The organism is Prevotella sp. E15-22, from assembly GCF_023204875.1.
GTDB lineage: Bacteria > Bacteroidota > Bacteroidia > Bacteroidales > Bacteroidaceae > Prevotella.
Genome location: NZ_CP096247.1, coordinates 1,268,771 through 1,326,164, shown reverse-complemented (window position 1 = coordinate 1,326,164; position 57,394 = coordinate 1,268,771). Strand labels below are relative to the sequence as shown.

Annotated in this window: 60 protein-coding genes and 1 riboswitch (2 of these 61 cut by a window edge); of the genes, 5 read left to right on the top strand and 55 right to left on the bottom strand. The window is 43.6% G+C overall.

Going from position 1 to position 57,394, the window contains the following annotated elements; translation table 11 throughout:
• The 5 genes from M1D30_RS05340 to M1D30_RS05320 form a co-directional block, all read right to left on the bottom strand.
• Positions 1-860, bottom strand: the start of a protein-coding gene (locus M1D30_RS05340; protein WP_248507069.1) for a hypothetical protein. 1,129 nt of this gene lie to the left of the window's left edge; the window shows 860 of its 1,989 coding nt (coding positions 1-860); the start codon lies at positions 858-860; the stop codon falls past the left edge of the window.
• A 3-nt stretch (positions 861-863) separates the two neighbouring features.
• Positions 864-4,907 carry a phage tail tape measure protein gene (locus tag M1D30_RS05335; RefSeq protein ID WP_248507068.1) on the bottom strand — a complete coding sequence of 1,348 codons (4,044 nt, stop codon included), beginning with the start codon at positions 4,905-4,907 and terminating at the stop codon, positions 864-866.
• 1,052 nt (positions 4,908-5,959) lie between these two features.
• Complete coding sequence (locus tag M1D30_RS05330; RefSeq protein ID WP_248507065.1) at positions 5,960-6,373, bottom strand: hypothetical protein; 414 nt, start codon at positions 6,371-6,373, stop codon at positions 5,960-5,962.
• A riboswitch (SAM-I-IV-variant riboswitch) is annotated at positions 6,369-6,480 on the bottom strand. Its footprint overlaps the gene before it by 5 nt.
• 1,156 nt (positions 6,481-7,636) lie before the next feature.
• Positions 7,637-8,146 carry an N-acetylmuramoyl-L-alanine amidase gene (locus M1D30_RS05325; protein ID WP_248507062.1) on the bottom strand — a complete coding sequence of 170 codons (510 nt, stop codon included), beginning with the start codon at positions 8,144-8,146 and terminating at the stop codon, positions 7,637-7,639.
• Positions 8,133-8,390, bottom strand: a complete 258-nt coding sequence (locus M1D30_RS05320) for a hypothetical protein (protein ID WP_248507060.1) — start codon at positions 8,388-8,390, stop codon at positions 8,133-8,135. The genes M1D30_RS05325 and M1D30_RS05320 overlap by 14 nt, the downstream gene beginning before the upstream one ends.
• Positions 8,391-8,524: 134 nt before the next feature.
• Between M1D30_RS05320 and M1D30_RS05315 the strand changes: the two genes are divergently transcribed.
• Positions 8,525-9,646, top strand: coding sequence for a YbjQ family protein (locus tag M1D30_RS05315; RefSeq protein ID WP_248507057.1), 1,122 nt, complete (start codon positions 8,525-8,527; stop codon positions 9,644-9,646).
• Here the strand turns inward: M1D30_RS05315 and M1D30_RS05310 are convergent.
• The 14 genes from M1D30_RS05310 to M1D30_RS05245 form a co-directional block, all read right to left on the bottom strand.
• Positions 9,643-10,071 carry a hypothetical protein gene (locus M1D30_RS05310; RefSeq protein WP_248507054.1) on the bottom strand — a complete coding sequence of 143 codons (429 nt, stop codon included), beginning with the start codon at positions 10,069-10,071 and terminating at the stop codon, positions 9,643-9,645. The two genes, M1D30_RS05315 and M1D30_RS05310, sit on opposite strands and share 4 nt — an antisense overlap.
• A complete protein-coding gene (locus M1D30_RS05305) occupies positions 10,062-10,601 on the bottom strand; it encodes a hypothetical protein (RefSeq protein WP_248507051.1) in 540 nt (179 codons plus the stop codon). Before M1D30_RS05305 ends, M1D30_RS05310 begins: the two co-directional genes overlap by 10 nt.
• A 73-nt stretch (positions 10,602-10,674) precedes the next feature.
• Positions 10,675-11,427: a hypothetical protein gene (locus tag M1D30_RS05300; protein ID WP_248507048.1), complete on the bottom strand. Its 753-nt coding sequence runs from the start codon at positions 11,425-11,427 to the stop codon at positions 10,675-10,677.
• A 117-nt stretch (positions 11,428-11,544) separates the two neighbouring features.
• Complete coding sequence (locus M1D30_RS05295) at positions 11,545-12,441, bottom strand: DUF1835 domain-containing protein (protein ID WP_248507046.1); 897 nt, start codon at positions 12,439-12,441, stop codon at positions 11,545-11,547.
• Between the two features lie 122 nt (positions 12,442-12,563).
• Complete coding sequence (locus M1D30_RS05290; RefSeq protein WP_248507043.1) at positions 12,564-13,292, bottom strand: hypothetical protein; 729 nt, start codon at positions 13,290-13,292, stop codon at positions 12,564-12,566.
• Between the two features lie 4 nt (positions 13,293-13,296).
• On the bottom strand, positions 13,297-13,578 hold the full coding sequence (gene zapA / locus M1D30_RS05285) for a cell division protein ZapA (protein ID WP_248507040.1): 282 nt from the start codon (positions 13,576-13,578) through the stop codon (positions 13,297-13,299).
• A gap of 12 nt (positions 13,579-13,590) precedes the next feature.
• Positions 13,591-14,010, bottom strand: coding sequence for a hypothetical protein (locus M1D30_RS05280; RefSeq protein ID WP_248507036.1), 420 nt, complete (start codon positions 14,008-14,010; stop codon positions 13,591-13,593).
• A gap of 84 nt (positions 14,011-14,094) precedes the next feature.
• Complete coding sequence (locus tag M1D30_RS05275; protein WP_248507034.1) at positions 14,095-14,835, bottom strand: hypothetical protein; 741 nt, start codon at positions 14,833-14,835, stop codon at positions 14,095-14,097.
• Positions 14,836-14,854: 19 nt separating this feature from the next.
• Complete coding sequence (locus M1D30_RS05270) at positions 14,855-16,042, bottom strand: PD-(D/E)XK nuclease family protein (RefSeq protein WP_248507032.1); 1,188 nt, start codon at positions 16,040-16,042, stop codon at positions 14,855-14,857.
• 25 nt (positions 16,043-16,067) lie between these two features.
• Entirely contained in the window at positions 16,068-16,559 is a 492-nt protein-coding gene (locus M1D30_RS05265) for a 3'-5' exonuclease (protein ID WP_248507030.1), read from the bottom strand.
• Positions 16,556-17,473: a WYL domain-containing protein gene (locus tag M1D30_RS05260; RefSeq protein ID WP_248507027.1), complete on the bottom strand. Its 918-nt coding sequence runs from the start codon at positions 17,471-17,473 to the stop codon at positions 16,556-16,558. Before M1D30_RS05260 ends, M1D30_RS05265 begins: the two co-directional genes overlap by 4 nt.
• Positions 17,474-17,644: 171 nt before the next feature.
• Positions 17,645-17,842, bottom strand: coding sequence for a hypothetical protein (locus tag M1D30_RS05255; protein ID WP_248507023.1), 198 nt, complete (start codon positions 17,840-17,842; stop codon positions 17,645-17,647).
• A 39-nt stretch (positions 17,843-17,881) separates the two neighbouring features.
• The gene (locus M1D30_RS05250) at positions 17,882-18,730 is read right to left on the bottom strand and encodes a DUF6712 family protein (protein ID WP_248507020.1); all 849 of its coding nucleotides are present in this window, start codon (positions 18,728-18,730) and stop codon (positions 17,882-17,884) included.
• The gene (locus M1D30_RS05245; protein WP_248507019.1) at positions 18,727-20,064 is read right to left on the bottom strand and encodes a hypothetical protein; all 1,338 of its coding nucleotides are present in this window, start codon (positions 20,062-20,064) and stop codon (positions 18,727-18,729) included. The genes M1D30_RS05250 and M1D30_RS05245 overlap by 4 nt, the downstream gene beginning before the upstream one ends.
• 118 nt (positions 20,065-20,182) lie before the next feature.
• Between M1D30_RS05245 and M1D30_RS05240 the strand changes: the two genes are divergently transcribed.
• From M1D30_RS05240 to M1D30_RS05230, 3 genes are read left to right on the top strand one after another with little or no spacing between them, the layout of a single operon-like run.
• A complete protein-coding gene (locus tag M1D30_RS05240) occupies positions 20,183-20,638 on the top strand; it encodes a LexA family transcriptional regulator (RefSeq protein WP_248507018.1) in 456 nt (151 codons plus the stop codon).
• Complete coding sequence (locus M1D30_RS05235; RefSeq protein WP_248507017.1) at positions 20,626-21,918, top strand: Y-family DNA polymerase; 1,293 nt, start codon at positions 20,626-20,628, stop codon at positions 21,916-21,918. The genes M1D30_RS05240 and M1D30_RS05235 overlap by 13 nt, the downstream gene beginning before the upstream one ends.
• 29 nt (positions 21,919-21,947) lie before the next feature.
• Positions 21,948-23,354, top strand: coding sequence for an HNH endonuclease signature motif containing protein (locus M1D30_RS05230; RefSeq protein ID WP_248507016.1), 1,407 nt, complete (start codon positions 21,948-21,950; stop codon positions 23,352-23,354).
• Between the two features lie 479 nt (positions 23,355-23,833).
• Here M1D30_RS05230 and M1D30_RS05225 read toward each other — a convergent pair whose 3' ends face one another.
• The 5 genes from M1D30_RS05225 to M1D30_RS05205 form a co-directional block, all read right to left on the bottom strand.
• Complete coding sequence (locus M1D30_RS05225; protein WP_248507015.1) at positions 23,834-24,064, bottom strand: hypothetical protein; 231 nt, start codon at positions 24,062-24,064, stop codon at positions 23,834-23,836.
• A gap of 16 nt (positions 24,065-24,080) precedes the next feature.
• Positions 24,081-25,172: a hypothetical protein gene (locus M1D30_RS05220; protein WP_248507013.1), complete on the bottom strand. Its 1,092-nt coding sequence runs from the start codon at positions 25,170-25,172 to the stop codon at positions 24,081-24,083.
• 76 nt (positions 25,173-25,248) lie between these two features.
• Positions 25,249-25,620, bottom strand: coding sequence for a hypothetical protein (locus M1D30_RS05215; RefSeq protein ID WP_248507011.1), 372 nt, complete (start codon positions 25,618-25,620; stop codon positions 25,249-25,251).
• A 40-nt stretch (positions 25,621-25,660) separates the two neighbouring features.
• Positions 25,661-25,885: a phosphoribosylformylglycinamidine synthase subunit PurS gene (locus M1D30_RS05210; protein WP_248507009.1), complete on the bottom strand. Its 225-nt coding sequence runs from the start codon at positions 25,883-25,885 to the stop codon at positions 25,661-25,663.
• A 944-nt stretch (positions 25,886-26,829) separates the two neighbouring features.
• The gene (locus M1D30_RS05205; RefSeq protein ID WP_248507746.1) at positions 26,830-27,204 is read right to left on the bottom strand and encodes a hypothetical protein; all 375 of its coding nucleotides are present in this window, start codon (positions 27,202-27,204) and stop codon (positions 26,830-26,832) included.
• A gap of 807 nt (positions 27,205-28,011) precedes the next feature.
• On the opposite strand from M1D30_RS05205, the gene M1D30_RS05200 reads away from it, so the two are divergent.
• Positions 28,012-28,650: a VWA domain-containing protein gene (locus tag M1D30_RS05200; RefSeq protein ID WP_248507006.1), complete on the top strand. Its 639-nt coding sequence runs from the start codon at positions 28,012-28,014 to the stop codon at positions 28,648-28,650.
• A 349-nt stretch (positions 28,651-28,999) separates the two neighbouring features.
• On the opposite strand, the gene M1D30_RS05195 is transcribed toward M1D30_RS05200, so the two are convergent.
• The 31 genes from M1D30_RS05195 to M1D30_RS13730 all read right to left on the bottom strand — a co-directional run.
• Positions 29,000-29,464, bottom strand: a complete 465-nt coding sequence (locus M1D30_RS05195) for an NUDIX hydrolase (RefSeq protein WP_248507004.1) — start codon at positions 29,462-29,464, stop codon at positions 29,000-29,002.
• Positions 29,465-29,466: 2 nt separating this feature from the next.
• Positions 29,467-30,252 carry an ADP-ribosylglycohydrolase family protein gene (locus M1D30_RS05190; protein ID WP_248507002.1) on the bottom strand — a complete coding sequence of 262 codons (786 nt, stop codon included), beginning with the start codon at positions 30,250-30,252 and terminating at the stop codon, positions 29,467-29,469.
• 7 nt (positions 30,253-30,259) lie between these two features.
• Entirely contained in the window at positions 30,260-33,601 is a 3,342-nt protein-coding gene (locus tag M1D30_RS05185; RefSeq protein WP_248507001.1) for a type I restriction endonuclease subunit R, read from the bottom strand.
• Positions 33,602-33,608: 7 nt separating this feature from the next.
• The gene (locus M1D30_RS05180; RefSeq protein ID WP_248506998.1) at positions 33,609-34,736 is read right to left on the bottom strand and encodes a restriction endonuclease subunit S; all 1,128 of its coding nucleotides are present in this window, start codon (positions 34,734-34,736) and stop codon (positions 33,609-33,611) included.
• Positions 34,723-36,342, bottom strand: coding sequence for an N-6 DNA methylase (locus tag M1D30_RS05175; protein WP_248506995.1), 1,620 nt, complete (start codon positions 36,340-36,342; stop codon positions 34,723-34,725). The genes M1D30_RS05180 and M1D30_RS05175 overlap by 14 nt, the downstream gene beginning before the upstream one ends.
• A gap of 24 nt (positions 36,343-36,366) precedes the next feature.
• On the bottom strand, positions 36,367-36,627 hold the full coding sequence (locus M1D30_RS05170; RefSeq protein WP_248506992.1) for a hypothetical protein: 261 nt from the start codon (positions 36,625-36,627) through the stop codon (positions 36,367-36,369).
• Positions 36,617-37,510: a GIY-YIG nuclease family protein gene (locus tag M1D30_RS05165; RefSeq protein WP_248506991.1), complete on the bottom strand. Its 894-nt coding sequence runs from the start codon at positions 37,508-37,510 to the stop codon at positions 36,617-36,619. The genes M1D30_RS05170 and M1D30_RS05165 overlap by 11 nt, the downstream gene beginning before the upstream one ends.
• A 28-nt stretch (positions 37,511-37,538) precedes the next feature.
• Positions 37,539-38,141 (bottom strand): hypothetical protein, encoded by a 603-nt coding sequence (locus M1D30_RS05160; protein WP_248506988.1) that lies wholly within the window; start codon positions 38,139-38,141, stop codon positions 37,539-37,541.
• 62 nt (positions 38,142-38,203) lie between these two features.
• Entirely contained in the window at positions 38,204-38,944 is a 741-nt protein-coding gene (locus M1D30_RS05155) for a hypothetical protein (RefSeq protein WP_248506985.1), read from the bottom strand.
• A 554-nt stretch (positions 38,945-39,498) separates the two neighbouring features.
• Positions 39,499-39,966, bottom strand: coding sequence for a WYL domain-containing protein (locus M1D30_RS05150; RefSeq protein WP_248506982.1), 468 nt, complete (start codon positions 39,964-39,966; stop codon positions 39,499-39,501).
• A 419-nt stretch (positions 39,967-40,385) separates the two neighbouring features.
• Positions 40,386-40,718 carry a hypothetical protein gene (locus M1D30_RS05145; RefSeq protein WP_248506980.1) on the bottom strand — a complete coding sequence of 111 codons (333 nt, stop codon included), beginning with the start codon at positions 40,716-40,718 and terminating at the stop codon, positions 40,386-40,388.
• A gap of 12 nt (positions 40,719-40,730) precedes the next feature.
• A complete protein-coding gene (locus M1D30_RS05140) occupies positions 40,731-41,102 on the bottom strand; it encodes a hypothetical protein (protein WP_248506978.1) in 372 nt (123 codons plus the stop codon).
• A 79-nt stretch (positions 41,103-41,181) separates the two neighbouring features.
• Positions 41,182-42,915 carry a hypothetical protein gene (locus M1D30_RS05135; protein ID WP_248506976.1) on the bottom strand — a complete coding sequence of 578 codons (1,734 nt, stop codon included), beginning with the start codon at positions 42,913-42,915 and terminating at the stop codon, positions 41,182-41,184.
• Positions 42,899-43,519, bottom strand: a complete 621-nt coding sequence (locus tag M1D30_RS05130; protein ID WP_248506975.1) for a hypothetical protein — start codon at positions 43,517-43,519, stop codon at positions 42,899-42,901. Before M1D30_RS05130 ends, M1D30_RS05135 begins: the two co-directional genes overlap by 17 nt.
• The gene (locus M1D30_RS05125; RefSeq protein ID WP_248506973.1) at positions 43,519-43,803 is read right to left on the bottom strand and encodes a hypothetical protein; all 285 of its coding nucleotides are present in this window, start codon (positions 43,801-43,803) and stop codon (positions 43,519-43,521) included. Before M1D30_RS05125 ends, M1D30_RS05130 begins: the two co-directional genes overlap by 1 nt.
• 6 nt (positions 43,804-43,809) lie before the next feature.
• Positions 43,810-44,331, bottom strand: coding sequence for a C4-dicarboxylate ABC transporter (locus M1D30_RS05120; RefSeq protein ID WP_248506970.1), 522 nt, complete (start codon positions 44,329-44,331; stop codon positions 43,810-43,812).
• A complete protein-coding gene (locus M1D30_RS05115; protein ID WP_248506968.1) occupies positions 44,328-45,131 on the bottom strand; it encodes a hypothetical protein in 804 nt (267 codons plus the stop codon). Before M1D30_RS05115 ends, M1D30_RS05120 begins: the two co-directional genes overlap by 4 nt.
• Before the next feature lie 22 nt (positions 45,132-45,153).
• On the bottom strand, positions 45,154-45,795 hold the full coding sequence (locus tag M1D30_RS05110; RefSeq protein ID WP_248506966.1) for a hypothetical protein: 642 nt from the start codon (positions 45,793-45,795) through the stop codon (positions 45,154-45,156).
• A 32-nt stretch (positions 45,796-45,827) separates the two neighbouring features.
• Positions 45,828-47,132, bottom strand: coding sequence for a hypothetical protein (locus tag M1D30_RS05105; RefSeq protein ID WP_248506963.1), 1,305 nt, complete (start codon positions 47,130-47,132; stop codon positions 45,828-45,830).
• A 146-nt stretch (positions 47,133-47,278) separates the two neighbouring features.
• A complete protein-coding gene (locus M1D30_RS05100; RefSeq protein ID WP_248506960.1) occupies positions 47,279-48,283 on the bottom strand; it encodes a hypothetical protein in 1,005 nt (334 codons plus the stop codon).
• Positions 48,284-48,336: 53 nt separating this feature from the next.
• Positions 48,337-49,434, bottom strand: coding sequence for an ATP-dependent Clp protease proteolytic subunit (locus M1D30_RS05095; RefSeq protein ID WP_248506957.1), 1,098 nt, complete (start codon positions 49,432-49,434; stop codon positions 48,337-48,339).
• A gap of 103 nt (positions 49,435-49,537) precedes the next feature.
• Entirely contained in the window at positions 49,538-49,960 is a 423-nt protein-coding gene (locus tag M1D30_RS05090; protein ID WP_248506955.1) for a hypothetical protein, read from the bottom strand.
• Between the two features lie 63 nt (positions 49,961-50,023).
• Positions 50,024-50,512 (bottom strand): hypothetical protein, encoded by a 489-nt coding sequence (locus M1D30_RS05085; RefSeq protein WP_248506953.1) that lies wholly within the window; start codon positions 50,510-50,512, stop codon positions 50,024-50,026.
• Positions 50,513-50,787: 275 nt separating this feature from the next.
• On the bottom strand, positions 50,788-51,966 hold the full coding sequence (locus tag M1D30_RS05080) for a hypothetical protein (RefSeq protein ID WP_248506950.1): 1,179 nt from the start codon (positions 51,964-51,966) through the stop codon (positions 50,788-50,790).
• 124 nt (positions 51,967-52,090) lie between these two features.
• Positions 52,091-52,705 carry an antirestriction protein ArdA gene (locus M1D30_RS05075; protein ID WP_248506948.1) on the bottom strand — a complete coding sequence of 205 codons (615 nt, stop codon included), beginning with the start codon at positions 52,703-52,705 and terminating at the stop codon, positions 52,091-52,093.
• Between the two features lie 1,120 nt (positions 52,706-53,825).
• Positions 53,826-55,091 carry a virulence-associated E family protein gene (locus tag M1D30_RS05070; RefSeq protein ID WP_248506946.1) on the bottom strand — a complete coding sequence of 422 codons (1,266 nt, stop codon included), beginning with the start codon at positions 55,089-55,091 and terminating at the stop codon, positions 53,826-53,828.
• Positions 55,088-55,783 carry a hypothetical protein gene (locus M1D30_RS05065; RefSeq protein ID WP_248506944.1) on the bottom strand — a complete coding sequence of 232 codons (696 nt, stop codon included), beginning with the start codon at positions 55,781-55,783 and terminating at the stop codon, positions 55,088-55,090. The genes M1D30_RS05070 and M1D30_RS05065 overlap by 4 nt, the downstream gene beginning before the upstream one ends.
• A 19-nt stretch (positions 55,784-55,802) precedes the next feature.
• Positions 55,803-56,294 (bottom strand): hypothetical protein, encoded by a 492-nt coding sequence (locus M1D30_RS05060; RefSeq protein ID WP_248506941.1) that lies wholly within the window; start codon positions 56,292-56,294, stop codon positions 55,803-55,805.
• 34 nt (positions 56,295-56,328) lie between these two features.
• Positions 56,329-56,535 carry a hypothetical protein gene (locus tag M1D30_RS05055; RefSeq protein WP_248506938.1) on the bottom strand — a complete coding sequence of 69 codons (207 nt, stop codon included), beginning with the start codon at positions 56,533-56,535 and terminating at the stop codon, positions 56,329-56,331.
• 325 nt (positions 56,536-56,860) lie between these two features.
• Positions 56,861-57,073: a hypothetical protein gene (locus M1D30_RS05050; RefSeq protein ID WP_248506936.1), complete on the bottom strand. Its 213-nt coding sequence runs from the start codon at positions 57,071-57,073 to the stop codon at positions 56,861-56,863.
• A gap of 182 nt (positions 57,074-57,255) precedes the next feature.
• On the bottom strand, positions 57,256-57,394 hold the 3' portion of the coding sequence (locus tag M1D30_RS13730; RefSeq protein WP_256466177.1) for a helix-turn-helix domain-containing protein. The gene runs 50 nt beyond the window's last position; 139 of the gene's 189 nt are visible here — the last part of the coding sequence; its start codon lies beyond the right edge, outside the window — the gene reads right to left on this strand; its stop codon occupies positions 57,256-57,258.

Here is a 57,394-nt window from a genome sequence, read left to right as displayed (position 1 = left end):
GAGTATTTGTTTACCACCTTATTTATGTACACATTCTTGGCCTTGTAGGCTATCTTGTGCGAGAACTCAAACGTAATTGTCTTAGCCTTGTGATTGATGCAGAACTCACCCTTCATCAGTTTCTCCAACTCCTCAAAGAACTCTGTAAGGGACCAATGCGGCAGTGCTATCGCAAAATTCCAGGCTGCCCAAGCAGCTGGCAGAGTGTTACAGATAATCAAGTACTTCCATTGGCTGTTCTCAATGGCCTCGAAGTACCCTTTATACCCCATAACCTGGCATATCTTGTTCAGAATATGCAGAAGATATGGCTGGAATGTCAGTGTAGTAAGTCCACTTGACCATATGAAATCGCCATACTGATTTTTCTCCACCGCATTCTGTATGTTCCCTGAAGTGTTATTCACCCATGGAAGTGCCACCCATTTTCTTGAAGGATAGGCTACATCCCATGCCGATGCAGCTGTCATGTACGATGGCTTACGCTGCTCTGCACTGGGATAGCCGAGATTTAGCTGATTTAGGTATACATCGTCAAACGTGTCGTCGAAGTTCTGCTCAGAGCGACCCTCCAAGAACTGCGTCTTTACTTCTACTTCTGAAATCTGAGTGATGACGATGGAACCGGACTTGAAAAAGTCCTTGTCCCTGATATCACAGTTGAAAACCACCTTATTCTTTTCTACGTCCTGACGATGAAGATGTCCGAAGATACGGATGTTCTCAGGACAGTCCTTCAGCGGAAAGGTAATAGTCAGTGTGTAACTATCAGAACCTGTAAACAAAGGATTCTCAGAGATGTACTCAAATGATGTATTCTTTTTCAGATAGGCCTGTTTGCCGTTGATTATGATTTCCATATATTACTTTCTCCTTGATTTTGGGGTTTTATTTCTCATCAGCTGTTCATATTCATCCTGAGCCTGCTTGATACCAGTATCTCCAGTAACTGTGTTGACAGTTACAAAAGGCTCGTTCAGGCGGTCTTTCAGTTGTCTCATGACCAGGGCATATTCTTTCATGGCGGCATGAGTGGCTGCTATTTCAGTCTGTGCATCGCTCTCTGGAGCCTGCACTATAACTGTTGGCGAAGATTGACTGGACTGTGCGTACACGCTTGGAGCTACGATGCTTCTTGAAACATCCTCCGAGCGTAACGATCCTATAGTGTTCGTTCGCTGGGCATAGTCCAGGGCATCAATCATCGGGCGGGCTACGGGGGACTGCAGCAACTCTTGCGATGCTACCCATTCTCCTTTGTGAACGACGCCGGCCACCTCGTTCTTTCTACCTTCAGGGGTAAAACCACCTTTGGCATAGCCTTGTGCGCTGGCCGCTTCCTGCTGTTTCTTAATGGCTTCTACCTGCATCAGACCTGCAGCAACCGCTGTAGCAGCGGCAATTGGTGCCAGGATATAACCGATGACAGGTACAGCTGCTGCAGAACTATAAGCATTAAGTGCTGCCGTAGCTGTCTGAGCGATGGCCTGCATGACTTGCATCTTATACATCTTCTTGTTGGCCTCGTTCTTAACCTTGGCAATCTCTTTTTCCTTCTTTTCCTCCAGCTTCTTCACTTGGTAGTTATTACCCTCTGCATTGGAGATTTCTGTCTTGTAGCGCTTCTCGATAGCTGCTACCTGAATATCAGCTTCTGCCTGAACAATAGTAGAAAGCTGTTGGAAGATGCTGCTCATTCCGGAACTGATGACTTCCAAGGAACCAGTGACGGCCTTGCCCATGTCCGACTGTAGCCATTCCTGCATGTCCTCCGTCCATTCCTCTAGGAAATTCTTGTTATTCTCGAGCTCGTCGATTCCGTATTTATGTCGCAAGGCCTTCTTCGCCTTCTGATATGCCTCTTCGATGCGCAATTTCTCCTGTGCGCTGTCACCTGCTGCTTTAACTTCCAGGTCATAAACCTGACGCAATGCCTCCAGGTCGGCCATATATTTGCTGACGCGCTCACCCTTGTTGTCACCAAAATAATCTTTCTTGATTTGGCTGAGATAATCCTGGTGTTTCTTTTCGGCTGTTTCCGTCTCTTGCTGGTGCTTCTTCTGGTCGGAAATCAGTTTGTCTTGGTATGCCTTCTGAGCCTGTACATATTCAGAAGTTCCTTCGTCATACATTGTGCTCATGCGGCGTAGATGGTTCAACTCCAACAGTTCAATTGTCTGTTGATAGACTTCTGTTGAAACCTCTCCATCGATATAGCGCTGCTTCTGAAGGGCTACTGCTTCATTGTAGAATTGGTTTTCCTGTTCAACAGTCACCTTGGTATGCTGCTCTACCTGCTTTTGCTGTGCCTCATAATAGCTTGCCTGAGCATCCAGCTTTTCCTGTTCCGTCAGGTCTTTATGCTCCAGAATCTTCTTCTGGTACTCGACTTCAATTTCCAAGATACGCTTCTGGTATTGTTCATAGCTTGCCTTACCTGTAGCATAACTGATACGATTCAGCGCTTCCTCTTTGGCTTTCCAGTCCTTTTCCTCCTTGAAGCGCTCTTCCTTTTTCGGCTCTGTATTGACAGTCGGTGTGAAGTCACCGCTGCCACCTCCGCTACCGCTATCACCAAGTGCTGCAGCTTCGTCCGCCAGTTTCTGATTGGCGGCAGTCATGGTATCAACGATACTGTTATACTGGGCTACTGCAGCATCCAGCTTCTGAAGCTTTGCTTTCCAAGCTCTGTAGCCAGAAGGGCTGACAGTCGCCTCACGCATGGCATCTGTCTCAGACTTATGAAAGATTTTCTCGTTTAGATAGGCGTCTTGAATGTTTTCTGGTGCCTCGTTAAACCACTTATCACGCTCTTTCTCTGCCTCTGGCAACTTATCCAGAGCCGCTTTTATGCGGGCAGAGTTCTTCAGCTGTTCCGTATAGTTCTTCAAGATCTTCACGTTATGGCCATACAGTCGCCCCTCTTCAGAGATGCTGGCATGATAACCTGGAACAATCTGCTGAAGATCCTCGATGGCCTTTCGTCTGTTGTTGACGGAAAGTGTCTCGTCCTCTACAGTCTTTCTCAGACGCTCAATCTTTGAAATCTCATTGTATGCGCTGCGGTCTGCCTCTTCCTCAACCTCCAACAGTCGCTTCTTCGCTTCGGCTGCTGCATTGCTTGATTTGGCAAACTTCACGTAAAGCCCAATCAGGATAGTGGCTGCGGCAATAGCTGCACCCATTGGATTCATCTTCAAAACCTTGTTGAAGTATAGCTGAGCTGCAGCAGCTGCAGTAATCTCACCACGAAGCACCTTGTGCCTAAGGATGGAAGCAGCAAGTAGAGCATCCTCTACCACCAATGCAGCAGCCTTTAACTTCTGAACTGCTATATAGCGAAGTGACCAAAGATATTGCAGCTTTACAGCGGTATAATAGCCAACGACCGCAACAGTCAGCGTAAGCAAAACAGTCTTGTACTTGATGACGAAATCCACCAGCGTAGAAAGGAACTTCAGCATCAGCGTGGTAGATGAAAGTACATGTTTCATCACAGGCTGCAGCTTTTCGCCCAACTCTATAGCCATCTCCTTGACACGCTTACGGGCCTTATCCAGACCAGCCTGTACCGTGGTGTTCTGTACGTTGTATTCCTTGGTAACAGAAGTAGCCTCGGCGAATGCCTTGGCAGCTTCCTCCTGTTCCCATTTTACCATATCCAGATTACCAGCCAGAGCAGAAATGACCTGTGCTGCACGGGCACCGTTCTCTCCCATATCCTTGAATACTGGAGCAAGTACATCGATATTGCCCAGTTTGTTCAAGGTATCAAGCAGCATGAGCAAGCCTTCATTAGTACCCTTTGCCAGAGCCTCCTTGAACTTCTCGGCATTCATGCCAGTGGCCTTGATGACCTTATCCTGCTGCTTGAACATATCCATGATGAGCTTAGAAACGGCGGTTGCCGACATTTCTACGGCCTGTCCCTGAGAATCCAGGACAGCCGCAAAGCCCATGATCTGCGGGATAGTCATCTCCGCCTGGGCACCAACACCAGCCATTCGCTTTGCGAAGTTGGCCAAATATGGCGCCGATGCCGTACAGTTCTGCGAGAGCTCGTTGATGACAGAACCGACGGACAGCAGTGCTTTCTCCGTTCCCAGCCGTTCTTCGTCACCGAATATCGTGGTCAACTTTGACAGTGTCAAGGTTGCCCCGTCGCCCAGCTCGTCTAGAGCCACGTTTATTTGGTCTGCAGCACGAACAAAGCCCAAAATATCCTCTTTCGACTGCTTACCAAGCTTACCCGCTTCCTCCGCAAGTACGTTCAGCTGTTCGCGGGCGGTACGGGTGTCCATCTTCTTGAACTCTTCGTTCAGGTCCTCCACCTGTTCCTTGCTCATACCCGTGAATTTGCGGACGTTGGCCATCTCTGCGTCCATGTCCGCAAACGCCTTGACAGCAGAACGTCCGGCCATAATCAGTCCTGTAACGGCAGCAATCATACCCATCAGGGTTGTTTGCCAGTCGTTCATCTTGCGGTTGAAGCGGTCCCAGAAACCTTCTCCTTCGATAAGGTCAGCGTTGACACGGGCTATTTCTGCTTTTACCTTTTTGATTGCTTCAGCCTGACGGTTCCATTCAACGGTGCCACGCTCTATACCGTTGAGCTGCTGCTTCAAGGTGTAGAGCGTCTTGTTTAACTCCTTCGGTGTAGCCTTATCGAGGTTCTTCAGTACCTTTTCCACACCGACAGCCGCCGATTCTATTTGCGAAATCTGGCGGTTGGTCTGCTTCAGTTCCCTCTGGAGCTTCTTCAAATCTGCCTTGTTTCCTGCCTTAGCTGCATTCTCAATGGCTTTCTCCAGCTCAAAGGATTTCTTTTTTAGGTTATCCAGCATATCCTGCGCCTGCTTGCCATTGACGGTAAGGGTGACAGTTGCGTTGGTATTGATGTCGGACATAGTTTATGTGATTAATTATTTCGAGTTACGGATTACAACCACAAAGGTACACATACACGCCTGCATGATAAAAGACACGTGGAAGATGCCCATGCCTGAGACTTGACTGGGTGAAGGTATGGGAGGCACAGCATCCACCAGTCATTGACAGCACAACAAATCCACAAGAAAAGCGCTGTGGATTTGTGAAAATCGCAAATAGTTAAGTTAAAGACTGTTGCGAGTGCTGATAATCAATGACTTACGGGATTGTTAAGGGCAGCGCCCTTAACCCCTCGGAGTAGAGACCCCCCACGCGCCCTGTCCTCCTCGAACCTCTTCCGACTCTTCAGCCGTGCGGAATATGCTGAGAGTGTGAACGAATGTTAAGAAATTGAGGCTTGGAAGTCTCATTTGTTAATTGAAGCCTCGAAGTCTCACAATGTTCCAAAAGTGCCGAAAGTCTCCCTAAAATGCAGAACCATCCACCGAACGACCAAAAAGTCGCTTTAAGATGCAGAACTATCCACCGAACGGGTAAAAGGTCGCACTATTATATAAAAGCGGGCATTTGTGCCGAAAAAGGGCAAAGGGTCACACAATTTCCACCGATGACAACACACCGCCCGAAAAAGGTCAAGGGTTACGCTTTGCAGATAAAGCCGCCCACGATGCTTGCAGCCGCTTCGCCCGAATGGGCGGTAAAGAGCCACGGGTGCAACACGAAATCCCTCCGACGTGTCAGAGGGTTTCGTGTTGTACCTGTGGAACGGGCAATCAAGACAATCTTTGGCTACGACCTCAATCTATTTGATTGAAATCATAGCCAATGTTTGTCTGCCCACAAATCTCCTCGCTTGTGAGGGTGTAATTGGCATCATAGCAGAGCGTGATGCTATAGAATGCGCATCATTGTGCGGTACTGGAAGAGGTGAATGGGCATAAAGAAAATCTGAAGCAGAGTGTGGCTCGCTGAGCCTTAACGTGCCTCAGATTTTCTTTCTACCTGTTTACTTCTGCGTGAGAAATAGCCGAATGTGACTGCGGATTACGCAGCCTCTTTCGGCGGGAAACTACTGTTTTAGGAGGGCTTTGCCATACTCGTACCACCAATAGACTGAAGCATAGAGTGCGTAAACGCGCTCTTTGAAGAAGTCTGGGTACTTGGGTGTAAGCTCCTCGGCATTGTATCCTGCAATGACGCAAAGGAAGGAGAGGTCGCCCTCGATGTAATCACACCACTTGTTCTGACCAAGACACCAGCCAAGGATGTTGTCGAATTCGGCTTCACTCTTTGGCAACTGCACGTGCACGACAAGGTGCGGCTTGTCCTGCTGGTACAGTAGCCAATAGGAGCCATGCCCTTCGATGTGTTTTAACTCTGCCTTGAAGGACTCGAAGGCAACATGCTTGGCTTTTAGACCAGGCCTCTGGAGGCGTGGAAACAAAACTAAATCACTTTTCTCAATCTTTCTGATTTCCATCATCGTAAATCTTTAGTGGGTTAAACTTATCTCACTCACATCATTTTACCACCGATGCCTACGATAGTTGGCCGGTTGGTGGGCAAACATTGCCACTCTTGATGCAATAATCTGCTGCAAAGGTATGGATTTTATTCGGAATGAACAAATGTTTTAAAGGAATTATTCATTTAGAAGGAGCCGGAGTCTCAGTTGGCAAGGGCTTGATGGACTGAAAAGTACATCGCTTGTGCGGTGGTGGCGACGCTGTGCCACTCGTGGGGGCTGGTGTGAAGTGCCTGTGTGCTGCGCGGCGAGCAGCATAGCTGTTCACTTGTGACAAAGTAGTGTGTATGCGCTGGTACATGTACCTGCACATTCTTACTTCTTTGAAGCCATGCCGCTCACCGCATTAGCAGTGCTCAGGCTCTTCTACTGTCAGCCCTGTAGCGAGTGACCAGCCGACACTACCGAACAAGCCAATCATCGGTGAAGATGATGATTGAAAGTCCGAAGGGGTATGGGGCGGGACAAAAGAATATTGGGCGATCCTCACGGACAGCCCAATATAATAATAAGGTAAATGACAAAGAAAAAATGAAAAACTGAATTGCAAGAGGGTATTCAGAATGAAAAACTGAATGTTTTTTTGTAAAACTGAAACTTTTTATAGGAAGCGCCGGAGGCGATAGACTATGTAGATGACTATTGTAATGATGATAATTATGAGGATGTAATTGGGAGTGGAACTTGGCTTTGAGCTTTGCTTTGTTGCCGATTTGAGTTTATGGGACTGGGTGGCTACTGCTACGCTGTCTTTCAAATCGGCGCTGGCTACGGACTTTTCTTCGCTGTTGTCAGCGATGTGTAGTCCGTAGATTTTGAGGGCTATTTGGCTAGGAGGACGCAGTAAGTATGAAGGAACTTGTGAAAGATGGGAAGCGGATGCGGAACGCGAAGCGTTTCGGATGCGCTTGTGGGCTTGGGGTGTGTGCGAGAGGGCTTGTGAGTCGGACGGAGTTTCCAAATGACCTTCCATACCTGATGGGAACTCACTTGGAAACTCCGGCGACGAATCATTTGGGAATATCATGATGATACTGTCTGCAGACAGATTGAATTGTCTGGAGAGAGAATCGAGAGTTCGGTAAAAAGTGAGACGGGAGGCCGTCACGGATGCCGTCTCACTTGCACTTACCGCCTTTTCGGACGTGCGCATCGTCCTGCATGCAGTAAGTGACGTCAAACAAACAATGAAAACGAGAATTATTGTACGAGTGAAGTATTTCATTTTGATGGATTTTTAAAGATGTAATCGTATTCGTGCACATCAAACGATGGGCATGATTTCTTGGCATAGATGCAGAGGGCTGGATAGCCTTTGCAGCGGCTGCAGGGATGATGAGGATCCTTCTTCTTCAGGCTGCAGACCAGCTCACGGTGTCCGTGTAAGGTGGCGTTGGGATATTTCTTGTGAAGCTCTTCCAAGAGATTTGCCAACGCTACCTTTTGTTCTGGCGTTCGTGTATCCTTGGGCGTCTTGCCATCACGGGCACAGCCACCGACATAGACGATGCCGATGCTATGGCGGTTGTGTCCGTCCTCGGAGCAATGGGCACCCATCTCGTTGATGTCGCGACCTTCGTGGATAGAGCCGTCGAGGTATATCACTTTGTGATAACCGATGCAGCGCCATTTGTTCTGGGTGCGGTGGATGTCGTCAATCTGCTTGACGGTCATCTCACGACCTTCAGGCGAAGCAGTACAATGGACAATGATTTCCTTAATCGGTCGCATTGTTGCCTCCTTCCTCTTTCTGATCGATGACAGATTTGAGTTCTGCGAACTTGGTGTGAATATAGATACTGACTCCGAATATGGAGCCAGCATAGATTAAGCACTGGGCAAAGAACAGGAGTACGGAATCAGAGATTTCGCCTGTGGGCGGTACTATAAAGCCTGCGGTGGCCAGTGCTACACCTGCCATGAGCATGGCGATGGCAGAGTAGATTTGGATGTCAGTCCTAGTTTCTTTGGTCATGATGTGTAGGTTTGAAAGTTGATGATGCAAAGGTAATTATTGATTCTGTTTTATGAAAAGACAGTGTTTTCTTTGTTTAATTCTCTTATTTTTGTATATTTGCAGCAAATTCGTGAATTATTAAAGAATATATTATGATTATTACTTCCACAAATGATATTAAAGGATACAAGATAACCAGATATCTTGGCCTTATTAATATGAATGTTGTAGTCGGCGTAAATTTCTTTTCCGACTTCTTTGCATCTATCACTGATGTTTTTGGGGGATATTCAACTGAATACCAATCAAAGCTTGATAAAATATATGCAGATGCAATTAATTCCTTAGAATTCAAAGCAAATGCTTTACGAGCTGATGCTATTATTGGTGTTCATTTTGATTTTGATGAAATTAGTGGAAAAGGTAAACAAATGTTTATGGTTACTGCTTATGGAACAGCTGTAATGGCTGAGCCAATTGTAGAAGTGCCCAGAAAAGTAGAAAGATACGAAGTTTATGAGAGACTTTATAACTTATCCAAATTTATGGAAAAGGGAGTAATTACTCCAGAGCAATATGAAGATGAAAAGAAGAGTATTCTCTTTAGGTTTGAAGAGGCTATAACTAAGGAACTTGAAGATATTAAGGTTGAGAATGCAAATAAGGAAGTTGAAATTCAGGCTCAACTTGCTTATCAAGAGAAGATAGAAAAAGAGCGCATTGAATTAGAAAGAGTAAAGGAGGAAAAGAGAAAAGAAGAGTTAGCGAGGATGTCTGAAAAAGAAAAGTTTGCTTTACTCAGAAAGGAAAAAGAGGAGGATATCAATAAGGCAGTAGATCTTTTCACTACCAATGCACCTTTGCTTTTGGTAAAAATTAGAGAATTACTAGAGAATAATATAAAAGATCCTAAAGATAAACTGTCGAAACTAACCAAGCCTGAAATCGATTCTGCAAATTACGATGATTTGGGATTGAAGTCAACGGATAATGTTGCTTATTGTATTGGACAGTTCTTGTTAAAAGAAAGATATGCAGATGCTTGTAAATACTACATTGACCTTGTCAATGATGATGATATAAGTGAAGCTATATCTTATATTAATAGCGTATATGATATATTGTCCTTTAAGAGTCAATCAGCTTTTGTGGCTATGGCTAAGAATCTTGTAGAATTAAAGGTACTAGGTAAAGATGAAGAAGCAATTAATGAATTTGCTAATTATGCGCTTTGTAGTAAAGATATCGCTAAACAAGTAATTGAGATGCTTTAGTGATTATATCTACGGAAGTTGTCATCTAGGGCCTTGGCTACGACACCGACGAATGACTGGCCGATGTTATCAGCTAGGAAGTCACGGAGGTTGAGGACTGAGGAATAATACTTTCGAGAGAACCATTTCTTAGCGACTCGTCGCTTTTCACGACCTATATCCCCGGAGTTGCCTCTGGGGATTTCCTTTCCTGTACCGAAGTCTTGCCAAAGACCGTATTCGAGGAAGGCCTGTGTCAAGCCTATTTCGATAAAGCGACCATCGGCACGAACTGGCAAAGCACTGACGGAGTGAAGGAGCCTGCCTGTGTCGATGACATTCAGCAGCGTAATCTGCTCCTGCCAGATTTTAAGCATGGTGTCATTGAAGGCGAGGACGTATTTCTCGCGCTCGCCTTGTGGGTCGGGATGCTTATTTATGTCCATTCTTCCTGATTGTATTGAAGGTCTGTGTAGGTGTCAACAGCGATTTGGAAATAGGCGCAAGCGCATCCTGAGAAGAAATAGCGGTCGATTTCCTGGAAGGAGATGCGAGGGTCGATATAGATAGAGTGCTGCTGCAGACGAGTTTGTTCCTGGATCAGGACAGACATGAACTGTCGGAACAGCTCGCGCATCATATCCATGCACGATTGGCGGGCCACCATGTTGTCAATGGTGTGACGCATGGCTAAGAACACCGTTTTCACTCGACGAGTGTGCGGAGTGTTATTGATGTCCGTAAATCCCTGTGAGATGTCGGACACGCAGACGAAAGCCGCTTTTGTCTGCATTTTGGCCATTGCTTCTTCGAAGCCGTCAAGCCCTGAGACTCGGCAGAAGGTGAAGTGCTTGGACTGAGCGAACTTGTTGCGCTTGGTCAGTGCTTCAAAGAACGAAGTGGCATCCCAGTTGAAGGAGTCTTTGTTTATATTCTGTGTTGGCTGTTCAGGCGTATGGGGATGAAAAGGTATCATGAGTAAATGTGTAATTAATATATGTAAATGTTTGGCAAACAGATTGTTATAGAATCGAAAATCGATTATTGAGTTAGGGCTTCTTGTAAGCCTTTCGAAGCTCTTCTGCTTCCTTTGCCTTAGCGTCAAGCTCGGTAAGGGCTCGCCAAGTATCCATCTTCATGATGGCTGCTTCCTTGGTAATATCGCCACCAGTGAGGGCACGGATCATGGCGTTCGTGCTGTCACGCAGCTGGCTGTAGATATCCGGCTGGCTGTTGTCCAGCAGGTTGCCTTCGCCCTTAGCTGGGGCTGGCTTGTAGAAGTTCGAGAAGAGCGTGGCGAAGTACTGTTTGAGAGAGGCCATCCAGTAGAAGATACCTACAAGATGGGCTTTAGAGGGCTTCACATGGTCGCTTCCGTATAGGATTTGTGCCATCTGAAGCAACAGTTCATCCTGCTGTGTGTTGAGATAGCCCTGGAACAGGTTGTCAACATACAGATACTGCTCAAACGGAACTTTCTCGAAGTCCGCTGGTAAAGCACGGTGCTTGCCGATTCGTGCGATACGAATGGGCATAGGAGCAAATGAATCAAGGAAATCAAGAACTGAGGTGGCTTGCTGAATCTGCCTGACTCTGAGCACAACCTGCTCTTTTCCTCGCTTAATGAGGAAACGATGGCGCGGCAGAGTGGCAAGCACCTTCAAGTGATTCCACTTCATGAGGCAGAGGGTCTTGACCTCTGCAGCAGACAAGTCGCGTGCGAACAGGTGATATACCATGAGCAGCTGCTCGTCAGATAATTCGGCCCAGCTGGTGGGTAGGGTAATATTGAATGATTTCATACTGCAAAGGTATGGAAGTTCTTGATGACTTGAAAAGACAAAAAGAGCGAAAGACCTAAGGCCTATCGCTAATCTTGTTCATACCTACAATTATCCGAAGTGCCATAATTGCTTGTTTTAATACTCATATGTCATAGAATTAACCTCTTTTCTAATACTAGGCCTGATTTCCCTTAGTTTACTTTGTTCCATCAGTTTTGTGAGCATATAGGCTTCTTTCCACTGTATTATATCGTACATATCAACATAACAGTTTTCTTTAACCGTCTCACAGTTCCTTAAAACATAATCAGCAATATTGTAGCACCAATCAACACGATCTTGGAATGAATACAATTCTGGAACAATATTATCAATGAGAGCCGCATATTTGATAGGATCACAAAGCCAATAAAACCATTTTTGATTTATAATTTTATGCATAAGCCCTTCTATATATTCAGGATCAACTGATTCTATTTTGAAGTTGTTCTTTTTACAAACTCTAAGCAAGGAAGGTGATTTCCTCCAGTACTTCCACTCTCTTTTATATTTTTCATGTTGTTCCACATTCACTTTTTTTAGATAATCATTTAGCCAATCATATTTATCCATGTCTTCAGGTTCCAAGAAATGTGTTGTAATCACTGGATAATGGTATAAGGAATGCTTTTGAAAGTATACAAAGAATTCTTCACAATCTGCTAGGTCTATTTCATATAGATTATCTTTTGTCAGGTCTGCCATCATATATAACAGAAGTAGCTCCTCTGCCGTTCTTCCATGCCAGACAATGACCTTGTCGTAGGCAGAGTATTCTTTATGAACAAAGTCGTATAAACTATAATAGGAATAGAGTCGTAAGAATTCTGCCGTGTCTTCAAGTTCTTTCTTATCATATGTCTTAGGAAGGATACCACAACTAAAGACTACAGGACAAACTACTATTTCATCGGAATCTGGACAATTTACTATTCTGAAGACTCTTTTCGCAGTTTGATCCGAAGGAACGATGTGTAAGTTTTTTGCTGCCATAATTATTTGTATTAATAGTGCAAAAGTAATGTGGAGATATGCCATATTGGGGCACAACTCCACACTTTTTCATTTTTACGCTCTTAATAGTCGCATTTTATAATGGTATTAATATATGTATATTAATCATAGTAGTCACACTTACTCCAGTCTAAGTTCTCACAATAGTCTTCTATCTTGTAAGTATGATAATTACATTCTATTTTCAACTCTAAGTTAAAATCACGTACCCATAATAGGTCAAAAATAGAGAATTCCATATGACTGAAAAGATTGTGAAAATCGTAAATCAAATGCATGTCCTTGGTTAATTCTCTATCGAGCCCCTCATTATGGTTGTCCCATTTGTCATGCCCATAAAGCATTTCATTTTCACTATCTATCTGTGGGTCCCAACTTCTTATAGTAAAACTGCCAGCACCGTCTATATCATAGAGTGGTATAAAATTGTCAAGACAGCCGTTTAGCACAGCCCATATTTTCTTAGCTCTCATTGTCTGCACTGGATGTATGGTTGAATAGGCATAGCCTAAGAAACACTTGCCATCTACTTCCAGGCTGCCGTATTTGCAAGTATCCTTTGTTGCTTGGTAAAGTGCTAAGGTCCGATTACGCATCTCTTTCAATTGTCCGATAAGGGCTTCGTTGAAATCATAAATCAGTTGTTTGTATTTGTCATCCAATACAAACATGTCGTTTAGTATATTCTTTCTGATACTAAGCAATCTTCTAATTGTATAAACTTCTGTTTCATTATGCGTACCATGCTTCTCGTTTTCGAAGTAAACATCCAGAATTTCCGATTCTATTTCTTTTACCGCTTGAGTCTTGAATATATCTTGTACTTTCATATTACTAGGGTTTGATGTAATCAATTATTTTTCTCCAGATAGAACGATGTCTCTTTTTACATTCTTTGTCTGACATTGGGTTAAGTGCAATATCCAACATGGTCATTAGTGAAATAGTATGTTGAGTCTTCCACCCACAATGTAATTTTACATAAGCATTTAACCGTTCTGTTACAAACTTTGCTGCATTTTGATACTTTTCTTCATCCCCTTTGATGATATTCACTTCTATTAGCTCATCATAAATTTCTAGCTGTATTTTTGTTTTCTGTTCATTGTTTACCATAATTCATATCAGTTATTTACTACATATTAAATACAATGCTATACGCGTTCCAATAGATTCGTCAACCCCTAGGCCCCATTTGATTACAACATTTTGAGGAAAACAACTCACAATATCTGAGACTTTATCGAATTCATTCATCATGAGTTGATGACTATGTGAATGCATAAACAGCATTACAACTTTGTTGTATTGTTTTAAATCAGATCCAGTATCATTAAGGATTTCCTTATAAAGTGATTCCATTCTTTTCATTCCAGGATTGAAATTGGAATAGAACACTTTGCTAAGAACGGTGGATTCCTGATACAGAAAATCTAAATCATTATTATTGAATGGCATGATTGTTGACTGCTCAACAATCTTTTGGATTAAACCATCCAAAATTAACTTTCCATTATAAATCTCATTTTTTGATTTGACGTATAACATACCTTTGTACTATTGATTACGTGCAAAGATATAATGAAGATATGCCAAAACGAGGCATATGATTACAGAAAAATCAAAAACTACTTAAAGATTTGCTAAAGCTTCTTGAGCGATATTCATTAATCTTAAATATACGTTTCGCTTATTAACACCCTTTTCCAGGAGTAGAGGATGCCTATAATCTATTATAATAGTACCAGATTTTGCTATCCTATATGCACACTGAGTTTTGTCTCTCGCTATATATTTCAGATCTCGTCCAAAATAATTTGATAGAATTGTGTTTTCTTGTTTGATAATGTCGAGCAATATTTCATAAACCCCATCTCCACAACAAACTATATAGTCCAACTTCCCATATAGTGAAATTTGCTTCGCGATAAATGTATAAGATTCGGGATATTCATGAAAATAGTCTTCAAGCATCTTTTTTGTACAATGATTCTTTCCTGGCTTCTTTTTAATATCAACAACTGCTACTTGTCTTAGTGCATCAACACGTTTATTCGCAAATCCCCACTTGTCAGCTTCTGAAAAATCAGGATAATAGCCTTGCTCTGTTTGCATCAGTCCATATGCCCATCTAGCAACATTATCCCATGTGCGCCAATTATCAGGGTTGCATACACCATTTAGTATATAATAACGTAGATTGAATGAATCCGATACATTATTTACGTCTTTCAGCAAGAAAAGGATGTGCTTTTTAGCATCAATCCACGATTCTCTACATATAACTCCATCATATGTAAAACCATGGCTAGGATGGTTTATTTTTAGCCAGTTCATCCACTCAATGAATAGGTTATGTTCAATACTTGCCATTATACTTAATAACTATTTCTTATACGTCTAATCCTTTGGCACACACTATTGCTTCGTCGAACATTCTTTCAAAAATTCTCAAGGTCTTTCCATTTAGCAAATCTCTTATGGCTTCTCTGTTGTTCCAATACCGATGTCCCTCAAAGCCTTTATATATCCACCCGTTACTAACAGCATAGGGGGCATATCTTTCTATTAGTTTCTGCTCAGATTCAACGAAGACATTGGCATCGTGTTTCTGAAAGCCAAAGATGAGGTTACCAATAGGACATTGTTCAAACTCAAAACTCAATTTAAAATATTTCCATTCTTTCTTGAGAAATGACAGACCAGCCCAGGCTTCTTCCATCCAGTTCTTCTGAATATCCAACATCTGGAACCCCTTATTTTCTGCAAGCTCCTTTAGCTTTGGCAAAAATCTTTCGTTAATGATGTAGTTTATAAGATCATTTCTGCTTTCGTATATGTCAAATACTGCATCAATATTTTCCTGTTTCCCTAATTCTTGGAGCATTTCCTTCTCCATTAACACATCTTTTTCCATTCCGTTATCTGTTAATATGTTAATCGTTCTAATATATTGCTTTATAGTCTCTCTTACGGGTGCAACATCCTTGGTTTTAGAAACGCATTCATCTAACCAGTGTACAATGTCAGTTTTGTAAGATAAACAAAGATAGTCGCTCTCTCTCAAATCTCCAAGTGATTTTTGCGATGGATGATGTCCGTCAAGTGTAAGATATATTAGTTTAAAAGGTTTTGCAGGAACACGAGACGTGGCATAGTTCCAGTACCTTTTCATCTGATAGTCTTGGTCAGATGCATATATTTTATTCTCAATGATAATCTGATGCTTGCCATCAGTGATATACAGATCAATACGTCCGCCAGTATCTTCGTCAACAACGCCAATGTTCTTTTCAACTTCAACAGTCATCATGTTCCAATCAAAATCCCAGATGGCTTCACGAATTTTCTGAAAGACCATGCTAACAAATAATTCAAGAAATACGCTCTTTTGGCCATGGCTCCCATATGGATTGAGCAATGTCGCAAGTAATGCAGAATGCAGGTGAACTTCATCAGACATCATGTTTAGGTCGCTAAAGATGTTGAAGAATTCCCCTCTTTTTTGCCTTTCAGTTCTGTCGGATATACGCCTATCCGAAATCTGTTTTATTTGTTCTATGATATATATAGCATCCATATTCTTATAAATTGGGAAGTAAATTTTATAGTATCTCTCTCGCTATCCAGGCGCAAGCCTCTGCGTCGGCAAGGGCGTGGTGGTGGTTCTCTAACTGGTAACCGCAGGCGGCAGCAACAGTGTGCAGTTGATGATTCTCCAAGTCCGGCAATGCCTGACGTGAAGCGTTCAATGTGCAGAAGAATGGATAGTCAGGATAGTCCATCTGATAACAACGAAACACCGCCTTCAGGCAACTCTCGTCGAAAGCTTTGTTATGAGCCACCAAGGGTAATCCCTCAATAAGAGGCTCTATTTGCTTCCATACTTTTGGAAATACAGGTGCATCTTCGGTATCACGACGAGTAATTCCATGCACCTGAGTACACCAATAATTGTAATAATTAGGCTCAGGCTGAATCAGAGAGTAGAAGGAATCCACAATCTCACCATTCCTTACGATTATTACACCAACGGAGCAGACACTTGTTCGTTCGTTGTTAGCCGTTTCAAAATCTATTGCAGCAAAATCTTTCATCCCTCATTAGTATTATACTTGTTCCACATTCTCTTTATCTTACCAGCCATCTCCTTCCGTAGCCATACAGGTTCCAACACTTCTATGTCTTCGCCCATCGACAAGACTTCCTGTTGGAAGTCGAACTCTGGACATAAATGCAGTTTGAAAATGCTGAACTCACCACTTCTCTCAATTTCTTCCTGCGTGCTATGAAGCGGGAGTGAACGGAGATAGCTGGCCTGTCCTGCAGAAACCTTCAGTTTTATTATCTGAGGCGTGGCATCAGTGTTGGCAATGATGCCATAGAAGTTCTCAAAGAAATCAGATGGGGCAAAGTTTTCCATCATTTTAAATTTTTGGCCTTTCAATACATCTACATCGTAGATCCTGTCAATAGCATATATCATCAGTCGCTGATAATACGGGTTCCACGCCAACATATACCAACGCTGCTTGAATAGCTTGACACAATATGGTTCCACATTGAAGGTATTGCTTTCTTCGCGCCAATAGCTCTGATAGGTGATTCGGAGGACATTGTTCTTCTTCATTGCCTCAATGATTGTCGACAGATACTCTTGTCCTGAAGGAACATCTTCAAGCAGAATCCTGTCTTTCATATTTTGGTTCTCAATGAGAAGATTGCTTACCGAGATAGTGCTTAATAGCCAACTCCGCAAACTGCCATTATTTATCTCACAGGCGTTTTCTATATAATAATGGTAACCACCCCTACGCTCGCATTCAATCACTAAGCCAAACATCTCCTCTACGGCGATTCGCCACTTATGGAAGGTACGAAGAGCAAGTTCAACTCCTTCGCTCATGTCATTATCCAACCACTTTTCATTGATTTCCTCGAACGTTATGCGTTTAGCCTTGTAGATGGTTTCCACAAGCCAAACATACTTATTTAAAAGGTTCTTAGCCATAATTTTACAACTTAATGCTGCAAATATACGAAAAAGATATGTATTAATGAGGCATAAGTAGAAGAAAAATAATGAAATATGTTTGTATTTGAGTATAATGGCCTTCTTTTATGACCAAGTGCTGGTATTCAGCGAATAGATATTGAGGAATAGGATTATCTTTTTTCTTTCTTAGATACTTTTCTTTCCACGATTCAGTTCATGAAATTTTTTCTTGCTATCTTCCCTACGCTTCTGTTCCTCCTTATACTTTTCTATGAATTCTTCATTGGACAACTCTCGACTAAAGAGTTTTTTAATGCCGGAACTTGCACAATATGTTGTTCCGCCAATACCCAATAAAGCATATAAAGTAGTTAAGATGCCCATAATAATTTATATTTGGGGCAAATATACAAAAAAATCCGCTTAAAACCAGTAAGCGGATGATTTTTTTTTGTTTTGGAATACCTTTGGGGTGTAGAGTGCGGCGACGGGGGAGGTGTGCCAAGCGGGAAATTCGGCTGAGTGTTCGCGGATGATGGTAACTAGGTCGTAGTAGCATTGGGGGTGAACCTGGATATCTGTGAGTAGCTGGAGTTCGTAGGACTGCAGGGAACGGATAATTTGTGATTCGAGATTGGAGGCGGTACTGCCCTGGGTAATGACTTGGGAGCGGAAGATTTGCATCTGAGGCTGGGAGAAGTAAGTGTCGGCAAGAACGTTCTCTATCTTTATGAGACGTTCGCGCAGCTGCTGGTAAGAGTCCCAGATATGCTCACGGATGGCGAGGCGCCGGCAGAGGCTCAGCGACGGGAACATCGTGGCGGCAAAGTATTGGCCTTGGGTTGACTGGCGCCAGTCGTCTCTTGAAGAGAGGCGGATGATGAGGGCTTCAATGGCGGCGTCGCGCTGAGACTCGAGAGAGGTAATCAGGGCGTCGACGCGCTCACGAGAAGCAGGAACCACGTTCTGATTCGAGACGATACCGAAGCCGTTTGGGGTCAAAACCAAATCAAGCGAAGGGATGGCGGTCATATAGGCATGACAGGCTACGAGCTTTTCCAAGGGGAAACGGAAACGCTCGTTAGGACCGGAACTGTCGGATTCAGCAATCTCATTGAAGATGGCTTCAGGAACGAAGGTATCTATTGCCCATTGCTCTGCAGTCTCGAGGTATGGGTAAAGCTTTTCAATTAAAGTGGGCTCACCCTCTACGGTGGCCAGTACATTGGGAATGAGCAATCGGAGCTGCTCGTCAGTAGTGATTAGTTTCATTCTTCTACGGGTTTATTGGGTGTAACAAGTTTGGCGTCGCGCTTTTCATCGAGTGTGGAAAGCATGATGAAGGGGCAGTCGGGCTTGACTCCTTCCCAGCCGTTATACCTTATGATGATATTGTGAACGGTGAAAAGCAGGTCGTGATATGGCTTCTGCAGGGCCTGGGCGATGGTGTAAAGCTCGCGTTTGTCAGAGCCAGAGTTGTTTGTCTGGGACTTTCCTGGTACTGAGCCGACAAGGTTAGAGTGGACTCGCATCGTAAAGCACATCATATTGACGGCCTCGATGATATCGGTAGACCAGTCGCCACCTTCCTTGTCGGTCTCCACCTTATTGATGACTACATCGTGCTGCTCCTCGCCATTGGGGTTGATATAGAACGTAGAGAACAAAACTTTGCCGGAGTTCTCCATGCCAGTAAGGAAATTGATAATCTTCTCTTTCTCCTCAACGACGCGATCCATCTGCTTCTTGCGGTCGGTAATACCTTCAGCCTTGAAGATACCGTCCCAGAAGCGATTGGCAATCTCAATGTGATACTTGATGGGCGCGGAGTTTTTCAGCTTTGCTTCCTTGGCCATACCGATGAGACGCTTGATATTGTACCAGTTGCCCTTGAAAAGTGAGCCATAGTAAGGAATTGGATAATAGGTGCTGTCAGGTGTGGGGACACGGCTGACGATGGCGAACTTGCGGGTACTGGTCTTCGGCTTCTTTCCCTTCAGGGACTCCATACGCTCCTGCAGGTCAGACCAAGGAGAATTGAAATCAAGGAGTTCGATTTTCTCTACCTGGTCTTTATTGGAGATGGTCTTTCTCCAGTTAGCATAGAGAATGTACGGGATATGACCGTCTTTTTCAGCCGGAGCGAAACGAGTGTAGCAGGCTTCCTTACGGAGAATGCGGACGATGCGGGAGCCGCCGGCATTGAGGATGATGATACTGACACAGAATCCGAAATGCTTGAAATCCTGGCAGACACCGAGGAAGTAGGAGGGAAGGTCGTTGTCCATCAAATAATGGTCGACGTCCTTCCTGATGGCAGCTGTGGCTTCCTTTGTGTCGTAGACCAGACCTGAGCCATAGCATACTTCGGCATTGAAGATCTGGCAGGTGGAAAGTGTCTCGTCACTTTCTATAAGCTCCAGAATCTTGTAGGGCATTTGGTTGTCTGCACCCCAGGGCATGTAAGAGTAACCCTCGGAAATGGTCTGGGGTGTGATATCGCCTTGTTCTTTGAAGACTTCGGAGGAGTTGACTGTGAAAGCAGCTGAAGCTTTCAGGTCCGGGATGGATTCAACGGAGTTGAAGGAAAGGTAATGGTTGGTCATATCTTTAGCTTTTTTGCTGCAAAGGTATGTCTGTCGCATCTTATGTGAAAAGACATCAATTTTTCGGGCCTATTCAGAGTTGATTGGGCGGAATTTTGTATTTTTGCAGCAAAATTGAATGATAATGAAAGACGAAGAGATATTAAAAGCGGATGTATCTACGGAGCTCGAGCTTCCGATGTACGATGCGATAGCAGCAGGATTCCCTATAACAAGCGACTATCCTGCAGACAGGCTTGACTTCAACCGCGATTTCATCAAGCATCCCGAAAGCACCTTCTATGTGAAGGTGAAGGGCGATTCGATGAAGGAAGCCGGCATCTTCGATGGCGACCTGTGCTTGGTGGACAAAGCGGAGGAGATGGTACATGGCAATATCGTGGCTGCGTATGTCAACGGCGGATTTACGGTGAAGTACCTCGATACTTCGACGAAAGACCAGGGCTTCATCCGATTGGTGCCTGCCAATAAGGATTTCAAGCCGTTTATCATCGATTCCTCAGACGAGTTCTCTGTCTGGGGAAAGGTTATCTTTACGATTAGAGACTGGAGGAACAGCTATTGTTTGCCATAGTAGATTGTGATAACTGCTTCGTGAGCTGCGAGCGTGTATTCAGGCCCGATCTCAACGGAAAGCCCGTCGTTGTACTTTCGAACAATGACGGATGTGTTGTGGCACGGTCGAACGAGGCAAAGAAACTTGGCATCAAAGCGGGAACACCGTATTTCCAACTGAAAGACCAGTTTCCTAGCCAGGAGATAGCTGTGTTCTCGTCGAACTATGAGCTGTACCTCGATATGACGGACAGAGTGATGTCACTTATCCGTCAGGAGGTGCCAGAGTTCTACCGCTACAGTATCGACGAAGGATTCTGTATGCTGAAAGGTATGGAGCACCTCGACCTCAAAGCATGGGGCGAAAAGCTGCATAAGACCATCAAGCATTCAACGGGTATGCCTGTCAGCATTGGCATTGGCCCGACAAAGACTTTGGCAAAGATGGCTAGCCACTATGCCAAGCACTATGCAGGCTACAATCATTGTTGCTACATCGACAATGATGAGAAGCGTGTGAAGGCCCTGAAGCTTTATCCGATAGATGAAGTGTGGGGCATTGGCAGACAGTACACCAAGCGGCTGCAGGCGGTGGGCGTACAGACGGCCTACGACTTCGCTTCCTTGGCCAGAAGCTGGGTCAGGCTCTCATTCAATGTAGTGGTAGAGCGCACTTGGCGGGAGCTGAATGGCGATGACTGTGTGCCTCTGGAGGACATGAGCAAGAAGAAAAGTATCTGCACCAGCAGAAGCTTTCCTGGTATGGTGGCCGACTTTGATACGCTCAGAACCAGCATCAGCAATTTTGCTGCCCATTGTGCGGAGAAGCTGCGCAAGCAACAGTCAGCGGCGTCAATAGTGAGTGTGTTCATCGACACGAACCATTTCCGAGAGGACTTGCCACAGTACTGGAACTGGGCACAAGAGAGCCTGCTGACACCTACAAGCAGTACACAGGATATTGTACAATGTGCGCTGCGCTGCACACAGAGGATATTCCGACAGGGGTATCAGTATAAGCGAGCTGGCGTAATCGTGGCAGGTGTCTGCCCAGATTCAGCTGTCCAGACTAACTTCATAGACTATGATTCTGAGCGGTACGAGAAGAAGAAAAGGCTTGATGAAGCTATCGACAGAATCAACAGAACGAATGGTTGCGAGACCATCGTGCTTGGGTCGCAACAATATACGGCTAAGGACGGAAAAGGAAAAGCTGGAGTGTTCCGGGACAGTATCAAGCACGACTTCCGTAGTCCCAGCTACACGACGAAATGGAGTGATATTCCTGAAGCAGAATAAAATAAACTATAAAATCAATAATACTAATTATGTCAAACAATCGCACTTGGATAGCTTTTGCCAATGAAAGCATTTGCAATCATCGTAAGGCAATAGAAGAATTGGGATTTGTAAGTTGGACTACAAACGTAAAATCAAAATTCAAGGAAAACGATATTGTCTATCTGTTTATGAATGATGACAGAGCAATTCGTTTTAAACTGAGAGTCGATAAGGTAAATGTACCAAGAGAAGACTCGAAGTATTGGATTGATCCAGCTCCTAACGATGATACATATCGGCTGGTATTGGTCGAAGAATACAGAGGTAACTTGTTAGATGAGAGTGTTTTGGAGAGAGTTGGCTTTAATGGAGGTGGCTCCATTCTTACTCCAAATTGCAATAATACCACTCTCATTAAATATGTGGATGATGTATTCGAATTAGCCAGACAAAACATACAATTGCCGTCTCATTACATAGTAGTCGATTTGGATTCTGGTGCTTACTGGAAGAACAACACTGGGCATGAAGTGTTTAATCTTGAACCTAATGATGTCGATGGTAGGTTCTATGGATATCTTCCCCCATATGACAATCCAAAGATTGAAAATCTTGGCGCATCAGCCTCGGACGAGTATGTTGATAGAGTGATGGTTGTATATGTGAAGAAGATTCCAAATTCAACCAATCGACAGTTAGTCGCTTTCGCCGATAATGCCAGAATATATGCAAAACCCCAATCGGGAAAGAATCTGAATCGATTTATTCCTGACAATGGTAAAATTGCGGAATGTACCTATACCATTGAGTCTGATTATATATATGATTTGAGAAAAGAATCAAATCCTTTTGTCTTTGACGTGAGCGGTGAAGATTTGCAGATGTTCAGGTATCAAAGGTTTTATACGGGAAGACGTCCTAAGCAAGAAGTGAAAATGCTGAAATGGCTGATTAATTATCTTCAAGGTAAAGTCAGAGAAGAAGACGAGGATTTCGACTTTCAGAATCAGGTCCAGGATTCGGAGGTTAGCGCCACACTCTCTGATACAGCTAAGCAACAACCAAGCTTTAATAATGGTAGTTCTGGTAAAACTGTAGCGAAGAAAGCATATATATCGAAACAAGCATTAAAAGAAGCTCACTTCAAATGTGTATTTAATAATAGTCATGATACATTCGTCACTAAGAAGGGAGTGCCATATATGGAGGGACATCACTTAATCCCATGTACTGTCTCAAACGTAGAGCATTATTGGACTAAGTTTGGAAGGAACATTGATTGTGTAGAGAATATCATCTGTCTATGTCCTACATGTCACAGACGAATTCATTTTGGTAGTAAAGAAGAGAAAGAAACAATAATCAAGGCTCTGTATCAGAAACAGATATCATCTTTGAAGGCTGCAGGGATTGATATCTCTTTAGAAGAACTTTTCTCGCTATACGATATATAGATTCCAAAAGGATAATAAGATAGAAGTGGCGGTCTTCACAGATCGCCACTTCAGTTGATTTTATTAGACAACGGTCTTTTTTAAAAATGGCCGTGTATCAACGCTGCCTTACGACAAACATTGATGGGGTATTACTTTAGCTCGCGCTTCAATAAAGTAAATAATAAAAGGAACGTGGGCTTGCGTATCCCACGTCTCTACACTCAGGCTCTGGAATGCCGTGCAAACAGACAATGAGACGACAAGCCCACGTATATACGTGAACCGTCGTACCCCGTCTTGTTTGCAATTTGAATTTTCCAGATTCGAGTGTACAAGACAGAAGCGCGTCGCTTCGTAGTTTCAATAAGAGTACTGCGGGTGCACGTATGCAAGAGCAGTAAGAAAGGATGTGACACATCACAGGACTTCCTGGGTGCAAAGATACGAAATATTTCTGAATCTTATCAGATTATGCGTAAAATTATGGATAATTTTAACTACAGGAATACGGTCATGCCGTTCAAGCCGAAAATCTGGCATTCTCGGGTCTGGCGGATCTGGTTGGAATCGAGAAGCTTGAATTTACGGATACCTTTGTAGTGGTCGTACTTGATGCAGACGCATCGGCGCCACTCCTGGATTTCGCCCTTTGAGGTCCAGAGCTGGATATCTACTGGGTCAGGGCGGTTGAGAATCAGACGGGCTGTGGAAATGTGTATTGAGTTCATATAGATGATGTTTAGATTATAACCATTGACTACCGTCGGCATATTTCCAGGAGAACTTCAGCCGGATAAGGTCTTTATCCGAATCGGTCACCTCGGATGTGATATCGCTAATGAGGATTTGAGCGGTGTCGTAGTTGTCTACGGGCTTCATCACCAGTTTCGATGTGAGCATCTGATTAAGCCACATGGCTTCGTCGTGGGTTAGCGGTGCCGTCTCAACCTCATGGCGAACCTTCACCGTCTCATCATAGAACTGCGTCTGGTTGCCACACACAGTTTCGGTCCGGTCTACATCTGTCTTGATCGTCGTAGTACTGAAGAGATAGGCCGTCTCCATAATGTTGAAAGCGTTCAAGAACTTGAAGGTGGCCGTGGGCTCCTCGTCGGTAAAGAAGATGTTCAGCCGTCGGGAACCAATCTGGTACTCCACACCCAGAACTTTGCTATTTGTGCTTTTAGCCTGGTCGACTATCTTCTTGAAGTAGTTATGTGAAACCTCGGTCGTAACGATTTTCTCTGTCGATGTCTGAATCTTACTAAAGGTGCTTTTGTAAGTGAAGACAACTCCAGGAATGGCATAGTGCTGATAATAAATCAACGCTTCATTGGAACCTTGTGCGTTAGCTCTGGAGTAATTTGCTATCTTCAGCTGCCCGCTACGTGGAAGTAGAATACTGCTACGTGTGGTCAGGAAACTGCTGCCAAGGAAACTCTCAGAACCCTTGGCTGTCTTGAACTGACAGAATACGACTTTGATAATGTCGGAGGATTCTGTAACCGGTGTTTCCTGCTGTTGGTCGATGTCCATATAGATATTGCCGTCCTCGTCGTAGGTGATGTTCGGCTTTTGCTCAACGGGCTCGGTGGCTACTATCTTAAATGTAGTCAGCGTAAGCCGCTGGTCGATCATCGCCGTTTCCACGATGGAACGGATGTCGCGGATTGTTACCTCTTCGAGATAGGGGTAATAATCCGATGTGAACACCTTCCTGTTGTTCACATAGATGTCAATCTTAAGGGATTCAGCATCCGTCTCGAAGCTTACCTCTTCGGGCAGATGAGCACTCAGGTAGATAGGGTCGAAATCTGTAATGATGCTTGTAGCCATATTGATTATTTTTGGTGCAAAGATACGAAAGGGCGGTGGGCGGGGAAAAGACACAAAAAAAAGAATGATTGCCCCCTTAAAGGAAGGCAATCAAATCTTGTGGAGCTTCAGGAGCCATTGAAACGACCTTAGGCTCTGCCTTTTTGCGAGGCTTGCGCTGCTTCTTTGGCTTTTCCTCTGGCTGGACTTCCTGCTCTGCAGGCTTCTCAGCTTCGGATTCAGCAGATGCTGCTTTTACCTTAGCAATTTCCTCTGAGAGGGCCTTGAGGGATGCATCCTCGATATGGAATCCTGTCTGCTTTTTCAACATGAAAGCGAAACGCATGGCCTTGTAGGGACTCTTGCAGTATGCCTGACCTTGTTCTTCACCTGTGATGGCCACCATCCATACATTGTTCTCACTCTTGTTAGACTTCACTTCTGTAACGATAATAACTTTTGCTTCCATAATACTTATTTTTTAATTGTTAATACTCTATTCTTGTGATTTATACTGTTTTATAGACTTCGATGAATGTAATATCTGCCATCAGATCCATAGCCATCTGTTCTGCCTGCTCTGTGGCTTTGGCAAATGTATCTGCCTCTACCTCATACTCATAATACTCGCCATCCTCACAATTGACAACCACATTGTAGATATTGCCGGGATAATAGCGCTTGCTGTATAACCTGCTGCGAGTGAAAACTGATGTTTGTACATTCTGTGTCATAATTCTTATTTTATTAATGTTTGACTTCTTGTTAATGTAGCTCCGAGGAGCTTTTGTAATTTTTACGTGCAATAAAGAGCAGCAAGCGGAAAGTGCTTTAATGCAAGGAATTACAAGGAAAAATCATGGAATACCTCATTTTCTTTAGGCTATGACGTGAAGAAGAAAATGCGGAAGGCTGCTGTGATTTTTGTGTAGGAATAACGGCTGAGTGATACTTGCAGGGCACGGGCTTGCGCTAAATTTGCAAAGGAAAAATAAGTAAAGGGCCTCACAGGAAGCTTACATGAGAAGTCATACATGCCAGAGAAAATGGTAATGACACAGATTCTGCAAACATTCACCCAGCAGCTGGTACTGCAGGCGCTCAATTTGGCTTTACCTTCTTAGGCAATATCCAGTGTGTATCTGTATTGAATAGGATGGCAACCTCTTTTGTATGAGGTATGGGCTTTCTTATTGATGACCACAGAAAGCGGAACCGGTGGCTACTACCTTGTTTTGCCGGCAGATACAACATCGATGTCGGCAGTATAGAGAATCACGAGAAGAGTATGATAAGAAAAATGATATGGAAGCAAGTACCTTATAGTGTTGTGAAGTCCATCAAGCGTGGGTAAACAATGGAGGGTGACGATCCTGGTACTCGAAGAACTGTCAGGCATACAGATGTCCCATCAGCGCTATGCCTACCTTTTGAAGAAGAAGCGGACAGAAATAAAGAGACAGCGGACCTCTCGGCTCGCCGTCTCAGACTTTTGGGTAATATAAAAAGCATTTGCTATTATTCAGCGTCCAAGAAGCCTCGCAGGAAATTCAAGACAGAGTCCAAAGAATAAGTCAGCGATGCCCACGCTTTAGCAAAAAGTAGAGTCTCACGACTCAATGTGTCATATAGTCGTCAAATCGATACGACCTCGCGGGAATGAGGGGTACGTAAGATTTTACCAATTCGGTGGTAATACGATGTTCTTCACATCGTGCGCAGCTTCGAAGAGTGGAGAGATTTCTTCATCGGTAAAGCCGGCGATGCCGCAACCGATGCGGGTGACGAGGAACGTCAAGTTCTGGTGCTGCTTGGCAAATTCGATGAACTCGACCACATAGGGACGGATTGTGTCTACGCCACCCTGCATGGTGGGGATGGCATAGCTCTGTCCCTGCAGACCGACACCTTGGCCCATGATGGCACCGAAGTGGCGATATGCAACATATGCTGCACCTCCGCCATGCATTCCGCGAAGGTTCGATCCGAAGACGAAAATCTCGTTTGGCTGGAGCGATGTAATATGCTCCGGAGTAGTACGCTTTTCTTCCATAGTTCTTCTTTTCATGAAATCCATAGGTGCGGCACAAGGTGCTGCCTCTTCCAGCATAGGTTCGCCAACTATGCCGAAGTCCGGCATAATTTCAGGCATGTCAAAGTCCATATCAAAGTTTTGACGGAAATACGGTACGATGATGTCTTCCTTGATTTTCTTGTATTTCTGTGATATGGCTGCAGGAGTCATTCCCATCTGGGCGGCAACATCCTTAGATTTGAAGCCCTGCAGGAGAATCATATCTATGATAAGGCGTTCCTGACGTCCCATAGGAACATGGTCGCAGACATCTTCAACCATATGATTAAACTGCAGACGGAGATTACTCGAGACATCGAATGACTGGAGATAGTCCTCAAAAGTAATGCTGCCGTATTCCTTGCGGTACCATTTCAGAGCATCGAGGACTATGAAACGAAAGCCGTTGATAAGCCAGGTCTTTAGGGAAACGTTTGGGGAATGGTCCTCCAGTGGCTTCCAATCATGTTCCATCAGGAATATGGCATACTGATGGGCGAGTGAGAGGAAGTCCAGGTTCTCTTTCTCATGAAGCTGATACCGCTGGTCGAAAATATAATAGCCGACCTCACAATATCCGTAGAAATAAGTACGGATAATGTCGGCGTCGCCCTGGCGGAAGCCCCTTAGAATCTCCTTGTCAGATAGTCGTCTATAGGTCATATTATTGTTTTATGGGGCGAATATACGAAAAAAATCGTGATACTACTTAATTTTTTTCGAAAATCTTCTTTAAAGTGATAAAGACATGTTGAAAATAGTATTCACCCTTTAAAATTTACAACTATGACAGATTTAATTCCAACAAGAGTTCACAACTTGATTATTGTAGACGAAAGCGGTTCAATGGAGCGTATCCGCAAACAGGCCTTCACAGGTATGAATGAAACCCTGCAGACTGTCCGCATGATGCAGAAGAAGTACCCCAACCAGATTCAGTACGTAACGCTGATAACCTTTGACAGCGACCACACCAAACTGCACTATGACAATACGCTTGCAGACAAAACATCGGATTTGAAGTGGAAAGCGTACCATCCTTGTGCTGCCACTCCGCTTTACGATGCTATCGGAAAGGGAATCTCAAAGGTTAACGCCCAAGTAGAAGATGGCGATCATGTCCTTGTGACCATCATAACAGACGGTTACGAGAACTGTTCAGAGGAATGGTCGCTGAAGATGGTACGTACCCTTATCGAGAAGCTGAAGAAACAGAACTGGACTTTCACGCTGATTGGAACTGAAAATCTTGATGTGGAGGAGATGGCCCAGTCGTTTGCCATCGAGGAACATATGGATTTTACTCAGGATGAGAAAGGTACCAAGGAGATGTTCGCCCGTGAACGCCGGAGCCGAGAACGCTACAACTGTTGCGTAGCCGAAGGTACGGTGATGGGTAAGGGAGATTTCTTTAGGGAAGACTGATAGAAAAATAGAAGATTTGAATAATTTTATATGGATTTTTTTATTTTCTTAATTATTTTTGTTACCTTTGCTCCGCTTATTAAGCTCATACTGGTCTGGAAGTAGGCACGACCTAAATCTACCTACGTAAATTTAATTTAATAGGATATGAATAATTTTAAAAATTGCAGTTTTAATAACTGCTTTTTCATAAACTGTTAGGTTGAGGATACAAACTAGAAAACTCAACCTAACAAGATGACTAGAGGAGAAAAGTGGGGAATTTTTCTCGCAGTACTTAGTTTAATAGCTCAAGTAGCCTCTATATTTTTGTAAGAGAGTAGATAGTTCTTGAAGGGCATCAAACCCTTCAAGTTTTTTTTTGCATTTTGAAGTCCTCATTTAGATTATGTCCATAAATTCTTGTTGCATCTTGCAGGATATCAAAGTGGTCAAATGAGAGTTGCGGTAATTCTGTAATCGGGAACCACTCAGCCTTAGCAGCATCGTCCTGACCTCGAACCTCCTGAGGGGAGTCGATGATGGCGAGGTATGCCACGGTGATTGTACGACCTCGCGGATCACGGTCAACTTTAGAGTATGCTCCAATCTGATGAACGGTGGTCACTTTCAGCCCCGTCTCTTCCTCCAGCTCACGAATGGCGCATTCTTCCGTGGACTCATCCATGTTCATAAATCCGCCAGGGAATGCCCATGAACCTTTGAAAGGTTCTGCACCTCTCTGAATGAGCAGAACCTTCGGGAGTGGTTCATTTGTAATCACTACGCAATCAGCTGTAACTGCAGGTCGAGGGTATTTGTAGCTGTATTTCATTTCTATATTCTGCTTATATGTTCATAGAACTCACTTATTACCTGCTTCATTTCATTTGATAAGAAGCTCATTATTTCTTTCTTCATTTCCTCGGGTATTCCCCAGATTGCTTCAGCGATACTGCCAACGATGGCGCCCAATGTGTCGGCGTCTGCACCGAGGCTTACAGCCTTACGAACTGCATCCTCAAAGCCATCGCTGATGCCGATAATCCATAGTGCTACCGGTACTGTGCCCTGGCAAGTTTCATCGAACCGATTGATAACCTCGGCTTTATTGATGTTGATATCATAGTCAGAGAACTGGACACACTCTTTAAGAATTTCGGCAATGTGATCTGGTGCTTGTTCGCCAAACTGAAGAGCTCTGAAAATTGCAAGTGCCACGGTCTGAGCCCCTTTTATACCTTCATCATGATTATGAGAGGGGAGGGCTGTGGCTGCAGCGGCATCAAGCACCTCGTCGATATTGTTATAACAATAAGCTACTGGAGAGACTCGCATGGCTGAGCCGTTTCCAAAACTGTTGTATGGCTGAGGATTGTCGATTTGTACCCATTGAGCAAAACGTCCACCATATCCACCTTTAGGATGTGGATAACGACGGCACCAGTTGTGGATGCTCTCGCCGAAGTCGCGGTCATTTAATAAAGCATCGGCTACACCGACAGTACATATAGTATCGTCGGTGAAGCCGTTTTCTTCGGACAGCCATTCGAAATTGTAGTCATTCGTGGGATTGAATTCCCATCGGCTACCTACGATATCTCCAATGATTGCTCCTAACATACTATTTCTATTCGTTTTCTTTAAAATTCTCCACTTGTCCCATTACATCTCTAAATACCTCTGGAGTGTACTGAGGTGGATAGCCGTTTTTAACGAGACATATCTTGATGTCTAATTTAAGCTGTTCACGGACTCTTTCGTTATTAATCCAATCGGCAAATGAAGATTTTGCATCAATGATTTCACGTATTTTACATGCCAAGCTCTTACATTTTTCGTTGATTACGACACCATCAATTGTCTTATCCTCACCATAAACAAAATTGTGCTTGTCTCTAAGGTGAATAAGAATATCGTAGAATGCTTTTTCTTCAAATGTTAATCCTAACTTTCGGAAACTTTCTCTATCCTCTTTCATCCCTTTCAATATCCGAAGTGCCTGTTCTGTAGCTGCTTTAATGATATCATCCGAAGTCTCATTCTGTGTAGCCCCAGCTTCTTCCTCAGAAAGGAATTTTCTGCGCTCATGATATTGTTTGATGGTTTCTTCCAGCATTTCTTGGAACTTTTTAGATGCAACTTGGTTTGTTCTACCGTAATCAGTGATTTGCTGGCGAAGAAGTTTTATCAGCATCTCAAGTTTTGATGCTGGCATCTTTATGTCTGAAAGACGCTCGATAAATTCTGGACCAAAGATGTCCATTTCCTCACCTTCTTCAAGGATGCTCTCGACCTTGTTGTATTTTAAGGCTTCCTCCACCATCTTTGCAACACGCCTGTTCATTGTGTCTGTATCGGGGGCGTCGGTACCATTCATTTTATATACCATACCAGCAATCGCCATGAAGCATTGAGCAAGAGCAGATACATCTTCAGGGAGCTCGCCTGAAGGCTGACATATATCATAAGCTTTCCTCATTCTTTTGACATTTTGCAGGAAATATGTTTTGAATGATACAGGCTTTGTTTTCTTACCGTCTTTGCTAGTCAGATTAAATTTCTCATTTGAAGAGAAAACATACTCTGCAGCCTTAGCAAGAAGAATGTATCGCCTAGCTGGATCAGTCTTAACGTCCAAGAAAGGTGTAAGGTCATAATCCTTAAACAGCGATTTAAGAATTTCCAACTGCTGCAGGAATAAAACAGTCGCTTGTTCGACGTCGTCTTCTGTAGGAGCTACAGAACCACCGCCTCCATACATTTTCCTAGCCTCTAACATTTGGTCGCGGATTCCAATGTAGTCGACTATTAAACCATATTCCTTTCCAGGAAATTTTCGATTTGCGCGGCTAATTGTCTGTATTAGTGAATGCTTCTGTAACGGTTTGTCATTATACATATATGTCAGACAGTCGACGTCGAATCCTGTAATCCACATGTCTACAACAAGAGCGATACGGAAATTTGAGTGGACCTGTTTAAAAGCAGCATCAAATTTATCTGTACGCTTGTCGTTTTTAACGCCACCAAGATAATCATACATATCTTTTGCATCATTACTAGCAACACTCGCAACCATTGCAAGCATTGGAACTTTCTCCATCTTATCGAGCTCTTCCTTTGGTACTTCAACGCCTTCAGGAGTCTTCCTTTCTTCGAACCATTCTGGATAGCGATCCTTGAATTTCAAAAGTAATGCATATGCTATTTCTCTTTTAGAACTTACAATCATGGCCTTTTGTACTCTGTCAGGGTCATTAGCTACAGCAGCTACATAATGATCATGTATGTCCACAGCCAATTTATCAAGTCTGTCGGATTCACCAAGTATTACTTCTAGAGAACTCATAGCTTTCTTGCTCTTTGCTATATCCTCCTTAGTAGAACCTTCTTCTGCACATTTCGCATAATATGCTTCTATCTCTTTAGCTTTCTCTTGGTCAAGAAGAACCTTAGCTATTCTTGGATGGTATTTTATTGGCACAGTAATTTCATCTGCTACAGCCTGGTCCATAGTATATCGGTCAATTTCCTTACCGAATGTCTGGTATGTCTCTTCAATAGGAGTTCCTGTAAATCCTACGAATGTAGCATGGGGAAATGCCTCACGTAGTACTGTAGCATAAGGCTTGGATATCAAAGCCTTCATATTCTCGTCGTCATCATCGCTGAATTTTATACGACGAGAGCCTTCTATCTGTGTTCTATGAGCTTCGTCACTGAAACAGATAATATTAGAACGTTCGTTAATAAGCCCGATGGGGTCATCCTTTCTGTCGCAGAATTTTTGTATGGTACAAATAAAGAATCCTCCACTTTCACGAGCTTTGAGCTCTTCGCGAAGTTTTTTTCTACTGGGGACAGTCTCTACAACTCCTAAGCCTAGGAACTCTTCACTCTTCATAAACAGTTTTGCACCCTGTTTCTGAAGATCGTCACGGTCAACAATCATTAAAATTGTAGGCGAACCAATATCATTCATACACCTCATAGAGAGCTGGCGAGCTAAAAATGCCATGGTGTAAGTCTTACCACATCCAGTAGCGCCAAAATATGTACCACCTTTTCCGTCGCCATTGCCAGCCTGCTGCTCTTTAACTGACTTGACTACGCTTTCTCGTAACAGACGAGCTGCGAAGAATTGTGGGTATCGACAAACAATTTCTTTCTCGTCGCAGTCGAATTCCTCGTCTTGGAAAAGTATGTAGTCCCTAAAGATTTCAAGGAATCTGTCAGGGCGATAAACACCTTTAACCATCGTAGATAATTCTTCAAATGGCATGGTCGAAATTTCATCTTCGTTCTCGACTCTTCGCCATGCATAGAAATGCTCGTATGGAGTTCGAACTGTACCAAGACGTGTCTTAACACCATCGCTAATGCATGCTAGTGGGCAATAATGAAGTAATTCTGGAATATCTCTCCAATAGCGTATGTTTATTTGCTCCCACGCGTCATTAATGGTGGCCTTTTCATCTGCAGGATTCTTTAGTTCAATAATGCATACGGGTAATCCATTTACATATAAGAGGACGTCAGGACGCCTATTCTTCACTTCGCCATTATTGATATAATCTACAGTAAACTGATTGATAACCCTAAAAATATTGTTTTCTATATTTTTAAAGTCGATATAGTTGATGGTCTTTGTCGCACCTTTCTTGGAAACATATTGTACACCATTAACCATCCAGCCATATACTTTATGCAATGTGGCAAAGTCGGTATCTGCACCAATGAGCCTGATGTTTTCTGCCAGCTGGCAAATCTCATCATCTTCTAAGTCCTCATTCGTTTTCTCTAAGAAATGAATGAGGTCGTCCATATAAAGAACTTCTCTTCTACTTGCTCTTGGAATATTATCCCCATACAAGTATTGCCAGTTTTCATTTTCCAAAAAGGAAATGAGTGCATTTTCATAGTCGCTTTCTACAAAGTGACCATTGATGTTTTTAAGTTTCTTTGCCATATTGTTCTTAGTTATTTGTTTCTAATGAACCTTTTATTAAAATAGGACACATCTTATTGAGTTGCTCTTTCAGTTGAGAAGCTATACGCTGACGTTCAATATAGCAGCGATGTATTTTTACAATATCTCGCTGTGTCCCTATATTCGGAATCGGGATTTTGACATCCTTCATATCATCCATGGTGAAAACTTCTCTCGCGCTACCCCATGAGTTGAATCGGGCATATCTATCAAACTCAGGTCTGCTTAAATACATAAATAGATATTCAGGATCTAATTTGTCTTTGTCTGAAATATCGAATACATTATAGGCAGATGATACAATATATGTATCTTCAGAGTCATTATAAGCAATTGTAATTTTATCACCGTTTCTTGAGGTTACGGGTACAAAAGCAAAGTATTTTGGCTTCACGAGGATATATGGAGATAGAGAGACATCCATCATATCAGCTTTCGTGTCAATGAAAACTTTTTGTATAGATATTCCTCGAAGGTTTTCTAGCGTATACTTGTTGTCAGCATTTCTTTCATCACACTGGATGATATACTCACCAATTGTTTCTTTTTTACATTTCTTTTTTAACTGATCAATATATCCATCGCATACGAGTTTTAAATCATCGACTCTGCTTTGGTATGATTCAAGATTTTTTTGAAGAGCCATATAAACATCAACGAATTTACGTTGCACCTCGATTGAGGGGAGTGTTATGTCAATGTCACAAAAATCTTCCCAAGACAGACCTTGTCGTATAGATGAATCTGTGTGGAACCAAAAATATCTATCCTTTTCAGATGATTTCAGAAGTATAAAGAAATATTCTTTAAGAAGAAGGTCTTCATGCTTTAATTTGAAAACAGTATATGCAGGACTGACTACTTTATTTTTTTTACTATGATTGAGTGCGATGGGCAGTACTTCATCTCTTCCAACATGCATCAAATTACACGCAAAATAATCTGATGGAACAATTTTATAATTGCTCGTGTCGTCGCCAACTTGTCTTGCTGGTTCAAAGAATTCCTTGTCTATATTAATCCCTGAAATTTGATCTGGCAATAAGTTGGCGATGCCGCATTTTTCATTATACGGCTCAACAAAGTATCCAATATTATATTTAGTTAATCCCATATCCAATACCATTAAATGCTTCTTCCAACATCTTCTGTGATTCTTTCTCTTGCTGAATTAATTTTTGCATTTCTTGCTGTATTCGTACCATTTCTTTTGGATAATCAATTTCCAAATCATGGTCGATAAACTTGATGTATTTACTTGGTACAAGAGTCCAATTGTTCTCTTTAATTCCTCCTTCTCCTTCAACACTTACACTTTTATATAATTCTGGCTCTTCAAAATGATTGCCGTCGGTTCCTTTTGCTTGCCATTGATGATAGATTTCTGCAGCGCGCTTAATCTGCTCTGAGCTAAGAAGTACTTTCTTTTTTTGTTCACCTTTAACAGGATTTTCCATCCATCTTCTGAGGTCCATAAATAGAATCTCTTTTTCTCTATTTCTGAGTTCACGCCCATGATATGTCCCTCCCTTTTTATTCTGATTCAGAATCCAAAAGGTAACACTAATGTCTGTAGAAATAAAGAGATCTCTTGGCAGAATAATTATTGCTTCCACCTTATCGGCTTCTATGAGTTTTTTACGTATTTCTAGTGCATCAGGGTCACCTAAGGCACCGTTTGCAAGAAGGAAACCTGCAACTCCCGACAATGGCTTAAGATGTGATAGCATGTGAAGAATCCAGGCATAGTTTGCGTTACTTTCTGGAGGTGTACCATAGTCAGTCCATCGCGCATCGCCTTTAAGTTTGTCTGTCCACCATCCTTTAAGATTGAATGGTGGATTAGCCATTATGTAATCGAAGTAAAGTCCCTTATGCAGGTCGTTTGTGAAAGATGAATCACTTTCGCTTCCAAGATTGTGACTGATTCCACGAAGAGCAAGGTTCATCTTTGCAAGGCGATAGGTAGCTGCCTCTTTCTCCTGGCCATACACATTAATACGACTGATGTCCCCTTGTTTGGCTTTAACCAACTCTGAGCTCTGGATAAACATTCCACCAGAACCACAGCAGGGGTCATAAAGTGTACCATCAAATGGCTCGATTACTGTAGCAATTAGCTGTACCACATCGTGCGGCGTGTAAAATTCTCCTTCTTCCTTAGTGGCATTTACTGCAAACTCTTTAAGAAAATACTCGTATACACGTCCAATGAGATCCTTTTCTTCCCCAAAAGCTTTGTGACTGATTTTATTTACCTCGTCAATGATTTTCTTCATATCATTGGCTCCGATATTTCTTTGTGTAAACGTACCTTCAACGAAGCACCCTTTTAACTGTTTGTTTGCTTGAGCGACGCTTTTTAGAGCATTATCAAGTGCTACATTTAGATTTGGCGCAGCAGTATTAATAATAGTAGACCATCTTGCTTCAATAGGAAGATCGAATGTTCCATCAGCGAATGTGGCATCATCAAAGAAAGCCTTGCGGATTTCTTCGTTATCTGGATCTAATCCCTGCTCGATAAGGGTTTTTCGTAGATTGGCTACACCATCTTCGTATTTTTCCCCGATAAATCGGAGGAATACGAGGGTAAGCATCATATCTCTTTTTTCAAAAAAAGAACCAGAATTCTTAGCATTCCTAAGAATATCCCTACACTTGAAAAGAATATTATCAAGATTAAGTGTTTCTTCTTTTTTACTTGTTTTCTTTGCCATATTTTGATCGTGTTATTTATTTGTCTATCTTTTATTCCCCATAGGGGTGTATATAATTTGAGGGCGCTCCTCCCATTCCTTTCGAGCATTTTCTCTTTTGATTTTGGCTTTTCTCTTTGCCTTTTCTTTTGCTCTACGGTCTTGTTCTTTAGCCCTTTGTTTCTTTTTGCGCAGTTCTTTTTCTATTCGATCTTTGCTTTCGCCATTGGCCAACGTAACTCCATCTGGAATCGCACAGCGTCTCCAGACTCTACCTTGTGTATCAGTTACGTTTCTATTTGCCATTTGCTTCTTCTGATTTCCACCAATCTGATGGATATTTTTTCTGCTCACTATCTATCCAAGCCTCTGTACCTTGATAGGATGTACCAGCACAGAAGGATGCAGCACCTGATGGTGAGCTAACTAATTCAGATAAATCGATGTCCTGCTGCAAAATGTATAATTCGCCATCTTTTAGAGCAAGTTTCTTGTTAGCCATCACTTGTTTCCTGAATTCAGCCAATCCTTTGGGACAACTCTTGAAAGTTTCGCCAATGATAGTGCTGCCACTAGTAATAATATAGCGTTTGCTCTCACGATAGAAGTTCAAGAAAGCAAGCATACCATACTTGGGCATGTGCATCTTGAACTCCATGTATTTCTCTACCTCTGGCATCTTCTCCGGACGATCAAACACCTTGCAGCCATAGAAGCGAGTCAAAAACTGAATGTCCTCGAAGAAAAGCTCCATTTCATTTTGCTTGTCAGCTGAGAGGTGTGGCTCGTTGATATCCTTCGAGTTTTCGATGATATAATTGTTAGCTTCCTTAGCAGCTTTCCAACCAAGATATTCAAGATAAAGTGCTTCACTTGGGAATATCTCGTCTGACTTTGATACAAAAACTAGGGCCGTGTCCCAAAAGTCTTTCTTTTGCTTGTGGTCGTTTACACGATTTGTGAAGTCGTTGGTCTGGCCAACATAGGCCATAGGTTTCATGTTTTTATCTCGTCCCAGCAGAATGTAGAAACCATACTGCTGCAAGTGTGGCTGCTTCTTGGCTACTTCAGCCACTTTGTTGCGAGGCAGAACAAAGCACTCGCACGACTTGGTGCTACCCATATCAATGATACGAGCACCTTCTAAAGTCTTGTCGAGCAACTTAGTATAAACAGTAAGTATTGCCATATCTCTTGACTTTTAGAACTCAGCTTTTTTATTGACCTCTACTATCTACAACTTCAATTTTCCTTTCCACGTTTACTTCTAAATCCTCCTTAACAAATAGTTTGTAGTAGTCCCTAAACGTTTTCATACGTGTAATGTAAACGGGTACTTCTTCGCCAATTTTGCCATACTGGAGAATTAGATTGTTAACGTAAGGAATAATAGACTCATTAAGGTTTTTCTCTTCAAATCTTACCCATATGTCATTGCCTTTCTCGTCTTTCACATAACCGCCTGTTGGCAATTCTCCATAGCCATGTTCCACATTATCAATGAAATTCTTTAATAATGTCTTCTTAACATTCTCCATGTTGCCAAGAACCAAGTTGTTTCTTAAGTATCTGGCCATTCCAGACTTTGTTTCAAAAACAGATTCATTGAAATGATCTTTCTTTAGTGCCTTTATATCGTTGGTCATCCCCCATATCTTGAAGAACAGAATAATCTCCAAAATCCCCCATACAATCATAATTATTCCCATAAAGGTAATCCATCCAGGCATTTCATAGCTTGATGATGAATAACTACCGTAGTATGCAAAACTACTTGAAGCTGCTATTGCAGCTGATGCTAAGGCAAAGATTCTTTTCATAATTCTATATTGTTTGTAGTTTTATTTTCAAATAAACAATAATATTCTGGATTCATTATGTCTTAATCTCTATATAAATCAATGGAGCAGACATTAATGTATTTACTCAAGTACACATTCTCTGCAGGCGTCAGGACCTGTGTTGCTTTTTTGAAAGCTTCAATATTATCATCAGTTTCTGCAGACTTTCCATTCTTCAGTATACACTCAAAACTCTTGCGCCAAATTATTATAGCATTTCTCAAGTTACTGCTGATATCTGGTAACTCCGATGTTGAAAGTGATACAACATTGAAATTGTAATCTGGGTAACTTAATTGTAGATCCTTTTCACTTATTGAAGAATTATCAGGTTTCAACTTTGATGTTATAGCTATTGCTCCATCTACAAACACCGTAGTATAATTTGAAAGAGATTTTATGAGATTATATAAACTATCATTTTTTACACTGTCTTGTGGTATGATATACTTACAGTCCAAGTCAATTTTAAAATACTCTTGTGGCTCTATTTGAATTTCAAATTCCAAAACCTTTGAATTACCAATGTTATTTGCTCTGATTTGCTCTATTCGACCTTTTACGTTGTGAAAAATGCCAAGACTGTCCTGTAGCAATACCAGACCATCTTCGCGCTCCTGCCACAATTCGTCCATCTGGATAGAGTTACCAGTGTTATATCTAGCCTCTTTATATTTGAGTAAATACTCAACAAGTTCGTTTTGTTTCTCTTTTGGATGCTGCATTCTTGGACCACAAGAAGCAAGTAGGGCTACTGCCAATAAAAGAATAATTTTCTTCATACCTTTATAGAATTTAGTTATTAGATATTAAATAGATTATAATCCTCAGGCATCATCATATCCCAATCTTCAAGAGCCTCTATAGGGGAGAGACTTTTGCGCCGAGCAAGTTTATACTCGTATGTAAGGCCATAGCGTGAAGCTATACGCATGGCAATGCGATCTTGATGGAAGTATTTATTTCTTTTTCTGAACATTCTGTTTAAACTATCTCAACCTCCCCAACAAGTATTCCGGCAGGCGACCAAGCCTATTAATACACTGCAAGGGAGAAACTTTTTCTCTATGTCGTTTAGGCACAAATGCCTTGGTGGTCTTTGTCGGGTAGTAGTAATGGAAAACCAAAACTGCTAATTGGCTACAAATATAGCTAAATTTTAACAAACTAAGTTAGTTAAGCGGATTTATTTAATAAAAATTTTCGTAATAGGGCGAAATCAAGCCAATTTAATATTTAAAATGCCGATAAAACCATTGGTTTTAGATTGTAGCATCAATTACCCGCTCTCGATTCTTTAAGAGTACCGAGAGTGGGGAAGTGGAACATTAATGAGCTAATAATGGGTAATGTGTTTGGTGTAGAAATCCTTCAGGGGGAAATCCTTGTTGGGGATATAGGAGACGCCTTCAGCTGCACACATGCGGACGATGTTTGAGATTGGAATTTTGACGGAAGTATCGTTGTCAGAGTCATGGCCAAGAAGATAATATTTGGAGTTATCCTTCAAGATAAAATAAGGGTGGATGGTAGACTCACGCCGTTTCTCGTCAATACTAGGATAGTAGGTGATGGAAATGGGCGTCTTGGTGCGGATAAACTCATAAAGAGCACGGTAACGCTTACAGTCTGTACTTGAAGGAATGTTCTTGTAAAGTACAATTGGGTCGCTGGCTGGGTCGAGATCAAACATATCCGCGAGGCGCTTCGAAAGCTCCATATACATCAATGTACCCTGTATTTCATCGCTGAAGCGGATTGCCAGTAGTGCTGATTGAATATGCTGAAGTTCTCCAAAAGTCAATACATTATTGTAAATTGTAAAATTCGGGTCTTCATAACGGAAATAAACATTGAAGCTTTTCTTATGAGCTTCCAGTTTTTGTTTGTAACGATACCTTATAGTGTCCAAGTCTCTACGTATGGTAGTTAAAGAAACAGGTCCATACCCCTCAAATTTGAGAGATTCATTCACTATATCTAGTATCTCATACACGGAGTACCCGCGCCTTTTATGCAGTAGTCGGTCGATGATGATCTCACGAGCTACAGAATGTTTCGTGTTTGCCATCTTTGTTATTATTTCTCTTTGTCTAATAAAATCGGCGGCAAAATTAGACAAAAAGATGAATATTTAACCAAAAAGAGAAAAAAAACTAAGTTAGATAGGTGTTTTTGTCTGATTTGTGGCTAAAACTTTCCATTTGGTGCACACTTTTGCGATTAATTAAGCAAAGTGGTGTCCATGATAGATGGTATGACAGAGGAAGAATTATCCTCGTCTGAAAGGTGCTGCTTGTAATGATTGTACGTTTGTTTAAGGATATCATCAAAAGAAGCTTTGAGGTCGTGCTTGTAGTCGAACTCCTTTTCCGTCACCTGCAGAACGTGACCTGCAGCCATAGCTATGGCACCCAGATAAAAGGCTGGCTTCTGGAATTTTGAACCTCTCTTGCTGAAAACTTCGAGGAAAGCTTCCTCAAGGTCGTAAGCAAGGGAACCGATGTTTTCATTCCAGAGCTTCTGCAGCTCCTCGTCTGTAGGATTCTTTTTCATTTTTATTGGATTTTAGAAATAGATGGTTGTATCACCGAGCCATTCATCATTAATCTTGATGCTTATGCCAGTATTTATAGTGAGCTTATAGCCAAATCCAGCTGCTGCATTTACCATGTTGTCAACAGTAGGCTGGAAATATTCGTCATACTGATCATTTAAATTCTTGTTCATGTGGTCGCAGAACTTATGGCCGAATGAAAATACGCTATCAGCTGAGGTTTCCGGAAGGCCTTTGCTCTCGATGTATAACAGTTCCATTGTTCTTGGAGCTGGCTGTTCTATGGTGTCGTTCTTGTTACAACTTGCAAAACTGATGACAAGTGATGCGAACACCATACAGAATGCACCTTTTAGGGAGAATACTTTCGATATTATATTCATCTTATCTTTTCCATTTTTGTACAAAACCTCGGCAAAGGTACATAAAATATACGAAAGAAAGCCATTTAATAGTTTTTTTTCACAAAACTCCACCAAGGGCGATGGGATAGACGTCGTGCTGGGGGAACTTCTCACAGCCGATATACAGTGTATCGAAAGCGTCGGTGCCGTCGGTACGGTGCTCGAGCAGGTCCTCTTCGGACTCCGGCTGCTTTTCCATAGACTTGTTCTTGCGGAAGCCGAGGCGCCCACGTTCGACACCGGCAGACTGAATGGCCAGGATAAGGTCATCGTTATTCTGGCGATTGAAGAACGGCATGAGGCGCTGCTTGCCAGCGAAGCCCTGATTGATGAGGAGGTACTTCTCGTCGTGGCGCATCGGGTTGCCCAGGTACACATCCTGTACCTGCCACCCGTGGCGCTCAAACTCATGGACGACGACATAGCGGAAGTCCTGGTCGTTAACGGCATAGTTCGAGCCGAGGGCCGTGGCGTCGTAGTAGAAGATGACCGTCTTGTTCTGATGATAAGCGTAGTATGCGCAGAAATCATCGACCAAGGCGGGAATCTTACGTTCGAATTTGACGTAGAAGGATTTGAGGACGTTCAAGCGGTTGCCGCTTGGCTGTCCTGCTACAATCCAGTTTATATTGGCATTGTAGTCCATGCCGATGCAAATTGGGGCCAGAGGGTTAACGTCTTCATCGGCGCGGCTGTCTATGCTGCTGCCGAGGGTGGAGAACTGCGACGCGGCTTTTATGTCGTAGTTCTGCTGGCTTGTCTCTTTCAGGATCTTGTCATAACCGAGTTCGTCGAGGTACGCAAAGTTCGAGGCATCATACTTGTGATGCTCCTGCATCGACGAATAGAAACCGTCGTGCGTGATACCTATGCGCTGACACAGAATACTGGTCTGGAATGTTTTCGGAGTCAAGTCGCGCTTCATCTGACGAAGATACTCTTCGCCCAGGAGCTGCAAGTTCTCAATGGTGCTGTACTCCTTGTAGTACACCGCCACTGAGCGGAACTTGTTCAGCGACTGGTCCAACCATTTGAGATAGCCCTTCAGGTACTGGGGAATAGGTTGGTGCTGTTCTTTCAGGCGGGCAATACGCTCTTTTGTCTCCCAAATCTTGTAGATGGTGCCCTGAATCGCCTCGATGAGCTGGGGATCCATCTTTTCCCGATAATGCAGGAACCAGGAACCTTTCTGCGTCTGGGGCATATCGGAGAGAACCATCATGGCGTGGTTGAAAGAATGATGGCCGAAGTACGAGCGAATACCGCCGTTGGCAGGTAGTGTCTCATCCTTCAGCTTATTGTAATCAATGAACTTGGCCTCGTCAATGAGAAGCCAAGATAGGGTCAGAGAGTTAGAAGAACCAGGGCGGTCCTGAGAGATGATAACTGCTATGGAGCCGTTGTAAAAGGTGATGACGTGCTCATAGTCAGCAGGCTCGGTGATGGGCTTACCGAAGGACTTTGGCGGCTTACGGCCAACCACATAGTGGATGCCGTTTAAGTAGCCCCAGCGCTTCCATGCAGCCAACAGTCCAGGGATGGTGTTCGTGAGGCCATGCTTGAATGTCGGTACCACGATACCACCCGTACTGCCCGGCATTCGCTGCATATTACGCAGCACGAATGGCGAGGCGATAGAGTCCGTCTTACCAGTACGACGGCCAGCGACAATGACTGTTGTCTTGGCGCCGATGTACTGGGCCATGAGCTGTGGCTTGTTGAAGTACACACGCTTCTCGTGCTGGCGGGCTTCAATGTCCCAAGCCTTGGTTAAATCATTCTGCTGGCTCATCTTTCTTTTCGTCGAAAATCTCTTCAAAGTTCATGTCGGCTTCCTCGTACTCGATATTCAGCGTATCAGGGTTAGAAGCGCCCAGTTCCTTGGTAAGCTTCTTGATACGTTCGTCGATGTTAGGTACAGGATTGATACCAACGACACGTGGATCGGTGGTGGGGAAGAAGGGCTGCACTACTATCATGTGATATGGTACGGCTGTCTCGTCCTCGACGTCGATGCGGTTGTATTTAGCGTAGGAAGTGGCGGCTTTTTCCATTGTCTTTGTATCCTTGCGCTTCTTGGCCATCTGGTACGTCTCCAGTATCATCTCATTATAGCGCCAACGGTGATAGTCGCGTGAGGCCTCTGAGAGATTTGGTAACAGGGACTTCACGATTTTCAGGTCAGCGTAGGCAGTGACCTTGCTGATGCCGTAACGCTGCATGATCTCATCCACGAACTGGCGGTCTTTAGCGTCGCAGTTAGAGATACACCACGTCACCATATCACGCAGGCGGAGAATGTGGTCAACCTGTGTGATAGCATACTTGGCCTCTAAGTCTTCACGCTGTGTGTAGAGGTCAGCTCGGGCGATATCTATGATACTGGGTAGTGGCATTATTCGTCGTCTTCCATATCCATGAGATTCTTCTGGGCGTTCTCTAGGGCGAGGGGAGAACCCACATAAGCCAACTGCATTTCCTGATGCAGCAGCTTCACCTTTGAAGCGGCCTTGCCCTTGTGGTAACGCTTGCTGACTTCAGTAGAACGGTCGGCAATATCCTCGCGGAGCTTCTCTGCGGGAATGTCGAAAAGTACGGCTATATCTGAGATCTTTAGGTAGATAGAGGCGTATTGCTCTACTTGATTGAGCATTTCTTCGGTGTATTCTACTTTTTTCATGATGGCTTATTGGTCTTGGATTCGTTGAATGAAAAGGTCGTAAAGCGGAACGCTGTGATTTTCGATTAAATCGGTAATCTCTGCGTGCAAGCGGGCGAAGATGGCCTTGTCCGTCGATATAAACGCTGACTCGTGGCGGTTGCCTCGGGTCAGGTTCTGTGAGGTAATGACTGAGACTGTAGCGCCAGACTCAGCCTGTACCAGCAGAATCTTCGAGTGATTGTCAGTGAGAAAGGTGCGCTGAATTACCTGTGTCATGAATGACCAGAGCTTCAGTGTTTTGTTCGTGGCCTTGTGGTCAAGAACCAGATTGAACTCGCTGACGCGCCCTGATTTTTCGATGAAAAACAGTCGGCGCAGGAACTCCTCGGAGATAGAGAATGAAGTTTGCCACACCTTGGCTGTGCCTACCTGCTCCAGAATCCATTCAAGTAGGTCGGCTACCTGAACGGCATTGGAGAGATAGGCTTGTGAAGGGCACTCTGAGAGTGGCTTCACAACGTCAGCCATGGATGCGGTACGTTTCATTTCTTAGCGGGCTTCTTTGTGGTACGCTTAGTAGTGGCCTTCTTCTTAGGCTTTGCCTCAGAAGTAGCGGGCTCCTCTGCAGGCTGCTCAGATGATTCGGTTAATTCTTTGGGATTAACCGATACATCGGCAGGATTAACCGATGCTTCGGACACTTTGTCGGTGTTATCGGAAGCAGGCTCTGACTCGATGGAATCTTCATTTTCAGGGCTGGGCTCTTCGACTGTTACTGGAGTACCAGGAATAAAGTGGTCGTAGATGTCCCAGTTCTGAACGCGCTTCTTATCGAGGGAAATGATTTCCTTCAGGAACGGATAACGCTCACTGTCTGGGCAGGTGGCGTTATCGAGGCTGAGTGAGCGTAGTTTCATATGCAGCTCACGCATACGATGAACGATGTCCAGATTCTCTACATAAAGTGCCTGAATCTCTTCGGGCAGATCGTCGTGGTCTGGACGCTTGCCAGCCTTAAAATCGGCAAATTCCTCGGATTTGCCGGCATCGGCTGTGCTTGAATCTGCGGCAGGTTTGATAACCTTTTTCACGATTTCATCGACCTCGGACTGCATCTGGCAGACCTGGTCGCGGGTGAGCTTCTGAAGACGGAAATTGAGGTACTTCTGAAGCTGACCTTTGATGAATTCTGCCTTCCCTTTAGGGTTGATAGAGATGTTATGATACATGATACGGTTGCCCGTAAGCTGGAGCAGCAGAAGGGCACCTTCGTCCCAATCTTTCTGGCTGTCAGGTGTGTTCACCCAAGCCTGCAATTTGGAAGTGAATTGTGGGTCTTGATTCATATTCTTTGAGTTATGTTTTACTTTAGAGTTTGTTATTTATCCCGCTGAGAAACAGGAGGTTCTTATTAAATGGTTCAAGTGCTCTTTGCATAGCTTGAAGTGTCTGACCAGTGGTCACGAAGTCATCAAAACAGATGATGTTCTGCTCCTTTGGAACGATGTTCACATCGAAGATGGCACCTACGCGCTGCTTGGTTCGGCAAGAGCAAACATCCTCGTAAAACGGGATGTCAAGACGTGCTGCTATATCTTCCGAAATGCGGGTGGCAAAGTTCTTCACAAGGTGACGTCGCTTAGGCGTGGTGATGATGCACCAGGAGCCTTTCGAGAGGTCAGGTCCGATAAGCTCATGAACGAATGAGACCATCGTGGTGGCGAAGAACGGAACCATACTGTCATCGGCTTTGATATCAGTGAGCGTTCGGCCATAGACAGACTTCTGCCAGTACGAGAGGAAGAACAGGCCAGAGCGGCGTGTCAGGCGGGGGCGCGGTGTGAAGTCGCAACGCGCTTCCACCGTCTTATCCCATCCTTTGCGCTTCTGTTCAGCAAATATATCCTGCTCGCGCTTTGCCTGAATATCTTTTAGAGCAAGCTGCGCACTCCCGATATCAGGGACTTCTATCTCTGATAGCAGGTCGCCCATATCTATTGGAGTGCGCATTCTCTTTTGATTACTTAATATTGTTTCTTAGACTAGTCGCCATTTGGCTCAACTATATTGACGGTGAACCACTTCTTATAACCGGCATATATATCAATGGTTCTAGGAGCTTTAATTGGGACTGATCCACTGCCACCCCATGTTGCCTCCGTACCATTAGCATTCATGGCGATTCCAACATCTTCGTCCTCTCCACTTACCCAGAGAGCAACACGAGACATCTTGACACCAGTGACTTTGAGAGAAGAGAAACTGTTGTAGATAGTTATAGTACCTTTTGCTGGGTCAACTTTTGAGCCATTGACATACGCCTCAAGGTATTGAGCGTCATTAATTACTACGGTACTACCGCCTGAAGTGCTGCCTCCTGTACTACCACCAGTATTGCTGCCTGAAGAGCTTGAAGAAGTGAGGGTGATAGTGAACCAGAGTACATCATATCTGTTGTCGCCTGTTCCTTCCTGACGGTAAATCTTAACTGTCTTAGGAGCGGTGATTACATCTGTGCAAGTAGCTGATGTGCCTGCGGCGTTGATTTCAATCTCGGTCTCCATCTCATTACCAGCTATATAAGAGAGGTATGACATGTTAGAACCACTGAACTTCATAGAAGTCAGGTTGCCACTTATACTAATGGTACTACCTTTGCTAACACTGCGTGACTGACCATTGATTACAACGGTACTGTTGTAAGTGGGATTCTGCGAACTGGAGTTATTCCCATTTCCGCTATTGTTGCCACTGCCAGAGTTGTTACCGCTGCCAGTGGCCGGATTAGGGTTTGCAGTAAACGTGCCGTCGTCTGTATCAATAGAACCAGAATAGAAAGGTGCTGGGCACTCGTCGGTGGCTTCCACATTGATGGTGGTAGAGGTGGAACCTGTAGCACCCTGTCCCAGATCCTGGGCAACTGAGGTCTTTGTTGGCCATTTGTCAGAGCCAACGACACGGACAGCGCCACGCATATCCTCCACGAGGAATACGTTATCGTTGTTGTTCAGGTAAGCAGCTGCTGCAGATGCCTCCTGGTCAACACCCGGATGAACGGCTACCAGCTTGTTCAGCTGGGTCTGCGATGGGTACTCGCCCTGAGCCTCAGAAGTCAGCTGAGACTTGTCGGAGATGATATCGATAAACTTCCACTTCGCGTCGGCACGCAGGACGAAGTCGCCTATATAAGTGGCAGAAGTCAGTCGGCCGTTAGCATCGTGCTGAAGCGTAGGCCACTGCAGGATGTCATACTTGGAAATGTAATAAATACGGCGCTTTACGCCAGGAAGCTCGGGTTTGCCTTGGCACCACGCGAGCGATCTTTGTACTGATGAACAATCAGGCATACTTATAATGTTTAAGGGTTATTGATTTAAAAGAAAATGGGAGTCAGAGCCTTCACAGGTACCGGCTCCCCAAAACTCAGACGAAAATGAAAAAGGTTTTAATAATATGAAGAACAACAGATTATTACATGAGTGTCAGATTCTGTTTAACCTTCGCCACCTTCTCCAGCGTTTGCGCTTCCCTGAGCAGGAGCACCGATTTCAATGACCTTCAGGCGGCGCTTGTCGATAGACTCGAACTGACAGCCGAAGAACATGGTGGCGATATACGAGAGGATGAATGGCTCATACTCCTTGACCATAACGTTCTCCGTATCACCCATTTGGTCGTAGCCGACAAGCATGTTGATCTTTGGAGAAACATGGATGAACTTAGAGTCAGCCTTGTTGGCCAGCGGACAGAGAATCAGCTTGCCGTTAGAACCTTCGACGGCGTTCTGATTATACTGGTTGTTGTAGTTGATACCCGCATGAGTCAAGAGATAGCCCTCGTTGTACTTGTCGGCGAAGTCCTGTGAGCAGTACATGTAACAAGTCTGAGCACGAAGATGAGGATCCAGGGAGAAGAGAACCGACTTGGCGATATCCACGGCGTTTGCGGTGGTGACTGCGTCGGTGAACTTCATATAGTTGCCTTCCTCCTTGGCAATCTTTCCGTCCTTGATTTCCTGCTCGGTGATGGTGTCGAAACCGTCGAAGAGGTCGAGGGTGGTGTCACCAGAGGCGTTGCGCTTACCTGCCCAGATGGCGTTGTTAAGGTTCTCCGACAATGACTTGGCAATCAGAGCCAGTACGTGCTTGGCTGTGGGTGCCTGCATCTGACCGTCGCCCTTGGTGTCGCCGATGGCGCCAAGAAGGGTGGAGATGGCGCTGTTAGGCTCGAACTGAGCCACTACCGAACCAAAGAATGTCTCCAGTGTGCGGAAGTCCAGGTCGAGATTGAAGCTAGAACGACGTGTGGGCTTGTAGGGGGCGAACTGAGCGTTGCCGTTGAGTGCTGCCACACTCTCCTTGTAACGGATGCCCGGTCGGCCAGTCATGAACTTTAATGTGTCCTGAATACCGATGATGGGCAGCATGAGGAGGTCCTTGCGGTACTTACGAGCCGCGTCCTGATACTCCTCCAGAGTAAATTGAAGTTTTCCTGCCATAAAAATGATAAGGTTTAATGGTTGATGTTTAGTTTTGAGTTGATGTCAAGAGGTTAAGGCAGTGCGTCGAAGAGTGACTGCGCATTGGCACGTGACTCGAAGTACAGCTCAGCTTCCGTCTTCTCAACGTTCTGCTGCTGGTGCTGGTCATTAACCACGTGGGCGGTAGTGTCACCTGGTTTTTTCTTTAACGTGTTTACCTCGGCCTGAAGCTGTGTGTTAGCCTCTGTGAGTGTCTGTTTCTCGTTCTTGAGCGTCTGGATCTGGGCGTTCAAGTCGTTGATGGTCTGCTTGTCCGCGCTGATGGCCGACTCGATAGAATCCAGCTGAGCGTCGTCAAGTGTGATTTTGCCGTCCTGACTGAGCAGGTGCTCGCAAGTGAGGATAGCACAGATAGAAGTGAAGATCTTTTTCATTGGGTTTACGGTTTGTGAATTAATAAGTTCTGGTTTCTTAGAATTGCTGAAGCACTGAGTCAGCGCGTTCAGGAACTTGGCGAATGCAGACTGGTCCTGCGCAGTCAGGTGCATAGTAGGCATATTTGGAATAGGAATGCCTGCAGCTGACATGGCGCTGGCCATGGTGTCGGTGAGTACGGGGGCATCCTCGTCCTCGTAGTCAGTCAGTTCGTCCACGAAGCCCCATGCAAGCGCCTCCTGTGCGGTGAGCCAGCCTCCCTGCTTCATCAGGTCGAGAAGGTCAGCCTTGTCCTTCTTGCAGCGTGTGGCATACATCTGGGCGATGTTAGCGTCCAGCTTGTCGAGGTCGGCCTTCTGGTGCTCGATGTTGTCAATGAGCGCCTGCAGGTCGTCCGAGTTCATCTGTCCCCATTCAAGGAAGCCTACGCTGCATTTGTGAACAAGATACATGGCTGACGAATCCATCGTGATGTGCTTGGCACCGAGTGAAGCGATGGTAGCAGCAGAAGCGTTCATGCCCACGAAATGCACGTTTACATTGCCGTGACGCTTGAATGCCGAGAAAATTGAAAGGGCGGTGTTTGACCTGCCCCCCAGCGAGTCAATCAGGACGTGGACTTCTTTCCCTTCATGCTTGGAGAGAATGTAGTCCACATAGTCAGCATCGAAGTCATAACCTCCGACGAAGCCCTTCAGGTGAAGTTGGTAATTAGTTTTTGTGTTGGTTGCCATAATGCGTATGAATTATGGCGCAAAGGTACATAGATATAAAATGTGGCGAAAAGACGGTGAGAATCGCCTCTTTGCCACATATCAAGCTGCAGGAGCAGGAAAATCACTCAGTACAAAGTGCCAGGGCTTTCTTTGCTGTGAAGGAAACCTCGAACTTTCTGACGGAGGTGTCACCGTCTGGCTGACCCGTAGAACTGGTGATTTTGACGGTGGGGTATGGCCGCTCCTTGCTACCTATAAGATATGTCTCGCCATTGACCGTCTTGATGACGAATGCCGGATGATTGTAGGTAGGCACGTCATCGAGCGAAAGAAACGTCAATTTTGCCTTTTCAATATGACTATTGTTGTCAAACGACTGTTCCACCTCACAGACGGCTTCACCCTTCATGGTGATTTCGTCGGGTACAACTTCCAAGCTGATGGGGATTCCCGCTACTGAGCGGTAGACAACATCATCTGGAAGGTCGTCATATGCGATATACGACACATTGGTAATTCCTGGGAGAGATACACATTTACTCATGGCCTCATAGTTTTATTCTGCTTTTTCTGCCTTTTCTTCCTTTTCTTCCATTGTCGAAATTTCTCAATAATGGGGTTGAAGTCGTGAAGATTTTTTTGAATTATTTGTGAGATAGTTCTTTCTGAGGCGCTGGTATATCTTTGCGATGGCGTCCCAGCAGGTGCCGTCCTCCTTGATACCGCGCTGCTCCATGAAGAGGTAGATAAGGTCTTTCTGCTGAGCACCGATTTTCCCGAAATCATGCAGGTACTCCCAGACGTCTATATCGAAATCTTCCTTGATACGAGCGATAAGAGCGTTCTTTCCCGTATCGGTGATGTAGTTATACAGACGTGGGTCGTGGGACTTCGAATAGGGAATGTTGATGGCAACTTCTCCTTCTTGCTGACGCGGGGGCATGACACCTTGCGGCATACGGATAGTAGCCCGCTGGAGAAGTTTGCTTTCGATGGAACCACGGATTAGTTGCACAGGATTACCGCCGCCATGACGGTGAATAAACCACTGGCGAAGGTAAGATGGCATCTTCAGATATACACAATAATCACTCATAATGTATTACTTTACAAATATGTTACAAAGATACTAAAAATCAAACAATTACAATAAGAATTTCTTAAAAATCTGTTGATATTTCTGATATTTTGTTGTTTGACCCAGGATTATTCCTGAATTCCATGGGCAAAGGTAATACAAGTGATGCATATTTGCTAAGACAGGAAAGGCGACCCTTTTAGGAGTCGCCTTGATTTTATGCGGATTAAAGTTGCAAATTTAATGGTTCCAGCTACTAGAACCTGTTCTTTTAACCGGAACCAATATAAGTATTACATATATCTCATTCTTTTCTTTAATTCTGCACCACTAAGAACAGTCTTTTTTCCATTCATATATTCAATTGTAACAGATGAAAGGTGAAATGTGTTGGCTGTTCCAGAATAGAAACGTGGATTACTGAAATGCCAATGGGCTATATGATTATAGTAAATATAATATGGAGTGTCTGGCAACGCATCTACTGGCCCTACACCTCTATATTTCCATTCTGTACTTCCGTTGATTTCATTCCGACATTTATCGCCTACTGCATTTAAAAAATATCCTTTAAAATATACATACTTTACTTTTTGAGAACTACCGTTCTTGAAAGCAATATCAATCGAAATTCCGTTAGCACTATCCCTATGCCATCCCTCTATTTCTATATATGCCGGTGCATGGTTTCGCAGAAAAGCTAGCTCTTCTTCTTTTATTTCTTTTATAGCAGCTGCCTCCCTCTCTGCTGTAGCTTTGCGCTCTTCCTCCTTGATTCTTTCTTGTTCTTCTTTTCGTGCTTTCTCTTCTGCCTGTCTGCGGTCTATTATTTTCATATTTTCTCTTGAAATGATTGCCTTTACTTGCGAATCATCTGTTGATGGCAGATAACCAAGTGGGAAGTTTATTACGACATTATCTGATGCACTGCTTTCAAAATATTCTGCACAATCATTATTTAAAATTGCATAACGATAATAAGGACGATTCATAAAGTCACGCAGCTCTTTAAACCCAATTATTGTTATAGGATCGCCTATTTTTATGTAATTGTAAATTGAAAACCCTTTAGGATGCAGAGAAACAGGGGCTGTTGTCTTATAATAACCTCGAAATGCATTATTACGAGCATTAACACAAGCTAATTTGTAGAATTCTTTTAGCTTTTCAGCTGCATCTTTTCCGTCTGCTTTTGGTAGTTTCTTTAACTGCTTTTCCTCTATGTCAAAAGGAAAAAATTTTAAATCGATTATTCCTGCATAATCATCAGAATAAATACCAATAGAATAAATATCTTGCTTGTGTTTATATGCAAAGACTGTTACACTACTTCCGCTTTGTATAATTTTCTTCCAACCATTGTCAACAATGTTAAATCCTCGTGCAATATTAGCTTGTACCTGTGCAATTGCATTTAGGTTAAAAACAAATAAAGCTAATGCTATTAATGCTGATATTTTAAATTGTTTCATAATAGTTATATTTTTAAGTTTGTTATTATGAGCACAAATATATACAATTTATTTATATAGTAAATATAAAATGGCTATTATTTAATAATTATAGCAGTAATTTAACATTAGCTATGTGTCCAGATTATCTTCTGAACACATAGCCATCAGTGAAATAATAATCATCGATGAAGAGATCACGAGCATATGCTTCGTAATCGAAGTATGAAGCAAGATGGCCCATCATATTATCGAGATTGTAGCACTCATCCACGATGTGCTCAGCGAAATCCTTTTCAGAATCCCATTTACCCATGTAGCGCTCCTTGAAACTTTCTATGCTTTCATTGCCGAAAGCATCTGAGAACGCTTCGAAGGCTTCCCTGTCATCATCATCCAAATCAGCAAACTCCATGATTTTATCAAATCTTTCTTCATCGATACCACTTTCTGAATACCAGGCACCAGGGAAACATTCATAATCCTGATACATCAGCTCTGGATCCTCTTCATCAGCGTGAAGATTATGACAAACCTCCATGAATGTATCAAAATCGCCACACTTGACCAAATCAACCCACATACCAAAGAGGCTTCCATCATTGTATTTAGCGTATGTACCTACGTAAACGGCGGGATGACCATCCTCGCAATCATTCATATAATACTCAACTGACATCTTCTGAAAAGAGAGCTTACCGAGATAATTCTTTTCCTCTTTAGCGAGGGCTTGAAACTTTGATGAAATATTGTTCTGCATAACTGTATGAATTTAATTGTTTAACTTCTAGTGACGGCCCTCTGTGTAGAGGACTTTTTACGATGCCTTGAAAATTGGGCGAGGGAAGTGCTTAAAGGCAAGGAATGGCAAGGAAATTTTCTGGAATACCATCATTTTCGTGGACTCACGAAAATGGTGGAAGGCTGCTGGAAAATTTCTGCCGGCATCGGGAGCTCGTCGACCAGTACTTGCAGTGCACGGCGAGCATTAAATTTGCAGCGGGAAAAGTCTGGTACACCAAGAGAAGGGCGGCATGTTAAACAGCTAAATTCGTTATGCAGAACTGCATTGAAGTAAGCCCGGACTATTAAAATGAGGATTATCGGAAAGCATTCTATTCTTAATAGATGTCAGGCTTCTATAAAGATGGAGAAGGGATTGTTACCTGCCTATAACCATGTACGCTAATGGCAATGATGACTTCATAAACACATGGGCTGATTTTGTGTGGCATGAGATAGAAAGGGGGTGTGATTCCTATTAAATCATTAAACGCTGGGGTGTGGATTCTGTATGTATCACTTTATCATATGGGGTGGCTGATACTTAAAAAGAATCGATGAAAGAGAAAAAAGATTAGAAAATCATTGGTGATTTGCAATTGATGACGGATAAAGGCCTTTGCTTCTTTAGTGCTTCAGAAAGGATTTCAGAAAAAAAAATGAAAAGATATATGGGTACTACATACTACAAAAGGATAACTGCCTGACTATATGATGGTTAGCCTCGATAATTCTGTAGTACCTTTGCAATGTAGTAACTAGTAGTACCTTTCAAAGATGTGGTAATTTATTGCTTTTCAAGAAACGAGGGTACTACAAAAACAGACGGCTAAATACCTATAAATCAGAGGTGTTTTTGATTTCAGAAATGCCTTGTAGTATCTGTAGTACCTACATTTCGTACCAAAATTTAAAATTCTCGCGCCTTGTTTTTATCTATAAATCTTCATTTTTGAAGATTCGCAAAGGCGAGAATACTTATATATAAATATAAGGCGTGGGCGGAATAAAAATAAAACTTGTTTTTTTAAAAAAAGGACTGCTGGATTAGATTTCCAACAGTCCGAAAAAAAGAAATATAAAAATTGAAAAGAAAACTACTTTTCCTGAGTAATAGCGGTATCATAAGAGGGAACGACGAAGTAGCCATAGCGCGGCTTTCCGTCATCTGTACGCTGGGAAACGGGCTTGAAGCCCATTGTTACCAGCGCCTGGCCGACAGTCACTTCGTTGACCTGCTGCGCCTGCGATGAAAGCTTGCGCTTGTCCTTCAGTTCCTCTACGATCATTCGTGCAGTCCTGAAGACGCCTTTCTCTCCAGCTTCTGGCAACTTGTAGTATAGACGGAGAAGGCGAAGAGCATTGCTCTCCTCGACGTACTGGCGATTCTCCACAACGAACTCCTGGTACTCCTTTTGAGACCACACGGGGTCAAAGCCACCATCAATCAGCATGATTGCCTCTGCCCATAGCTGGTCGACATCGAGGCGCTTGCGGTAGTCATCGATGGCGTCCACCTCTATGACTGCCAGACGTCGCATCAGGCCGTTGTCCGGCTTGCTGATAAAGCCTCCCATACGCTGATTCTTGTTCGATGTGAAGCAACATGATGCGACACGAGGAACTTTCTCTGCGTAACGGGATCCTGGCCGCTTTATCTCAATGACACTGGCTGACATGTATAGCTTGAAGTCCTCTTCGTTGCGTTTGCTGATTGCCGCAAACTCATCGAAGTTCAGCAGGAAACGCTGCGTAAAGCTGATGGGCATGGAGAAGAGCCTTTCGTCCTTCTGAGCCACTTGATAATATTCCTTCAGGCATGGCGGTACCAACAGTTCAAAGAAGGTGGTCTTACCGATACCGGCCTTTTCTCCTACAAGTCCTAACGCCACGTCGTTCTGATGGATACCCAGGGCACAAGCAGCTGTGGCCACCAGCCACTTACGTAAAATCTGATTAGCCCTGTCCTTGTTCTCCTTATCATCCTGCACCAGACGCAGGGAGGTACATAAAAGGTCAATCTGCGAGGGGCCTTTGTATTTCCCCCGCAGAGACTCCAGATAGTCACATATAGGATTGAACGACTCCATATGATTCGGACTCGATAGCAGCATTCTCAGCTGCTTGTCCGAAACCTTGATTTCGTCTGCAAAGGCATGCAGGAGGATATCGTTTTCAGTAACCGCATACTCATAATGAAAAGAACATTCAGGTGTCGGACTTAGCGATACTTTGGAACGGTCCAGAAGATTAACCCTGACGATATAGTTTTCATTGAGCCATTCCTTTATCTGATCGAGGCGGTTGTATGAATGGTTATTCGATACAGTAGCCGCGAGCTGTTTTCTCTCTATCTTGTTCATCTTTCCTCTTGGCTAGGTCGCCTGTCTTCGCCAGGCATTTCTACTATGGTTGTCATCTCTCTGATACGGCCACCGATTTCAGAGCCATACCCAATGATTTCTCCTTTCTCGTCGCGCCATCTGGCTAATGTTGCTACTTTGAAGTTGGAAGTGAAGAATGTCCTGGCACCCATGTTGTAGCGCTTGGCAATAAGTTCCTTCATGGGGCGAATTTTGTTACCGAAGGCATTCATCTCCAACTTCTCACGGCCCAGTTCGTCAATGAAAAGGGGACGTGTAGTGAAACTCTTGAAACCTTTCTCTGCTATCATGTCACAGAGGTCGGAAGCTGATATCATCTCAACAGTCTTACCAGAAATGAAATGCAGCACCTCACAGAAGGAATGCATAAGAATGGTTTTCCCACATCCGTTTTTACCAGCCAGATAGATTCCTTTATTAATATTCCACTTACAGTCTTCTGAACCGATGGCATATAGATACATCTGATTCATGATTTCCCTGTTGTTGTCGTCTATCTCAAACGGCTCGAAATAGCCACGCTCAGCCAGGAATTTACGGGCAAAAGCGTTTAAAAGCTTCCAGAACTGATTCTTCGTAAGTGCTGAATTATGCCACTCGCGAAGATCCTTTGTAGCCTCCATGTATTCATGCTCCTGAGACTTGATGACTTCATCTATCTTCAAGTCCATTCTGGACTTTAATTCCTGATTAGTAGTCGCCATCGCCACGTCCTCCTGCTACGGTCGGTTGTTCATAACTCTTCTCTGTGACCTTGAAGAACTTCGTGTAGCCACCGGCCATCGCGAACTGCAGGTATTCAACTGCAGTGGCTTCGTTGCCTGCGCTCAACTTCTTCAGATAGGCGAGGGCAGCATATTCCATCCTGCTCTTCATGCGTCTATTGTGCTGCTCTTCCAGATATTCTTTCCAATCCTGCCAGGCTTTCTTGAAAGAACTGCTATCCCATGGAAGTGTTACTTCCTTAGGCTCTATATCCGAAGACTGTTGTTGTTCAATTAGGTCGCATAAATCAGTGGCCTTATCTTTCATGTGGTTCCACTGGCGAACGAAATCCTTGTGCCGCTTCTCTGTTGTGGTCGGCATGCCAGATGTGATGAAACTGTTCAGCTCGTCGTTTGCTCTCTGCAGAGACTGCCAGAACTGGTTCATCTTTGATAATAGGTCGTTTTCTTGCTTCATATATTTCTTTATATTATCATACGAAGGAAAGCCATCACCAGATTTTTAACTGTGTGACGTTTTCCTCGATGCGGAGGTTAGTATAAGGCTGATGACGCTTATACCGGACTTCTTTCAGCCGTCTTTGCATCATCGCCTTTGTTAATTCCAGCGAGCGTGGGGATGATATTACCTCACGCTCGCCAGACAGTTTGTTATAGGCAGTAACGATGTACTTCACGTCTTGATTTCTATTGAACATGCACCGCTATCGACCAGCATGTTAAGGTGTGAGACGAATAATTGGAACTCATCTTCTGTCTTGAACCACATCCCTTCAGCATGATCGTCGTTACAGTAGGTGAATACGATATCACCCCGGCTGGTGGTCTCCTTCTGAATTTTCATTCTGATTATCGTTTAATTCAGGTACAGGAATACTGCAGCCTAGAGAATCGGCACCCATGGCCAACATAGTCTTTAGACCAAAAAGGAACCCTTGAAACTGGGCTTCGTCGTCAAACCACATTTGAGTTTCAAACTTGCCCTTGTTGAACTTCAAGGTGACTCTGCCGTCTTCCTCTCTCTCAATCTTTATTATCGGCTTGTACATCTTCAGTCAACTCCGTACTAATTGTTATCTCTTTAAATCTCGGGAAGGCCTCCAGAAAGAACTGGGCAGCTATGATGGCTGCGCCGTTTTCCTTAACGGCCTTCAGGCCACTCTTCAGGTAATCCATCAGATTCCATCTCTCCTGGACTCTGAATGCTTCATTTGTGTTTTGAATCTTGATTTTCATTGCAAATTGTTTTATTTAAAAATTCAACATATGTTCTATATCTCACGCAGTAATGTCCGTTGATGCAGCACCTGCCTTGTTCGCATGTTTGACATTTCTCTGGCATAACTCTTTGAAAAATGCCCTCCATCGTATTCTTCCCAGAGGACGGGGGAGGGACTTTATTATCCAGTTCTTCAATATCAATTGTTACGAATGAATGCTACTATCTCACTTTTCAGGAAGTACACTTTTCTTCCCATTTTATGAGACGGAACCATATTCTTCTTAGCTCTCTTATACATCGCAGATGCTTCAATGCCAAACAGTTTCCCTGCTTCT

Bases quoted from the DNA above. Each gene is read 5' to 3' on its own strand.
- M1D30_RS05335 (WP_248507068.1), bottom strand. From the start codon at position 4,907: ATGTCCGACATCAATACCAACGCAACTGTCACCCTTACCGTCAATGGC.
- M1D30_RS05330 (WP_248507065.1), bottom strand. From the start codon at position 6,373: ATGATGGAAATCAGAAAGATTGAGAAAAGTGATTTAGTTTTGTTTCCA.
- M1D30_RS05325 (WP_248507062.1), bottom strand. From the start codon at position 8,146: ATGCGACCGATTAAGGAAATCATTGTCCATTGTACTGCTTCGCCTGAA.
- M1D30_RS05320 (WP_248507060.1), bottom strand. From the start codon at position 8,390: ATGACCAAAGAAACTAGGACTGACATCCAAATCTACTCTGCCATCGCC.
- M1D30_RS05315 (WP_248507057.1), top strand. From the start codon at position 8,525: ATGATTATTACTTCCACAAATGATATTAAAGGATACAAGATAACCAGA.
- M1D30_RS05310 (WP_248507054.1), bottom strand. From the start codon at position 10,071: ATGGACATAAATAAGCATCCCGACCCACAAGGCGAGCGCGAGAAATAC.
- M1D30_RS05305 (WP_248507051.1), bottom strand. From the start codon at position 10,601: ATGATACCTTTTCATCCCCATACGCCTGAACAGCCAACACAGAATATA.
- M1D30_RS05300 (WP_248507048.1), bottom strand. From the start codon at position 11,427: ATGAAATCATTCAATATTACCCTACCCACCAGCTGGGCCGAATTATCT.
- M1D30_RS05295 (WP_248507046.1), bottom strand. From the start codon at position 12,441: ATGGCAGCAAAAAACTTACACATCGTTCCTTCGGATCAAACTGCGAAA.
- M1D30_RS05290 (WP_248507043.1), bottom strand. From the start codon at position 13,292: ATGAAAGTACAAGATATATTCAAGACTCAAGCGGTAAAAGAAATAGAA.
- zapA (WP_248507040.1), bottom strand. From the start codon at position 13,578: ATGGTAAACAATGAACAGAAAACAAAAATACAGCTAGAAATTTATGAT.
- M1D30_RS05280 (WP_248507036.1), bottom strand. From the start codon at position 14,010: ATGTTATACGTCAAATCAAAAAATGAGATTTATAATGGAAAGTTAATT.
- M1D30_RS05275 (WP_248507034.1), bottom strand. From the start codon at position 14,835: ATGGCAAGTATTGAACATAACCTATTCATTGAGTGGATGAACTGGCTA.
- M1D30_RS05270 (WP_248507032.1), bottom strand. From the start codon at position 16,042: ATGGATGCTATATATATCATAGAACAAATAAAACAGATTTCGGATAGG.
- M1D30_RS05265 (WP_248507030.1), bottom strand. From the start codon at position 16,559: ATGAAAGATTTTGCTGCAATAGATTTTGAAACGGCTAACAACGAACGA.
- M1D30_RS05260 (WP_248507027.1), bottom strand. From the start codon at position 17,473: ATGGCTAAGAACCTTTTAAATAAGTATGTTTGGCTTGTGGAAACCATC.
- M1D30_RS05255 (WP_248507023.1), bottom strand. From the start codon at position 17,842: ATGGGCATCTTAACTACTTTATATGCTTTATTGGGTATTGGCGGAACA.
- M1D30_RS05250 (WP_248507020.1), bottom strand. From the start codon at position 18,730: ATGAAACTAATCACTACTGACGAGCAGCTCCGATTGCTCATTCCCAAT.
- M1D30_RS05245 (WP_248507019.1), bottom strand. From the start codon at position 20,064: ATGACCAACCATTACCTTTCCTTCAACTCCGTTGAATCCATCCCGGAC.
- M1D30_RS05240 (WP_248507018.1), top strand. From the start codon at position 20,183: ATGATAATGAAAGACGAAGAGATATTAAAAGCGGATGTATCTACGGAG.
- M1D30_RS05230 (WP_248507016.1), top strand. From the start codon at position 21,948: ATGTCAAACAATCGCACTTGGATAGCTTTTGCCAATGAAAGCATTTGC.
- M1D30_RS05225 (WP_248507015.1), bottom strand. From the start codon at position 24,064: ATGAACTCAATACACATTTCCACAGCCCGTCTGATTCTCAACCGCCCT.
- M1D30_RS05220 (WP_248507013.1), bottom strand. From the start codon at position 25,172: ATGGCTACAAGCATCATTACAGATTTCGACCCTATCTACCTGAGTGCT.
- M1D30_RS05215 (WP_248507011.1), bottom strand. From the start codon at position 25,620: ATGGAAGCAAAAGTTATTATCGTTACAGAAGTGAAGTCTAACAAGAGT.
- M1D30_RS05210 (WP_248507009.1), bottom strand. From the start codon at position 25,885: ATGACACAGAATGTACAAACATCAGTTTTCACTCGCAGCAGGTTATAC.
- M1D30_RS05205 (WP_248507746.1), bottom strand. From the start codon at position 27,204: ATGGAAGAAAAGCGTACTACTCCGGAGCATATTACATCGCTCCAGCCA.
- M1D30_RS05200 (WP_248507006.1), top strand. From the start codon at position 28,012: ATGACAGATTTAATTCCAACAAGAGTTCACAACTTGATTATTGTAGAC.
- M1D30_RS05195 (WP_248507004.1), bottom strand. From the start codon at position 29,464: ATGAAATACAGCTACAAATACCCTCGACCTGCAGTTACAGCTGATTGC.
- M1D30_RS05190 (WP_248507002.1), bottom strand. From the start codon at position 30,252: ATGTTAGGAGCAATCATTGGAGATATCGTAGGTAGCCGATGGGAATTC.
- M1D30_RS05185 (WP_248507001.1), bottom strand. From the start codon at position 33,601: ATGGCAAAGAAACTTAAAAACATCAATGGTCACTTTGTAGAAAGCGAC.
- M1D30_RS05180 (WP_248506998.1), bottom strand. From the start codon at position 34,736: ATGGGATTAACTAAATATAATATTGGATACTTTGTTGAGCCGTATAAT.
- M1D30_RS05175 (WP_248506995.1), bottom strand. From the start codon at position 36,342: ATGGCAAAGAAAACAAGTAAAAAAGAAGAAACACTTAATCTTGATAAT.
- M1D30_RS05170 (WP_248506992.1), bottom strand. From the start codon at position 36,627: ATGGCAAATAGAAACGTAACTGATACACAAGGTAGAGTCTGGAGACGC.
- M1D30_RS05165 (WP_248506991.1), bottom strand. From the start codon at position 37,510: ATGGCAATACTTACTGTTTATACTAAGTTGCTCGACAAGACTTTAGAA.
- M1D30_RS05160 (WP_248506988.1), bottom strand. From the start codon at position 38,141: ATGAAAAGAATCTTTGCCTTAGCATCAGCTGCAATAGCAGCTTCAAGT.
- M1D30_RS05155 (WP_248506985.1), bottom strand. From the start codon at position 38,944: ATGAAGAAAATTATTCTTTTATTGGCAGTAGCCCTACTTGCTTCTTGT.
- M1D30_RS05145 (WP_248506980.1), bottom strand. From the start codon at position 40,718: ATGAAAAAGAATCCTACAGACGAGGAGCTGCAGAAGCTCTGGAATGAA.
- M1D30_RS05140 (WP_248506978.1), bottom strand. From the start codon at position 41,102: ATGAATATAATATCGAAAGTATTCTCCCTAAAAGGTGCATTCTGTATG.
- M1D30_RS05135 (WP_248506976.1), bottom strand. From the start codon at position 42,915: ATGAGCCAGCAGAATGATTTAACCAAGGCTTGGGACATTGAAGCCCGC.
- M1D30_RS05130 (WP_248506975.1), bottom strand. From the start codon at position 43,519: ATGCCACTACCCAGTATCATAGATATCGCCCGAGCTGACCTCTACACA.
- M1D30_RS05125 (WP_248506973.1), bottom strand. From the start codon at position 43,803: ATGAAAAAAGTAGAATACACCGAAGAAATGCTCAATCAAGTAGAGCAA.
- M1D30_RS05120 (WP_248506970.1), bottom strand. From the start codon at position 44,331: ATGAAACGTACCGCATCCATGGCTGACGTTGTGAAGCCACTCTCAGAG.
- M1D30_RS05115 (WP_248506968.1), bottom strand. From the start codon at position 45,131: ATGAATCAAGACCCACAATTCACTTCCAAATTGCAGGCTTGGGTGAAC.
- M1D30_RS05110 (WP_248506966.1), bottom strand. From the start codon at position 45,795: ATGCGCACTCCAATAGATATGGGCGACCTGCTATCAGAGATAGAAGTC.
- M1D30_RS05105 (WP_248506963.1), bottom strand. From the start codon at position 47,132: ATGCCTGATTGTTCATCAGTACAAAGATCGCTCGCGTGGTGCCAAGGC.
- M1D30_RS05100 (WP_248506960.1), bottom strand. From the start codon at position 48,283: ATGGCAGGAAAACTTCAATTTACTCTGGAGGAGTATCAGGACGCGGCT.
- M1D30_RS05095 (WP_248506957.1), bottom strand. From the start codon at position 49,434: ATGGCAACCAACACAAAAACTAATTACCAACTTCACCTGAAGGGCTTC.
- M1D30_RS05090 (WP_248506955.1), bottom strand. From the start codon at position 49,960: ATGAGTAAATGTGTATCTCTCCCAGGAATTACCAATGTGTCGTATATC.
- M1D30_RS05085 (WP_248506953.1), bottom strand. From the start codon at position 50,512: ATGAGTGATTATTGTGTATATCTGAAGATGCCATCTTACCTTCGCCAG.
- M1D30_RS05080 (WP_248506950.1), bottom strand. From the start codon at position 51,966: ATGAAACAATTTAAAATATCAGCATTAATAGCATTAGCTTTATTTGTT.
- M1D30_RS05075 (WP_248506948.1), bottom strand. From the start codon at position 52,705: ATGCAGAACAATATTTCATCAAAGTTTCAAGCCCTCGCTAAAGAGGAA.
- M1D30_RS05070 (WP_248506946.1), bottom strand. From the start codon at position 55,091: ATGAACAAGATAGAGAGAAAACAGCTCGCGGCTACTGTATCGAATAAC.
- M1D30_RS05065 (WP_248506944.1), bottom strand. From the start codon at position 55,783: ATGGACTTGAAGATAGATGAAGTCATCAAGTCTCAGGAGCATGAATAC.
- M1D30_RS05060 (WP_248506941.1), bottom strand. From the start codon at position 56,294: ATGAAGCAAGAAAACGACCTATTATCAAAGATGAACCAGTTCTGGCAG.
- M1D30_RS05055 (WP_248506938.1), bottom strand. From the start codon at position 56,535: ATGTTCAATAGAAATCAAGACGTGAAGTACATCGTTACTGCCTATAAC.
- M1D30_RS05050 (WP_248506936.1), bottom strand. From the start codon at position 57,073: ATGAAAATCAAGATTCAAAACACAAATGAAGCATTCAGAGTCCAGGAG.